Genomic DNA, 56,632 nt, shown 5'->3' with positions numbered 1-56,632 from the left:
GCACTCGACCCGGGTGCCCTGGACCGGCTGACCGGCTGGGCGGTCGCGCTGGCCCGGCACGCCTACGCGGGCATCCTGGGCACGCCGGTCGGCTACGCGGTGCTCGCCGAGGCGGCCGCGCCGCTCGGCCCGGACGTGGCGGAGCAGGTGGTGCGGGAGCCGCTGTCGTGGGTGGCCGCGGACGCCGACGTCCTGCTCGCCGTGTTCGCACTGGCCGTGCGCGGCGGCCTGCCCCGTCCCGCGGCGGCGCTGCTGCTGGTGCTGCGGGCGCCGCTCGTGCGGCTCGAGCTCTACGACCACGGCGCCCGGGCGGCCGCGCGGCTGCGGCCCGTCGCCGGCGCGGACCCGGTGGTGCGGGTGACCGCGGCGCTGGTCACGGCGACGGCGCGGATGCACCGGAGCCGGTACGCCGACGTGATCGCCATCCTCGGCGAGGTGCCGGTGCGGGACGTCGACCCCGCGCTGCGGGCGGAGGTGCTGACCAGTCTGGGCTACGCGTACGAGCGCTGCGGCGACTGGCACCGGGCGGTCACCGCGGTGGGCGAGGCGGTCGTGTGCTTCCGGAAGTCCGGCAACCGGGCGGGGGAGTCGGGCTGCCACGGCACGCTCGCCGCCCTGTACCGCGACCACCTCGGCGATCTCGGCGCGGCGCGGGCGCACGGCCGGAAGGCCCTGCGGCTGGCCGACGCCGCCGGCGAGTGGAAGACCTGCGCCCAGGTGCGGCTCGTGATCGTGCGCACCGCACTGGCCTGCGGTGACACGGCGGCCGCGGTCCGCCTCGCCGGGCAGGCCCGAGCCCTGGCCGAGCGGAACGGCGACCTGGTCGGCCAGACCTGGTGCCTGACCGCCGAAGCCGACGCCCTCCGCGCGCACGGCGACCTGTCCGCGGCCCGGAGATCCGCGGACCGCGCGCTGGGCCTGGCCCGCCGCACCCGCCGTCCGGACGCCGAGTCGGCCGCGCTGCTCGCACTGGCCTCGATCGAGCTGGCCGCCGGCGACCGGGCCGCTGCCCGCCGCATCGCCCGCGCGGCTCTGCTCTTGCAGGACCGGTTCGACAGCCCGGTCGAGCGGGTCGGGGTGGAGCGGGTGCTGGCGGAGATCGAGTGCCAGTTGCCGTCGGGCGCGGGGCGGTGAGGGGTCACGCTGGTATCGCGCTGGCAGCCGCCTTGCCTGCGCGGCCCGGCTGCAGGTCTGGGTCGACAGCCCGGTCGAGCGGGTGGGGGAGGGGCCGCGCTGGCCACGCTGGTGTGGAGCTGGCCTGTTGGCGACCGGTCCGCCGCTCGCCGCATCGCTCGCGCGGCTCTGCTCTTGCAGGGCCGGTTCGGCAGCCCGGTCGAGCGAGTCGGGGGTGGAGCGGGGTGGTGGCGGAGATCGACCGTCAGCTGCCCTCCGGCGCCGGCCGGTGAGGGACCGCGCCGGCCACGCTGGCGAGGTCGATGTAGCCGAGCTGGCGGGAATCCTCGCTGTGACCGGTGTTGTCGCCCACGACCACCACCCGGCCGGCCGGGACGACCCGGTGGCCGGTCTCCAGCCAGGCGGGGACCGGGTCACCGGCGACCGCGACGATCCGCTTGATGCGCCACGCGACGTCGGAAGAAGTGGACCGCGGCCGGAAGACGATCACGTCGCCGGCCCGGTACACCCGCCGCCGGGTCGCGACCACGCGCTCGCCGTCGTGGAACGTGGGGGACATGCTGTGCCCCCAGACGCGGGCGACCACGTACCGGCGGCGCAGCACGACCAGCGCCGTCAGCACCACGACCACCACCACCACCACCACCACGAGGGCGACCATCACGCCTCCACCATCGCGTATCCCTTGGCCTGCAACGAGAACAGCCGGGCGTACTCGCCGCCGGCGGTGAGCAGCTCGTCGTGCGTGCCTTCCTCGACCACCCGGCCGCCGCCGAGCACGACGATCCGGTCCGCGCCGCGCAGGGCGGACAGGCGGTGCGAAATCAGCACGCTCGTCCGGCCGGCCCGGTGGGCGCGCAGGGCCTCGTGCGTGCGGGTCTCGGCGTCGGCGTCCATGCCCGAGCTGGGTTCGTCGAGGATGAGCAGGTCGGCCTCGGCGCGCATGAGGGACCGGGCGAGCGCCACCCGCTGCCACTGGCCGCCGGACAGCGCCGCCCCGGCCTTGTCGTCGACGTCCAGGAACGCCCGGGACAGCAGGGTTTCGTAGCCGCGCGGCAAGGCCGACAGCGCGGGGTCGATCCCGGCCAGGCGGGCCGCCGCGCGGATGCGGTCGAGATCGCCGAGGCGGGCGACGTCGCCGATGCCGATGTTGTCGGCCGCGGTCAGGTCGTAGCTGGTGAAATCCTGGAAGGTGGCGCCGAGGCGCGCCCGCAGCGAGGCGGGGTCGTAGCCGCGGATGTCCACGCCGTCCCAGAGGATCCGGCCGCGATCGGGGTCGTAGAAGCGGCAGAGCAGCTTCACCAGCGTCGACTTGCCCGCACCGTTCACCCCGACCAGCCCGACCGCCGCGCCCTGGGGGAGCACCAGGTCGACCCCGCGCAGCACCCACGGGCCGGTCTCGTCGTACCGGAACCACACGTCCCGCAGTTCGATGCCGGTGGTCAGCGGCGGCACGGGAGCGGTCCCGGGCGCCAGGTCGGGCTCGGTCGTGACGACGTCGAGGTAGTGCTGGAACACCCCGAGCGAGCCGCCGGCCCGGCCGAGCTGGTTCAGCAGCGTGCTCACCGGCGACTGGATCCCGGCCACCGCGGCGGTGAAGAGGGTGACGTCGCCGATGGACAGCGAGCCCCGGGCGGCGCCGGTCGCGGCGACCACGAGCGCGATCCCGGCCACCACCGCCGAGACGACCGCGGCGGCGATCCCGGCGACGGCGATCCGGCGCTGCATCGCGCACTCGCTCGCCGTCGCCGTGCGGACCGCGGCCACCATCCGCGAGCGGAACAGGTCCGCGAGGCCGAACAGCCGGATCTCCTTGGCCGCCCGGATGTCCGAGCACAGCGAGCGGAACAGGAACCGCTGGCGCTGGGTGGCCATCATCGCCTCGGTCTCCCGCGTGCGCAGGCGGGACAGCGTCAGCTGGGAGACCGCCGTCGCCGCCAGTGACGCGGCCAGCAGCCCGGCCATCGGCGGCCACACGAGCACCACCGCGCCGCCGAAGCCGAGCACGGCGATCAGCGTGCGCACGGCGTCGACGGTCAGCCCCAGCACCGCGGGCGCGGCCTCCTGCGCGCCCTGCTCGGCCAGCCGCACCCGGTCGAGGAACGCCGGGTCTTCGAGCCGGCGCAATCCCGGCAGCGCACCGACCGCGCCGACCAGGCGATCCTCGGCCTCGATCGCGGACTTGGCCCGCACGAGCGAGGTGCAGTAGGAGGCGACCGCGGTGATCGCGGCCGTGACGGCGAGCCCGGCCGCCGAGCCGACGGCCAGCAGCACGATCCGCCCGGTGTCCCGGCCGGCGGCCAGCTCGTCGAACAGCAGCTTCCCCAGCCAGGCCGAGGCCGCGGGCACGGCCGAGGCGAGCACCGCCAGCGCGACCGCGCCGGCGGTGGCCACCCGGGACGCGCGCCAGGCGATGGCGAACGCGGGACCCGCCGCACGCACGAGGTTCATCAGACGTGCTGCGGACGCACGGCGTCGAGGTCGTGGCCGGCGGCGGCGATCCGCCGGTCCCGCACGCGGACCAGGGTCGGGGTCACGTCACCGGCGTTGAACGCGGCCGACGCCGGGCTGCGGTCGCCGACGAAGGCCACGCGCACCGCGGGCCCCAGCCCGGCCGCGTACTCGACGGCTTTGGCCCGGTCCCCGCCGTCGATCACGAACGCGATGGTCGGCTCGGTGAGCTTCCCGGCGATCCGGCGGCACGGCCCGCAGGTGGGCGACAGGAACGCGACGAGCGCGTCATCGAGGTCGCGATCGGTGACGGTCACGCCGTCGGTGTCGGTGACTTCGAACGTCCCGATCTCGGTGCCCACGGCGGGCAGGTCGGGGGTCACCGGCCGGCGCTGCTCGTTCAGCAGCCGGATGATCGCCGAGGACAGCAGGAGGTTGAGCACCGTCAGCACGGCCAGCACCGCGACCACGGCCACCAGGAACGACATGGGATACCTCTCTCAGCGGTTGGCGGGGTCCGCCTTGCCGACCAGGCCGGCCAGGCTGTCGGAGTTGATCGCGACGAGGGCGGCGAACGCGCCGACGAGCGCGGCGGCCGCGACACCGTCGAACCCGGGTGCGGGGCCCGGCGGAACGGCGAGCGCGCCGGCGGCCACCCCGGCGAGCAGCCCGTTGCGGACGAGGTGGGCCCGGCCGAGCACCGCCCCGGAGCGGCCGAAGCAGCGGCAGGTGACGCGGCGGCCCAGCCGAAGGGAACGGACGATCGCGGCGCAGAACACGAGCAGAACCACCGCTCCCAGCCCGAGACCGAGCCGGGAGGTGGCGGGGAAGGCGACGAGCACGGCGGTGGCCAGCTCGACAACGGCGGTCCCGGCGGCGACCGGCAGCCAGCCGACCGGCGACCGGCCGAGCGGGGCGAGCGAATCGGCGAACTCCGTCAGCCGCGTCCGGCCGGCGAGCTTGCCGACGGCCGCGACCGCGAACACCAGCCCGACGAGGACACGGGCGGCGAGCACGAACTGAGCGCCGAGCATCGGTGCACCCCCTCTGGCGAGCCTTTCCCGCCGCGACGGGCGCGGCGGGAAAGGCGTGGACACCGGTTACTTGCAGTTGCCGTAGCAGTCGTAGTGGAGCGTCTTGCAGACCTGGCCGTGCTCGGGGATGCAAGCGCCGGCCTTGACCTCGCGCAGGAACAGCCCCAGCAGCCGGTCACCCAGGGCGTTGATCATGCGAGCCATGATCACTCCTCTCATCAGCGGGAATCGACGGGAAGATCGTGACCCAGGCTCGCTATCCGTTCGCTATCGAGGAATCCGCCGTTGCGGTACGCCGGATGGCGGTACCCCACGGAAATCGGAAGCCGGCCGCGAAACCCGGGCCGCGCCGTACCGACCGGATGGTATGTTGGCCCGCGTGATCGAAGCGGCGCGCCGGACCTGGCGAACTCTCGAGCCCTACCACGGCATGATCTACTTCGCCCCGGAAGCCGCGGCCGCCTACGCGGAGCTCGGGCTCACCGGCCGCGCCGGCTATTTCGCGTCGAGGTCGGCGGCACTCGGCGCGGTCCCGGCCCCGGTCGTCATCGCGACCTTCTACAACTTCAACCCGGCTCTCGTCCGGGACTCGATCGCCGCCGCCTGGTCCGTCACCGACCCGGCCGCCGTCTTGGCCGCGCGGTTCGCCGCGGCCGATCAGGCGTTGCGCGGCGTCCTGGGCGACGCGGTGACCGCGCCGGAAACACGCCGGGCCGCCGCGCTCCTGCGCGAAGCCGCGGAGGCGGTCACCGGTGACGTCACCGGCCGGCCCCTCTTCGCCGCCCACGCGGCGCTGCCGTGGCCCACCGAGCCGCACCTGGTGCTGTGGCACGCGCAGACCCTGCTCCGGGAGTACCGCGGCGACGCGCACGTCGCGGCCCTGCTGACGGCCGGGCTGAGCGGCATCGAAGCGCTGATCACCCACGCCGCTTCCGGCGCGGTCCCCGCGGAAACCCTGCGCACCTCCCGGTCGTGGTCCGAAGAGGACTGGAACCGGGCCGTCGCCGGGCTGCGCGAGCGGGACTGGCTCACCGATGACGCCGAACCGGCGTTCACGCCCGCGGGTGCGGCCCGCCGCGCGGAAATCGAGAAGGTGACCGACGAGAACAGCGTGACTCCCTACGCGCACATCGGCGAGGCCGCCTGCACCGAACTGCAAACCCTGGTGCGGCCGTTCAGCCGGGCGCTCGGGGAAAAGTTCATGCCCTGGGCGCTGACGAGACAGTAGGCCACCGGGAACCTGAAAGTTTCACCGGGCGAAAACCGTTGCACCACACCTGAACACGGCATCGGCCGCCGCGCCCTTCCGCCGGTTGACAGTGCGCTCCCGCCGGTTCCAGCATCGCCTCCTGAGCGCCGGCCGCACCGGGAGGAGTTCCGTGATGGTGAGAAGGGTCGTGGTGGCCGTGGCCGCCGCGCTGCTCGTGCTCGGTTCGGCAGCGGTGGCCGCCGGGGCACCGCTGCAGCCGGCCGCCTCGACGGCCGGCTGTGGCAAGGCGCCGACGTTGACCAGCGGCACCCGGACGATCCAGACCAGCGGGAAGAGCCGCAACTACATCTTGCGGATCCCCGACGGCTACGACCGGAACCACCCGTACCGGCTGATCTTCGGCTTCCACTGGCTGGGCGGCACGGCCACCGACGTCGACACGGGCCGGACCGTGCAGACCGGGGCCTGGGCGTACTACGGCCTGCAGCGGCTCGCGAACAACAGCGCCATCTTCGTGGCCCCGCAAGGGTTCAACAACGGCTGGGCCAATTCCGGCGGCGAGGACGTGACCTTCACCGACGACATCATCCGGCAGGTCGAGGGCGACCTCTGCGTCGACACGACCCAGCTGTTCTCCGTGGGCTTCAGCTACGGCGCCGCCATGAGCTACTCGCTCGCGTGTTCGCGGGCGACGGTGTTCCGCGCGGTGGCGGTGCAGTCCGGTGGGGTGCTCAGCGGGTGCAGCGGGGGCACGCAACCCATCGCCTACCTCGGCGTGCACGGGCTGCGGGACACCGTGCTGAACATCGCGGGCGGCCGGTCGATGCGGGACCGGTTCGTGCGCAACAACGGCTGCACCGCCCAGAACCCGCCCGAGCCGGCGCAGGGCAGCCTGACGCACCGGGTCACGAGCTATGCGGGCTGCCGGGCCGGGTACCCGGTGCAGTGGGCCGCCTTCGACGAGGGCCACATCGCCGCCCCGCAGGACGGCGCGACCGGTGACAGCGGTTCCCGGACGTGGGTGCCGGCGTTGGTGTGGCAGTTCTTCTCGCAGTTCGGCACCACCACGCCGCCGCCCGACGACCCGCCGCCGGCCACCGGGGCCTGCCGGGTCGCGGCCACGGTCAGCCCGTGGAACACCGGCCTGACCGAAAGCATCACGATCACGAACACCGGTTCGGCCGCGATCAGTGGCTGGTCGCTCGGGTTCACCCTGCCCGACGGCCAGACCATCACCTCCGGCTGGAGTGCCGCGTACGCGCCGTCGTCGGGGCAGGTGACCGCCACCAACGTCGCCTACAACGCCGAGCTCGCCGCCGGAGCGTCCACCACCATCGGCTTCCAGGCCAACCACACCGGGAACCCGGCTCCGGCCACCGCGTTCACCCTCAACGGCGCGGCCTGCACCACCGGCTGACCCGCGGCGGGGTCACGTCGTCGTGGCGCTCGTGGCGCGCGGGCGTGACCCCAGGTCGGTGTAGGCGAGGTCCTTGCCCTTCCGTTCCCAGACCACGTCGGTGCAGTCCAGGCCTTCGGCGGACAGCTGCCGCTTGAGGACCTTGAACGTCGAGGTCCGCGGGAGTTCCCGGACCGTCCGCACGTACCGGGGCACCTGTTTGGGCCCGAGATCGGGCTGATCGGCCAGGAACCGGCCGAAGCCGGTGGGGTCCAGGGGCGTGCCGCCGGTGACGACGGCGGCCATCACCTGGTCCCCGGTCACCGGGTCGGGCACCGCGTAGACGGCGGCGTCGGTGATCGCCGGGTGCCGCAGCAGGATGCGCTCGATCGGGGCCGTGCCGAGGTTTTCCCCGTCGACGCGCAGCCAGTCGCCGAGCCGGCCGGCGAAGTAGCAGAAGCCGGCGGCGTCGGCGTAGGCGAGGTCGCCGGTGTGGAACCGGCCGTCACGCACCCGTTCGGCGTCGGCGGCGGGATCGCGGTAGTAGCCGGCGAACCAACCGGCCCCCGCGGTGTTGACCAGCTCGCCGACGGCCTCGCCGGCGTTGAGCAGGTGGCCGTCGGCGTCGAACTCGGCCGGGGGACACGGGAGCCCGGTGTCCGGGTGCAGGATGGCCACGTCGCCGGCCGGGCGGCCCAGTGAGCCGGGTGGGGTGTCGTCGGTGCGGGCGAACCCCACCCCGCCCTCGGTGGAGCCGAACGCGTCGACGACCTTGCACCCGAAGCGCTTCTCGAACGCGGTCAGGTCGGCGCTCGCCCCTTCGTTGCCGTAGACCAGGCGCAGCGGGTTGTCCGCGTCGTCCGGACGCGGCGGCGTCGCGACCACATAGGACAGTGGCTTGCCGACGTAATTGGCGTAGGTCGCGCCGAACTTCCGCACGTCGGGCAGGAAGCCGGAGGCCGAGAACCGGCGGCGCAGCGCGATGCTCGCGCCCGCCGCGAGCCCGACCGCCCAGCCGGCCATGATGGCGTTGGAGTGGAACATCGGCATCGTCACGTACACGGTGTCCGATGAGGACAGACCGAAGCGCTCGGCGAGCATCGCGCCGGGGAACGCGATCTTGCCGTGCGTGCAGCGCACGGCCTTCGGGTCGCCGCTGGTGCCGGAGGTGAAGATCAGCATCAGCAGGTCGTCGGCGGAGGCGGGGACCGGGTCGATCGGGTCGGCGGCCGGCGGCCAGGACTCCAGCTCCCGCACGGCGATCCCGCCGAGGTCCAGGCCGGCCAGCAGGGGCCGGTACTTCCGCTCGGCGAGCACGAACCGGCAGTCGGCGAGCCGGACGTCCCGGGCGAGGGCGGCACCGCGCCGGGTGGGGTTGAGCCCGACCAGGACCGCCCCGGCGAACGCGCAGGCACCCAGGAGGACGGAGAACGCGGGCACGTTGTCGGCCAGGATGCCGACGTGCGGCGGTTCGCCCGGGCGCAACGCCGCGCGGAGGCCGCCCGCCCAGCGCGCGGACGCCCGGACGTGCTCGGCCCACGACCACGTTTCGTCCTCGAACCGCAGGCCCGGGCGCTCGTCGCCGGCGCGGGTCAGCAGCAGCTCGGTCACCGTCGGGACGCTCATCCGCGCACCTCCCGGCCTCGGTGGTCAGAATTGAAACACGTTCTACTTCTAGCACGGCGACGGCCGCGGGTCCACCGCCCGGTGATCGGCGGAACACCGGCGTCCTCCCGCGAGTTGAGGGTGGCATGACGCAACTCGTGGACCGCACGATCACCGCCCTCCGTTCCGAGCACGACACGCTCGCCGGCCTCGTCCGCGGCCTCACCGACGACCAGCTCGCCGCCCCCAGCGGCGCGGCGGAGTGGACCGTCGCCCAGGCCCTGTCCCACCTCGGCAGCGGTGCCGAAATCGGCCGCGCGCCCATCGCCCGCGCCACCGGTGAGACCGTGGCGGCCGAAGAGAACCAGGCGATCTGGGCTCGCTGGGACGCCGCCACCCCGCGGGCGCAGGCCGAAGGCTTCCTGGAGCACAACGGCCGCTGGCTCGAGACCGTCGAGGCGCTCACGCCCGAGCAGCGTGCGTCGCTGACCGTCGACCTCGGCTTCCTGCCGGAGCCGGTGCCGCTCGTGACCGCCCTGGGCATGCGGCTGAGCGAGGTGGCCAACCACTCGTGGGACGTGCGGGTCGCGTTCGACTCCGGTGCCGGCGTCGACGCGGACTCGGCCGCGGTGCTGGTCGAGCTGCTGACCGGACCCGTCGGGTTCATGCTGAGCTTCCTCGCGAAGCCGGCCGAGCTCGCGGACCCGGTGTCCGTCGCGGTTCCCGGTGCCGGGCTGGTGATCGACGACGCGGTCACCGTGGTGGACCACCTCGAGGCGCCGTCCGCGACGTTCACCGGGCCGGCGGAGGCCTTCATCCGGCTGGTCACCGGCCGGCTGAAGGCGCCGTACGACAAGGAGGTGACCGTCGAAGGCAGCGTCACGCTCGACGACCTGCGCCGCGTGTTCCCCGGCTTCTGAGTCAGCGGGGGTGCAGTGAATGACTCATTCCTGGCGTCTGACGCCAGGAATGAGTCATTCAAGACGGCCGCCCCCGCTGCTGGTCAGTGCTTCCGGCGGTGCAGGGCGGGGCCGAGGGCCCGCTGGGCGGTGAACAGGACGATCCCGCCGAGCGCGCACCCGGTCGCGAGGCCGGGTGCGCCGGTCAGTTCGAGCAGGGCGGTTCCGGCCAGCGGACCGAGGACCGCGCCGACGCTCCAGGTGGCCGAGGCCAGGCCCAGGTACCCGCCGCGCAGCCCGGCCGGGGCGAGGGCGGCGAACGTGTCGCCGAACCGGACGGCGATCCCGATCTGGCCGAGCGTCCAGAGCAGGACCGAACCCGCGAAGGCCGCGGTGCCGTGGCTCAGGGCGCCGAGTCCGGCGCCGAGCCCGACGAAGAGCATCGAGACAGCCGACACGGTGGGGCCGTGGCGACCGGCGAGCAGCCGGACGGCCAGGGGCTGGAGGGCCACGACGGCGATCCCGTTCAGGGCCAGCACTCCGCCGTAGGCCGCCGGGCCGAGACCGCCGGCCGCCATCAGCAGGGGCAACGTCGTGAACGTCTGCAGGAACAGCGTGAAGTAGGCGGCGTGCAGCGCCAGCATCGCGAGCATCAACCGGTCGCGCAGCACGACGGGCAGCAGGGCCTGCCGGGTCCGCACCGACCCCGCGGGACGGGTTTCCGGCACCTGGAGCCAGACGAGCAGCGCCGCGGCCAGCGATGCCGCCACGTTGATCCAGAACAGCAGCCCGTAGCCGTACCGGGCGAGGAACCCGGCGGTGACCGTGGCGACCGAGAAGCCGAGGTTCGCCGCCCAGTAGAGCACGCCGAACGCGCGGAGTCGTTGTGGCGCGGGCAGATCGGCCACCGCGGCCGACCCGGCCGGGCGGAACAGCTCGAGCGTCAGCCCGGCGGCGACGGCGGCCACCCCGATCCCGGGCAGCGAATCCGCCGAGCCGAGCGCGATGAGCGCCGCGGCCGACCCCAGGAACCCGGCCAGCATGGTGTTGCGCCTGCCGATCCGGTCGCCGAGCCAGCCGCCGAGCACCTGCGAGCCGATGTCGCCGAGGCCGACCGCGGCGACCACCCCGCCGGCCGTCGCCGGGGAAAGGTGCTGTGCCTGGGTCAGGTACAGCACCAGGAACGACCGCACCACGCCACCCGCACGGCCGACGAAGTGCGTGGCCGCGAGGGCCCGGACGAGCCGGGAGGTCGGGGCGGGCGGAGCCGAAGTCGTCGTCATGGGAGCGACGTTAAGGTGGCAAAGACATCGCGAAAAGCGATGAATTCCGATCGAACCAATCGCCAACGGCTATGTTGGGTGGTATGGCCGACTTCGAACTGCGTCACCTGAGGACCATGGCCGCCATCGCCGAGGAAGGCACGTTCGGCCAGGCGGCGGCGCGGCTGGGCTACACGCAGTCCTCGGTGAGCCAGCAGATCGCCGCGCTGGAGAAAGCCGTCGGCGGTGCGGTGTTCGACCGGCCCGGCGGCCCGCGGCCGGTCCGGATCACGCGGCTGGGCGAGGTGGTCCTGACGCACGGCCGTGAGCTGCTGGCGAAGGGCGCGGCGCTGACCGACGCCGTGGACCGGTTCCGGGCCGGCCACGGCCGCATCGACATCGGCACCTTCCAGAGCGTGTCGAACCTGATCCTGCCCGCGGTGATCCGCCGGCTGCTCGACGAGCACCCCGGCTGCGACATCAGGTTGTCCGACGTGGCGCCGGAAGACCCTCGCATCGGCGAGCTCGACCTGCTGTTCCACGACGGCCCGGTCGAGGGCGAAGTCGAGCACGTCAAGCTGTTCGACGAGCCGTACCTCCTGGTGACGGCCGCCGGCGCGGTGCCGGACGGTCCCGTGCGGGTGAAGGCGCTCGACGACGTGCCGATGGTCGCCTGGCCGCCCACGTACCACCAGCGCTGGCTGGAGCGGACGTTCGCCCGCGCCGGCGCGCAGCCGCGGTTCGTCTTCCGCACGACGGGCCACGAAACCATCCTGTCGATGGTGCGGGCGGGCATCGGCTGGGCGGTGCTGCCGTGGCTCGCGCTGCACGGCCAGGACGCCTGGTCCGACGGCCGGCTGAGCATCCGCCCGCTGAAGCCGGCGCCGGTTCGCGAGCTGGCGCTGTACTGGCCGGCCGGGCGCACGGAATCGCCCCTCGCGGTCCGGACGCGGGAGATCGCCGTCGAGGTCGCGCGGGAGCTCGCCCGGCGGATGTGACCGTCAGAGGTGGATCAACGCGCGGCAGCGTCGGTCAGCGGGACGACCGGCCGGTGCGGGCCATGGCTCCCGTGATCAGCAAGGTCAGCCCCTGCTCGAGGGCGGGCGCCAGGTCGAGGTGGAGCGCGGCCAGGGCCGGATCGGCTTCGTAAGCCGCGAGGGCGCTGGGGGCCGGGCGGCAGTGCGTCCACAGGCCGCCGGTGAGGATCATGGCGAGCAGGCACACCGACACCGCTTCGCCGCCGACCTCGGGGACGGACCGGCGGAGCAGCTCGGCCATCGTGTCCAGCCCGCCGAGCGCGGACCGCTTGAACCGCACCACCACGTCGGTGGACACGTTGTGCTCCAGCACGCCCGCCTGCGCGCCGATGAGGTCGCACAACACCGTCCGGCGGGCCAGCGAGTGGGCGACCACCGCCGCGAACGCCTCCGCCCGCTCGGCCGCCGGGCGGTCCGGGTCGACGCCTTGGGCCACTTCGCCGGCCACCTCGGCCAGCCAGTCGCGCAGGGCGCGGTCCAGCAGTTCGAGCAGCACGGCCTCGCGGGACTCGAAGTAGCGCAGGACGTTCGACTTGGCCAGGCCGACCCGGCGGCTGAGCTCGTTGAGGCTGACCTCGGCCACCGGCATCTCGTCGAGCATCTTCAGCGCCGTGTCGAGAATCGTGCGGCGCCGCTCCTCCCGCTGCTCCGCGCTGCGCGCCCGCTGGAACGTCATGAGACCAGCCTAACGCCCGCGCCGGAGGTTTGAAGACCGGCAGTCTCTTGACAATAGACCGACGGTTCCTTAGCGTCGGAGGCATAACAGACCGACGGTCCGAAAGGGCCGCGACCCCGGAGGACTGCCATGAGCGAGAACTGGACCGAGCGCGAGGTCCCGAGCCAGCGCGGCCGCGTGGCCGTGATCACCGGCGCCAACACCGGCCTCGGCTTCGACACGGCGAAGGTGCTGGCCGAGCGCGGCGCGACGGTGGTGCTCGCCGTCCGCGACGTCGAGAAGGGCAAGCAGTCGGCCGCGCGGCTCGGCGCGGACGCCGACGTCACCGTGCAGGAGCTCGACCTGGCGTCGCTGGAGTCGGTCCGCGCCGCCGCGGCCGACCTGCACACCACGCTCCCGAAGATCGACCTGCTGATCAACAACGCCGGCGTCATGTACCCGCCGCGGCAGACCACCCGGGACGGCTTCGAGCTGCAGTTCGGCACGAACCACCTCGGGCACTTCGCGCTGACCGGCCTGCTGCTGGACCTGCTGCTGCCGGTCGAGGGCTCCCGGGTGGTGACGGTGGCCAGCATCGCCCACCGCATCCGCGCGGGCATCCACTTCGACGACCTGCAGTGGGAGGACTCCTACGACCGCGTGGCGGCCTACGGGCAGGCCAAGCTCGCCAACCTGATGTTCGCCTACGAACTGCAGCGCCGCCTCGCCCCGCACGGCACGACGGCTTCCATCGCCGCGCACCCGGGCGTGGCCCGCACGGAGCTGATGCGCAACTCCCCGGCGGCGATGCGCGCGGTCTTCCCGCTGGTGGCGCCCCTGTTCACGCAGAGCTCGGAGCGTGGCGCCCTCCCGATCCTGCGCGCGGCGACCGACCCCACCGCCCTCGGCGGCCAGTACTACGGCCCGGCGGGCCCGGGTGGGTACCGCGGCCGCCCGCAGGTGGTGGCGTCCAGCCCGCAGTCCTACGACGGGGCGATCCAGCGGCGGCTGTGGGCGGTTTCGGAGGAGCTGACCGCGGTGAAGTTCCCGGTCGGCTGAGCGCCCGGACGTGCGAGGGGAGTCTGCCGCGGCTCGTCGTGAGTGGTAAGGCCGGTTCTAACCCTGTTTCTCACTCACGAGGCCGGGGAGGTGGCCGTTGCCGGAGGCGGGGAGGAGGTGGTAGCCCGCGCGGTCCGGCCGGATGTGGGTTCCGCCGGCCGCCGGGTCGGGGAGGCGGTGGCCGGCCGCCGCGATGGCTGCTTCGTCGAGGTGGATGCCCAGGCCGGGGGTGTCGGCGAGGATGAACGCGCCGTCGCCGAGCTCGTGGTCCAGGGTGATGCCGACCGGGGGGTGGAGGTCCTGCAACTCCGCGACCAGGTGGTTGGGCACCGCGGTCGCCGCGTGCACCAGGCCGATCGGGGTGGTGCCGATCGGGCTGATCGGCAGGTCGTGCGCGTGCGCCAGGGCGGCGACCCGCAGGAAGTGGGTGACGCCCCAGCCCGCGGCCGTCTGGACGACGTCGACCGCGCCCGCCGCGATCAGCGGCCGGTGCTGTTCCAGCCCGGTGAGGTTCTCCCCGGTGGCGACCGAGGCGCGGACGCCGCGGCCGACGGTCGCGTGGCCGTCGACGTCCCAGCGCCGCACCGGTTCCTCGATCCAGGTCAGGTCGAGGGTCCGTTCGAGCTCGGCGACGTGCCGGACGGCCTGCTTGCGCGTCCAGTTCTCGTTGACGTCCAGCATCAGCCCCGGGCGGCCGCCACCGGTCTCGGCGAGGACGTCGCGGACCAGGCCGAGGCGACGCCGGTCGCGGTCGATGTCCAGCCCGCCCTTGAGCTTCGCCGCCCGCAGCCCGTGGCCGGCGTAGGTCCGGTACAGCTCGGCGAGCTCCTCGTCGCCGAGGGCGATGTCGAGGCCCGAAGCGTAGGCGGGCACGCGGCGGTCCCGCCCGCCGAGCAGCCGCCAGAGCGGTTCCCCGGCCAGCTGCGCCTTGATGTCCCACAACGCCGTGTCGAAGGCGCCGATGGTGCCGAACACCGCGCCGGCGTGCCCCGCCTTGAACGTCCGCCGCAGCATCCGGTCGTAGAGGGCGCTCACGCCGCGCGGGTCTTCGCCCTCGAGCGCGGCGAAGACCGTCTCCGCCTGCACGTGTGAACCGAGCCCGACGCCGGTGACGCCTTCGTCGGTTTCGACGACGACGAGCGGCATCGGGACGACACCGCCGGCGTGGACGCCGTTGGCGTCGCCGATCGGGCGGCCCCAGTCCTGGACGGTCGTGAGGGCCCGGAAACCAGTGATGCGCATGTCAACCCTTCGTGGACCCGGCGGTGACCCCGTCGGCGATCTGGCGTTGCAGGAACAGGTAGACGAGCAGCACCGGCACCGCGGCGATCAGCACGCCCGCGGCGAACGTCGGGATGTCGGCGGAGTACTGCCCGCGCAGCGCGGTCACCCCGACCATCAGCGTCCGGTGCTCCGCGGACGGCATCAGCAGCAGCGAGATCAGGACGTCGTTCCAGCAGAACAGCGCGTTGAGCACACCGACCGACAGCAGCGCCGGGGCACCCAGCGGCAGCATGATCCGCCAGTAGACGCCGTAGAAGGTGGAGCCGTCGATGCGGGCGGCGTCGACGATCTCCGGCGGCACGGACGCGTAGAAGGTGGTCATCAGGAACACCGTGAACGGCAGGAACTGCGCCACGTAGGCGAGCACCAGCCCCGGATAGGTGTCGATGAGCCCGGTGCCCGCCATGATCCGCGCGAGCGGGACCATGATCACCTGGAACGGCACGAACAACGCGGTCAGGATGCCCAGGAAGACCACCGACGACCCGCGGAAGCGCAGGCGCCCCAGCGCGAACCCGGCCATCGACCCGAGCAGCAGCAGCACCACCACCGAGCAGGCCACCACGACGACCGAGTTGAGGAAGTACCGCGACGTCCCCACGCTCGTCCACGCGCGGGCGATGTTGTCCCAGTGCAGCGACCCGGCGGGGGAGAACCGGTCGAGGGTGTATTCGCGGCGGTCCTTCATGGCGACGTTCGCGGTGAACACCAGGGGGTAGATCGTCGCCAGGGCCAGCGCGGCCATGGGGACGGCGGCGAGCCACTTCGTGAGCCGGGACCCCGTCATCAGTCCTCCCTTCCGGAGCGGCGCAGGATGCCGATCTCGGCCAGGCCGACCACGAGCATGATCAGGAACAGCACGGTCGACGCCGCGGAGGCGAGCGCGGGCTGGTTCAGCTGCCCCTGCTGGATCCAGATGTAGTACTCGGGTAAGTAGGTGGAGCCGGCCGGGCCGCCGCTGGTCATCACGTACAGCAGGCCGAACATCGAGGTCAGCAGCCCGATCATGGTGGTGACGAAGACGAACTGGATGGTCCGCGACAGCCCGGGGACGATCACGTGCCGGATGGTCTGCGGCAGCGACGCACCGTCCACTTTGGCCGCGTCCAGCAAGGAAGCGTCCAAAGTGGAGAATCCGGCGAGGAAGACGACCAGTGCCATGCCGAAGGTCGCCCAGACCTGCACCCCGACGACGGCGAAGATCGCCACCCCCGGGTTCCCGAGCCAGTCCACCGGGCCGAGGCCGACGAGGCCGAGAACGGCGTTGACCGGCCCGTCGAAGGCCAGCAGCAGGTTGAAGATCGCCCCGACGATCACCGGGGACAGCACGGCCGGGAAGAAGTAGACGCCGCGGTAGACCCGGTGGCCCGGCACCTTCAGGTGGATGAAGGTGGCGAGCAGACCGGGGATGGCGACGGCGACCGGGAGCAGCAGCACGAGGAGCCCGACGTTGCGCAGCGCGGTGCGGAACAGCGGATCGCCGAACAGCGTCACGTAGTTGTCGAAGCCGACGGCCGTGCCGTTGCGATCGCCGTCGCCGGTGAACGAGAAGTTGACGCCGAGCAGCAGCGGCCACAGCCGGAGCAGGAGGACGACCAGCACGGCCGGGGCGACGAGGACGAGCGGCGCGAAGCGTTCGAGTCGCGTTCCGCGCGGAGCACGCCGGGCCGGCGCGGGCTCTCCGGCGGGCCGGGCCGGAGCCCGGTCCACCCGAGCGGGGGAGTACCCGGTCACGCTCCTCAGCCCTTGTCCGACGCGGCGAGCTGCTGCAGCACGTCGTCGACGCCGGCCGAGCCGCTGAGCAGCTGCTGCGAGAGCCGCCCCATCAGGTCGAGCGTCTTGGAGGAGAGGGCGACGTGCAGGGCCGGCTTGCCGCCCTTGACCTCCGAGACGATCTTCGCGACGGCCGGTCCGCCCGCCGAGACGTCGATCGAGGTGTCCGCGGCGATCGCGCCGCTGTCGGCGTAGAAGGACTTCAGGGCGTCGGTGGAACTCAGCGACCGCACCAGGTCCGCGGCCAGCTTCGGGTCCTTGGTCCCCTTCGCGACCGCGTAGCCGATGCCGCCGTCGTACGGCAGGCTCGGCGTGGCGGCCGGGTTGACCTGCGGCGCGGTCATCACGCCGACCTTGTCCGCGCCGAGGAACTCCGCGAAGTCCTTCCAGTGCCCGACGTCGGACATCAGGCCGATGACGTTCGCGGCCTTGCCGGACTGGAACAGCGCGAACGCGTCGTTGAACATCGCCGTGGAGTTGGGGCCGTCGGTGTTCAGCCCGGCGTCGCCGGCCTGCTTCCAGAGCTCGAAGATCCGCTTGACGTCCGGTGCGGTCCAGTCGCGCTTGCCGGCGATCCAGTCGGTGTACTCCTGCGGCGTCAGGCTCGCCGAACCCAGCGCCGACAGGAAGAACTGGATCCCGGCGCCTTCCTTGTTGCCCAGCGCGAGGCACTTGGCGCCGGTCTTGGCGGAGATGGTGCCGCAGTCGCGGACGAAGTCGTCCCAGGTGCGCGGCGGGGCGTCGGGGTTCAGCCCGGCCTTCTGGTAGAGCTCCTTGTTGTAGTAGACCGGGTGGCCCTGTAGGGTGACCGGCTCGGCGTAGACCTTGCCGTCCTTGGCGAACGCGTCCCAGCCGGACAGCCGCGACCGGTCGTCGGCGACGTAGGGGTCCAGCGGCACGAGGTCGGCGACCCGGTCGCGGATCTGGCCGCCGCCGTTGAAGAGCATGACGTCCGGGCCTCTCTTGGCCTGGATCGCCGCGCCCAGCAGTGTGTAGTACTGGTCGAAGGGCTGGGCCACGAACTCGACGGTGACGCCGGGGTGCTGTTTGGCGAACTCGGCCTTGGCCTTCGCCACGTACCCCGCGGCCTTGGCGTCACCGGACTTCCAGTCCCAGACGACGAGCTTGCCGCTCGCGTCACCGGTCGGGGTGGCCGGGCCGGCGGCGCTTCCGCAGCCCGCGGTCAACGCCAGCGCCGCGAGGAGGGCGGCCGAGAATAGTGTGCGCTGCTTCATTGCTGCTCACTTCTCCAGACGGTGGCCGGACGGGAGTGGCCCGGCGCAGTGCGCAGAAACGTAACTCGTATGACGTATGACGTCAACGCTGCGGCTGTGTAAACTTCCCCTGCGCTCGACGGACGTCGGCGCGAGCGCGACCGGAGGAACGATGACGGCATCAGACCGGCCACCCGTGGCCCCCGAATGGGTGCGCCGCCCCGCGAACCTGGCGAGCGCGGTCACAGCCGAACTGGTGGAACGCGTCGTGCGCGGGGTCCACCCGCCGGGGACGTCGCTGCCCGCGGAACCGGTGCTGTGCGAGAGCTTTTCGGTCAGCCGGACCGTCGTGCGCGAGGCCGTCAAGCTGCTGCAGGCGAAGGGCCTGGTCCAGGTGAGGCAGGGCGCGGGCACGGTGGTGAACCCGGCGTCGATGTGGAACATGCTCGACGAGCTCGTGCTGGCCGCGGTGATCGCCGAGGACGAGACCTCGGCCGTCCTCGACGACCTGGTGGTGACGCGCCGGCTGCTCGAATCGGACATGGCGCTGGTCGCCGCCCGGACCGCGAGCCGGGCCGTCGTCGACCGGCTGGGCGCGCTGGTGGACCTCATGGACGAGCTGGTCGACGAGCCGGACGCCTACCGCGAGCAGGACCTCGCGTTCCACGACACGATCATGCAGGTCTCGGGCAACCGCCTCGCCCGCGGCGTGGTGCGCGCGCTGGAGAGCCAGGTGGTCAACACCGCCCGTTACGTGGGGCCGAGCGAGCGTGCCCTGTGCGTGGAATCGAACAAGGGGCACCGCCGCGTCTACGAGCGGATCGCGGCCGGCGACTCGGGCGGCGCGGCGAAGGCGATGTTCGACCACATCACCGAAGCGTGGCTCGCGCGCCGTCCCGAGTCCGGTGATCCCGCCCGCCTGGAGCGGTGATCGCCATCCCGTCCGGAAGGAGTTCCATGGTCCAGCGTTACGGCATGCTGATCCGCCTGCGCCCGGAAAAGCGCGAGGAGTACCTGCGGTTGCACGCCGCGGTCTGGCCCGGCGTCGAGCGGATGCTGCGGGAGGCCAACATCCGCAACTTTTCCATCTTCCTGCACGACGACCTGCTCTTCGGGTACTACGAGTACGTCGGCGAAGACCACGACGCCGACCAGGCGCGCATCGCCGCGGATCCCGAGACGCAGCGCTGGTGGGCGTTGACCGACCCCTGCCAGGAATCGCTCTCCGCTCGCGAAGGCGGCTCCTGGTGGACGCCCATGGCGGAGGTTTGGCACCTCGCTGCGGAGTCCGTTGTGGACGGTCAAGCCACCTGATCGCTCAGGCGTTCTGCCAGGGCGAGCAGAGCCAGGTGGGTGTCTTCTGGCAGACGCGGAAGATGGTCACCGGGTTGGCCGAGGTGCCCGGGACCTTGGCGCTGCACCCGGAGCTGCTGCCGTTGGCGTCGTCCACGCCGCCACCGCCGCCGCTGCGGGTCCGCCACTCGGTGCGGAACCCGTAGCCGTCGCTGAAGGTGTCGCACGCGTACACCCGGGTGTGGCCGTTGGTCACGCCGCCGTAACCGCAGCGGATCGCGCCCTGGTAGCTGCAGTTGACGACCTCGGCGTAGGCGTCGTGCGCCGACGCGGCCGGGGCCACGGCGACGGTGCCGAAGGCGGCCAGCAGCGCCGCTCCGGCGAGGGTGGGCAGGCGGTGGTTGCGCACGGTTCCTCCTGGTGTCGACGGCGGTGCGCACCGTCCACTCCGGAGCTGTGCGCCGGTTGAGTGCCGGCCGCGGATATCACCCGATCGGCGGCACGTCCGGAACTCCGCGGGCCGCGAACGTCAGCGCGCTTCGTCCGGATGGAGCCACTGGACCAGGTCGGGTGGCGCCAGCTCGGCCACGCGCCGGTGGTAGTGGTCGAGGGCGGCGGGATCGAGCAGCTCGCGCCACCGCCCGCTGCGGCCGGAGCGGAAGAAGTCCGTGTTGCTGCGCCACAGTTTCGCGTCCACGCCGGGAGCCAGCTCGTCGGCGCGGTTGCGCATGCGGTCGAACGTCGCCGCCGCGGCGAGCTGCTCCAGCCGTTCGGAAGACCGGTCGATCGAAAGCACGCGAGCCAGGCGCCGCAGCTGGCCGGGCAGGTCGGCCTTGAGGTCGGCGTAGTGGAACAGCGCGATCTGCGGCTCTCCGCGCCGATCCCAGAACGTCCGCACGTGGTGGACCAGGTTGGCCAGGCTCACCCCGAACGAGGCCGACTCCGGGGTGGGGTCCGCGTCCGCCCACACCCGGAACCGCTCGACCGGATCCGCCGGGGGCGGCGCGGCGGCCTGCGGGCCGAGGCCGCCCGCGGGGACGGCGTCGGGGTGGATGTTGGCCACCGCGTGCTCGAACGACAGCACGGCGTCCCGCGGGTCACGCCCGACGCAGACGTAGGTCACCCCCGCCTCGGACGGCAGGCCGTCGAGCGGGGTGTGCGTCTTGACGAACCGCCGGTGGGACTGGCGCTCGAGGCCGGCGAGGATCGCCGTGGTGTCGTACGTGGTCGCGTCCAGCCACGGGGATATCTCCGTGAGCGGGCGAGGCAGGTCCGCGGTGTCGAAGACCAGCAACGCGCACAGCATCTGCAGCCACGTCGTGCCGCACTTCGGCGGCGTGCTGATCACGATGTCCCCGCTGCGGAACCGGAAGCGGTCCCACAACGCGCTGTCGGACACCACTGTGCGATACCGCCGCAACCCGCCCATTTCCGGCTCCCCGCCTGGTGAGCCGCCAGAATCCCACGGTCCGGGCGGCCGGGGTACCCGCGGCCGGGGGAATCACCAGGCCGGCGTGAACCGCACCGGCAGCGCCGCCAGCCCGCGGAACAGCGGCGACGGCCGCCAGGCCAGCGTGCCGGCCGGCACCGCCAGCGCCACGTCCGGGAGCCGGTCGAGCAGCACCTCGATCGCCGCCTCGGCGATGACCTTCGCGATCTCCTGGGCCGCGTACGGGCACCGGTGTTCGCCGTGGCTGAACGACAGGTACGCCTGGTTGCCGGTCGAGCTCTGCGGGACCGGCCGGACGAGCGGGTCCTGGTTGGCCGCGGCGAGGCCGAGGATGAGCAGGTCGCCCTTGCGGATCTGCTTGCCGCCCAGCCGCAGGTCGTGCACGGCGAACCGGCCCGGGAAGTTCTGCGTCGGCGTGTCCTCCCAGAGCACTTCGTTCAGCGCCTGCCCGACGCTCCGGCGGCCGCCGGACAGCGTCATCGCGAAGCGGTCGTCGGTGAGCATCAGCCGCAGGGTGTTGCCGATCCAGTAGGCGGTCGGCAGCTGGCCCGCGTTCATCAGGTGGAGCAGGTCCTCGGTGATCTCCTCGTCGGCCAGCGCGGCCGGGTGGGCCAGCAGCCGCGAGGTGACGTCCGGCCCTGGCTCGCGTCGCCGGGCCTCGACCAGCAGCCGTACCTTCTCCCGGACGTGCGCGTAGGCCTCGTTCGCGCCCTCGCCGGCGGCGTGCGTCCGGTAGACGTCCCGGACCAGCTCGGCGGTCTCCGCGTCCGGCACGCCGATCATCCGGGCGACGACGGGCAGCGGGACACCGTCGGCGTACTGGGTGATCAGGTCGGCTTCGCCGCTCCCGGCGAAGGCGTCGATGAGCTGGTCGGCCACCTGCTGTGCCCGCGCGCCGAGGTCGAGCTGGTCGACGGCGCCGAGTGCTTCGTCGAGCGCCTCGGCCCGCCGCCGGTGCTCGGCGCCCTCGGCGAACATCATCGTGGGCTGGTGGCCCAGCAGCGGGAGCAACGGCCAGTCGGGCGGGACGCGGTCCCAGGCGTTCCACCGCCGCGAGTCGCGCCCGAAGGCCTCCGGGTTGCTCACGACGTACTGCACCTCGCGGTAGCCGAGGACCAGCCACGCCGGCACGTCCCCGTCGAGCAGGACCGGGGCCACCGGCCCGTGCGCGCGCCGCATCTCCGCGTAGAGGTCCGCGGAATTCCGCTGGAAGCGCGGCCCGGACAGCGGCGTGGCGAGGTCGGGCCGGAGGGTGCTCATGAAGTGGTCTCCCGGGCGGAGGACAGGGCGAAGAGGTGGTTGACGAGGGCCAGCAGGACGGTCTTGCTGGAGTCGCGCCGCCGGGCGTCGCAGTCGATCAGCGGCACCTCGGCCGGCAGGTCGAGGGCCTGCCGCACCTGGTCGAGGGAGTGCTCCGGCTCGCCGAAGTTGTTGCGCGCGACGATGAACGGCGTCCCGTGGTGTTCGAGGCGGTCGATGGAGTACCAGGAGTCGGCCAGCCGGTGGGTGTCCACCAGCACGACCGCGCCCAGCGTCCCGGCGAACAGGCGGTCCCAGAGGAACCAGAACCGTTCCTGGCCGGGCGCGCCGAACAGGTAGAGCACCATCTGCTCGTTCAGGCTGATCCGCCCGAAGTCGAACGCGACCGTGGTGGTGGTCTTGCCGGGCGAGGCACCCTCGTCGATCCCGACGCCCGCCTGCGTCATGGTTTCCTCGGTGCTCAGCGGGCGGATTTCGCTGACGGAACCGACCATGGTCGTCTTGCCGACGCCGAACCCGCCGACGATCACGATCTTCAGCGCGTCCCTGGCGGTGCTCGGCAGCGGAGTACGGACGTCCTGGTCAGAGCTTCTGCAGTCCAACGAGTACCTGCTTCAGGGTTTCGAGATCGGGCAGATCGGCGTCGGCGGGAGCCGAGGACGGGTGGCGGGCGGTGACCCGGCCGGTGTCGAGCAGGTCGCACAGGAGGATCTTCACGACGCTCACCGGAAGACCCAGCTCCGAGGCGACCTCCACCATCGCCGTCGGGTGACGGCACAGGCGCAGGATCTTGACGTGCTCGGACTGCATGCCCGGGACCGGATCGCCTTCGCTCACGATCAGCGTCACCAGGTCCAGCGCGCTCTCGTTCGCGCGGCTGCGCCCGCCGGTGACGGTGTACAACCGGTCGGGGTCCTCGCGGTGGAGGTCTCGCCGGCTCATGTCACCCGGCCGCGGTGGGCTGCTGCGAACGCGCCGGCGCGGTCAGGTACTCGCCGAGCTGCTCGACGAGCTCGTTCATGTTGTGGCCGATGAGGCCCACGTCCGCGTCGTCGCCGGCGATCACGGCGAGGTGGGCCCCGGCGCCGGCTTCCACGATGAACAGCATGCCGCCGTGGAACTCCGTCATGGACTGGCGGACGCCGCCGGTGCCGTCGCCGAACTCGATGGACGTGCCGTAGGCCAGGCTCTGGATGCCCGAGGCGATGGCGGCCAGCTGGTCGGCCTGGTCGGTGGTGAGCCCGCGGGTGTGGCAGAGCTTGAGGCCGTCCTTGGACAGCACCAGGGCGTGCCGGGTGCCCGGCGTCTTGGCCAGGAGGTTTTCCAGCAGCCAGTCGAGATCGTGCTCTGCGGTGTTCATCGGCTGTCCTCCGAGGAAGCGGACGGGCGGGTTCCCCGGCCGGCCGCGTGGAACGCGCTGAACTTCGCGCCGGCGTCGGCCCGGGCCGGTGCGGGATTCGGCGGCGGCGGTGGCGGTTTGGGCGCGGCCGCCAGCGTCTGCCCGCGACGCCGCTGCGGCAACCCGGACGCCGCACTCTCCACTGTGGACACAGCAGCGACGGCGGGTACGGGTTCGGGCTTTTCCGCGGGTTCCGGGGCGGACGGCGGGACCGGCGGCGTGTCCGGTTCGGACCGGGTGATCAGCAGCCGGGGGATCATGACCACCACGCCGGTGCCGCCCCGCGCGGACGGCCGGAAGTGCACGCTCAAGCCGTGCTTGCGCGCCAGGCACCCCACCACCGCCAGGCCCAGCCGGGTCCCGGACAGCGTCGTCAGGTCGAGCGGTTCGGCGGAAACCGCCCGCACGGCACGCTCCAGCGCGGCGGGGCCCATGACCAGGCCGCTGTCCTCGATCGTGACCACGACCCCCGCCTGCACCTCTTCGACGTACACGTGCACGTCCTCCGAGGGAGGGGAGAAGCTGGTGGCGTTGTCCATCAGTTCGGCCAGCGCGTGCATGACCCCTTCGGCGGCGTACCCGGCGACGGCGACCGTGCTGGTCGAGTGCGTCCGGATCCGCTGGTAGGCGCTGATGCGTCCCATCGCGCCGCGCAGGATGCTCTCCATCACGATCGGCTTGGTCCAGCGGCGGCCGGACCGCGCTCCGGTCAGCACCGCGATGCTGTCCGCCAGGCGGCCCGCCTGCGCGGTGCTGTGGTCCAGTTCGAGCAGGTCGCCCAGGACGTTCTCGTCGTAGCGGCCTTCCATCTCCCGCAGGTGGGCCAGCATGCTGATGGCCAGCGCCTGCACGCGACCCGCGGCGTTCGCGCAGGCCGCCGTGGTGGCCGCGCGCATCCGCTCGCCCCGGCTGATCTCGTGCGCGATCGTCGCCAGCAGCCGCCGGTGGGCGCCCTCGGCCGAACCCGCCACTTCGGCGAGCGCGGTGTCCGCCGACGCTCCGTCGCGCATCCGCTCGACCAGGGCCGGCACCGTGTCGTCGGCCAGCCGGGCGGCTTCCGCGTCCAGTGCTTCGATCCGGCCGCGGTGGCGGCGCGCCGCCTGCGCGCAGTGCGCGGCGAGCGTGACCGCCGCGCACACCGCAGCCGCGGCCGCCCCGCCGTACCAGGCCACGAACGTCCGGTCCGCCCCGGCCGCCTGGGAAGTCATCCACCACCACACCGCACCGGTGACGACGACGGCGACCGGCAGAACGTAGCGGGCGGGTAAGTGCACTGACATCGATCGGGTCCTCGGGGGCGGTCGGAGACAGGACGAACGGCGCGCGGCACCCGGATCTCGGGCTGCGCCGGGGTTTCAGCGGATTTCACGGCATGGGCGAGCGGGAGCGTCGCCAGGGCGAGGACGACCCTAGCGCCGATCTTTCCCGTCCGTAAGAGTCAATCTTCTCCGGCACGAATTTCGCCGGTCGCCGGTGTTCCCGGAAAGTCAATCACCGACGAATCGGCTCGGAAGGGGCGGGGAACGCGCAGCTCACTGTCCGAAATGGACGAACTGGGCCCACTTGCTCGGCTCGTAGGGCGACCGGTCGCGCAATTCCTTGACCGCGGTCCGCAGAGCGGCGGCCGCACCCGCCGGGTCGAGGGTGCCGTCCGGCGCGGCGAGGGACCCGTAGAGGCTCGCCGTGACGGCGGCCGCCGTTTCTTCGCCGATGGCCCACAACGTCGAGACGACCTGGCGGAACCCGGCGACCTGGAGGGCCGCGGCGAGGTGGCCGGCTTCGTCCGGCGTGGCCGCGTCGGGCATCGCGGTGTGGCACGCCGACAACACCGCCAGGTGGGCGTCGGGCAGGTCGAGCCGGCTGAGGTCGGTGGTGGTGAGCGGGCCGTCGACGAGGAAGAGCGCGGCTTCGCCGTCCGGGGCCGTGCCGCCGTGGCACGCGAAGTGGGCACACGAGTGACCGGTCAGCAGGTCCGTCACGGCCGAGGTGGTGGCGGCCGCACCGGCCAGGGTCGTGCCGCCCGGGAAGAGCCCGGCGAGGACCTCGGCTTCGCGGACGGCGGCGGGCAGGTCGGGCAGGCCGGTGACGTAGGCGGGACGCTGCTCGCACACGACGGCGAGCGGCCGGTGCCGCACCGGCCGCGCCGGGCGGCGGGCGTGCGACAGCGCCCGGATCGTCGGGGTGCTGGAGGAGATCACGCGGTCGAGCACCGACCGGCCGGGCGGGTCGTCCGGGTCGTGGTAGCCGGCGGCGTGCAGCGGGCTCGGCGCGAGGGGACCGGTGGGACACCACCACAAGCGCGACCCGGGCGGAACTGCGGCCTCGTCGAGCACCGGCCGGGCCACGGTGTCCCACAGCCACTCCAGGTACCCGAGCAGCAGTTGCTCCCGCGGCCCGGAGGAAAGCCCGCCGGTGCCCTTCTTCGCGGTCGCGGCGAGGTACGCCCGGGTGCGGTCCTGCGCCTCGGCGTGGGTCAGGCCCGCCAGCGGGATCACGTGGCCGCGGTCCGGGGCCAGCACGATGGCGTCACAGCGGATCCGGCTGACGTTGACCAGCACGACCGGGCCGGCCGCCGCGACCTTCGCGAGCTCCGCGAACGGCGTCGGCCGCAGGAAGTTCTCGAAACCGGGCCGGGTCCGGACCTCCGCGACGGCGGCGTCCCACTCGGCCGCCGCGGCCCGCCGGTCCGGCGCGTCCAGGTCCACCGCGCTCAGCCGGGCGGCGAGCTCGGGGTGCGCCGCCCGCAACCCGGTCAGGTCGGTCCGCCGGTCGAGCACCTGGCTCCACCACAGGGAACGGCCGTGCTCCAGCAGTTCGACGGCGCGCTCCGGACGGCCCGCGGCCAGCGCCGCCGCGGCCGCGTCACCGGCGAGCCCCGGCCACTGCGAGACGAGCCGTCCGCGGTCGGTCGCGGAGAGCCCCCGCCACACCAGCACGGGCAGCAGCGCCACGGCCTGCTCGTAGAGGTCGGCGACCGCACCGGCGTCGTCACCGCGGTCGGCGCGCAGGCCCGCGAGCGTCACCAGGACGCGCATCCGGTCGAACGACCGGCCCTCGGGCAGCGCCGAGAGGACCGCGATGGCGTCGTCCGGACGGCCGAGCGCGAGGTAGGCCTCACCGAGGCCCTGGACCGCGATCGTGTGCAGCGGCGCCTGTTCGCCGGTCGCCGCGCGGACCGTGGTGAAGGCGGTGACGGCGTCGAGCAGGTCCTGCCGCTCGGCGCGTGTCTGCCCGCGGTCGCTCAGGGCCAGGCCGAGGTTGAGGCGGGTGTGGACGTCTTCTTCGCGGCGCAGTGCGGCCTCGAGGTGCTCGACGGCCGCGTCGATGTCCGCCGGGTCCCCGGTGGCGAGGAAGCGCTGCCGGAGCCGGTTGCCGAGGCCGGCGCGGGCGTTGGCGATCCGGAGCGGCCCGGCGGTGGCCACGGTCCGCTCGCCGACCGCGATCGCCTCGTCGAGGTCGTGGCGGCGCCCGAGGTGGCTGTAGCGGTAGAACAGGGCGCTGCCCAGGATGGCCGAGCTGGTGGTCGCGTGGGCTTCGTCGAGTTCCACACCCCGGCGGGCGAGCGCGATCGCCTCGTCGAGGTCGGCGCTGTCGCGGTCCCGCAGGAACCGGTTGACCAGCGCGGCGGCGAGGTTGCCGAACTCGTCGAGGAGGTCGGCCGGGCCGTCCACCGGCCGCCCGATCGCGGCGCGCTGCAGGTCGATCGCGGCGTCCAGATCGGCGCGGTCGCCGGTGAGCTCGTACCGGAGCATGAGCGCGGGACCCAGCCGGATCTCGATCAGCCACCGGCGCGGGTGCTTCGCCGGCAACGCGGCCAACAGGGCTTCGCCGTCGGCGCAGATCCGGTCCAAGAAGGTGTGGTCGCGCGACTGTTGGTACTGCCCGAGCAGCCGGGAGAGCCGGTTCCCGTGCCGCACCAGCTCGGCCGGGTCGCCGGCCGCCTCGGCGAGCGGGCGCCGCGGATCTTCGGGGCCGGCGACGTACTCGAGGGTGACGCCGGGCGGCGGTTCGTACTCCTGCACCGGGCCGCGGGCCTCCAGCACATCGGCCAGCCCGCGCTCGGCCGCGGCCCGCAGATCCGCGTCCGGCGCGTGCTCGATGGCCTGCCGGAGGTAGTGCGCCGCCGTGTCGAGGTCGGCGACGTCGCCGGTGGACTCGTGGCGCTCGCGGTAGAGCCGGCCGAGGTTGTGCACGGTGATCGTCCACACCGGGTGGCCCGGCGGGTGCACGTCGAGGACGTGGCGTTCCGCGTCCAGGAAGGCGTCGAGGGTGGCCCGGGTGCCCTCGAGGTCGTGCCGGAGGCGGCGGACGTCGGCCGCCACGGTGAGGAAGGGACGGCGGTTGCCGTCGTCCGGCGGGCACAGCCGCAGGGCGCGGTCGATCTCCTCCTCGGCCTCGCCGAGGAGGGCGGGGTCACCGGTGCCCTCGATGTGGTGGACCAGGGCCGTGCAGCGCAGCGCGCCGATCGCCGCCCGGTCGGGGTGATCGCCGGGAAGCGCCACCAGCGCCCGTTCCAGCAGCTCGATCACCAGGGCGAAGAGGTGGACCGCGCCGGTCGACCCGGCCAGCAGGTGCAGTTCCCTGGTGGCGAGCACCGACTCCTCGGCGCGCGACCGGTCGCCGGTGAGCACGCCCAGCCGGAGCGCGCTTTCGGCGATCGCCGCCAGCGAGAACGGGACCAGGTCGGGCTGCTCCGCCCGCACGAGCGGCAGCAGCTCGCGGTAGTGCGCCAGTGCCTGGTCGAGATCCGGCACCGAGCCGGTGGCCTGGTGCCGCCGCAGCCGTGCGTCACCGAGGAACATCAGGGTGGCGGACCGCTCCGGCGCGGCCGGATCGCCCCGCTCGAAGGCGGCCGTGCCCGCGGCGATCGCCTGCTCGAGGGCGGCGAGGTCACCGGAGCTTTCGAAGGCGTCGAGCCACGCCTTGCCCTCCCACAGTGCGCCGCTGACGAAATCGTCGTCCGCCTGACGTCTCTGCCGCCCGAACACTGCGCCCCCTCGCGACCGGTTGACCACCGATCGTAGTGCGGATGGCTAGACTCCGTGATCGTCCGACGTCGGAAGGGGGCGGGGTGGACTCCGAAGCCGATCACCTGGCGCTGTGGTGCCTGCTGCTGCCCGAGCTGCGGGCGGCGGCGCGCCAGGGCGGGGTGCTCGACCGGCTCGACCGCGACGCCGACCGGGTGAAACAGGGCGGCCCGGCGAAGACCGCGCTGAAGAAGTGGGGTCCGGTCGGGCCCGACGGCGCGCCGCGCAGCTGGGCGGACCGGCCGGCGCTCGGCATCGCGGCGCTGCCGGGCCGGGGCCGCGCACCCGGCGTCGGGGCGGGGGAGTACGGCTGCCCGCTCGACCGGTGCGCTCGGGTGGCGTCCCGGGACGAGAACGGCCATCCGCCCCGCTGCGCGGCCTTCGACGCCTCGATGCGGCCGAAGTGACCGGCTTCCTGACCGAGGTGGGCAAGCGGCTCGGCACCCGCTGGGTCACCGCCATCCTGCTGCCGGGCCTGCTCCTCGTCGCCGTCGTGGTCGCCGCCTCCGTGCTGGGGCACGAGCACGCGTTCGGCTACGCCCGGCTGTCGGCCGCGGCCGACCGGGCGGGCCGCGAGTTCACCACCCGGCCCGCGCGACCGGCCGTCTTCGCCGCCGTGGTGCTCGCCGCCGCGGGCCTGGCGGGCACCGCCGCGGGCGGACTGGGCGGCCTGGTGCAACGCTGGTGCCTGCGCGACCGGTTCGTCACGGGCGGCCTGCTCCAGCGGTCACGGTGGTCGCGGCGGAGCCGGGCGGTGGCCGCCGCGGAGCGCGCCGGCACCACGGTCGTGCCGGCCTACCTGCCGCAGCGGCCGACGTGGCTGGGCGATCGGGCCCGGCTGATCGAGGTCCGGGTCCGGGCGCAGTACTACGTCAGCGCGAGCCTGGTGTGGCCCCGGCTGTGGCTGCTGCTGGAGGAGGACGCGCGACGCCCGATCACCGACGTCCGCACCCGGTACGCCGAGGCCGGCACGCTGGCCGGCTGGGGCCTGCTGTACCTGGTCCCGGGTGTGCTGTGGTGGCCGGCGCTGCTGATCGCCGCGGGGGTGCTGCTCACGGCGTGGAGCCGGCTGCGGGCGACCATGGCGGAGTTCGCCGAACTGGCCGAGGCCGCGATCGACCTGCGGCTGCGCGATCTCGCCGCGAAGCTCGGCCTCACCCTCGGCACCGAGGTCGGCCCGGCCGAGGGCCGGACCCTCGACGACCTCCTCGGCAAAGCCGGCTGAGACGTTTGCAAAGGACTCACGAATGGGACTGTTCTCCAAGCGCCCCAAGGCCTTGCCCGCCGACCTCGACCGCCGGGCCCGTGCCGCGGGCGCGATGTTCGACGCCGGGCAGTTCGCCGCGGCGGAGCTCAGCCTGAGCTCCCTGGTCGCCGACTGCGAGACCACGGCCGGCCCGGAGCACCCGGGCACCCTCGCCGTCCTCGATCTCCTCGGCTCCACGCAGTTCCAGCGGGAGCGGCTCCCCGAGTCGGCGGTCAGCCACCGGGAGGCCCGCCGCCGGGCGGTGGCGGTGCTGGGGCCGGACCACCCGGAAACCCTGAAGTACGGCCACAACCTCGGCTGCACCCTCTCCATGCTGCGGGCGTGGGACGAAGGCCTGCCCGTCCTGCGGGACGTGCTGAGCCGCCGGACGCGGAAGCTGGGGGAGCAGCACCCCGACACGATCGACACCGCCAAGACCCTGGGCGCGGCGCTGTACCTGACCGGGGACAAGCAGGCCGCCGCGACCACGCTGCAGGCGGCGTACCACGCGGCGATGAAGGCGTTCGGCGGCGGCGACCCGCTGACCCAGGAAGTGGCGCACAACCTGGAGATCGTGCTGCGCCACTTGTGATCGGGCGTGCTCGAACCGATTCGACTGGCTCTTCCGTGCCGGTGTAAGTTTCCCGGTCCTGGCCTTGGCTCGGTTACCATCCTGGCGATTCGATCCGCCGAACCGGTTCGATACCCCGAGGGAGAGGACACCCGATGTCCAGCTCACCGCACCAGAGCCCGAGCCGGCCGCTCGCTTTCCTCGTCGTCCTGATCGCCGTCCTGGCCGGCGTTCTGGTGCCCGCGGACCGGGCGCAGGCGGCGGTGAACACGTTCACCCTCGGCGCCCGGCGCACGGACACCGCCGGCCGCGCGCTGCAGCTGCACGGCCTGGGCATTCGTCCGGGCCGGGACCACCTGGTACGGCTTCGGGGAAGACAAGACCGCCCAGACGACGGCGAACACCGCCTTCCAGGACATCCCGTGCTACACCTCCGACGACCTGGCGAACTGGACCCACCAGGGGATCGCGCTGGCGAAGCAGGGCAGCGGCGACCTCGGCCCGAACCGCATCGTCGAACGGCCCAAGGTCATCTACAACGCGACCACCCGGACGTACGTGATGTACCTGCACATCGACAACACGAGCTACTCCGACCAGCGGGTCGGGGTGGCGACCAGTCCCACGCCGTGCGGTCCGTACAGCTACCGGGGGAGCTTCCAGCCGCTGGGCAACCAGAGCCGCGACATCGGCCTGTTCCAGGACACCGACGGGACCGCCTACCTGCTGAGCGAGAACGCCGGCCGCAGCCTGCGCATCTACCGGCTGTCCGCGGACTACCTGTCGGTGGCGGATGCGGTGGCGACGCTGCCGAACTACGAGTCCCCGGCCGTGATCAAGGTCGCCGGGACGTACTACCTGCTGGCCTCTCACCTCACCGGGTGGGCCACCAACGACAACGTGTACGCGACGGCAACATCGCTCGCCGGACCGTGGTCGCCGTTCCGCACTTTCGCCGCGCCGGGCACGAACACCTACAACAGCCAGACCGCGAACATCATCACGGTCCAGGGCAGTTCGGCGACCACCTACGTCTACGCGGGTGACCGGTGGACGGGCAACGCCATGGGCGATTCGCCGCTGATCTGGCTCCCGCTCACGATCCGCGGCACGACGGTCAACCTGGGCCAGTACCCGACCTGGACCCTCGACACCGACGCGGGAACGTGGTCGGCGAACGCGGGCCTGCCCGCCGCCGGCCCGCGCGTGCTGAAGAACGCCGACAGCGGGATGGTCGTGGACGCCTCGGGTGCTTCCACCGCGACCGGCGGCAAGATCATCCAGTGGCCCGCGCACGGTGGCACCAACCAGCAGTGGCGGATGACCAAGATCGCCGACAACGTCTTCACGGCGGTGAACGTCAACAGCGGCCTGTGCCTCGACGTCCCGGGGGGATCGACGGCGACCGGCGTCCAGCTGCAGCAGTGGACCTGCACCGGCGGCGCCGGCCAGCAGTGGACCGCGGACCTGGTGGGCAGCCTGACCGGGAACCAGTACATCCTGCAGAACGTCGGCAGCGGCCTGGCGATCGGGGTGTCGTCGACCGCGAGCGGCGCGCCCGTCGCCCAGCTCGGCGGGACGGGCGCCGCGAACCAGGTGTGGACGATTTCCTGAGCCGCTCGCGAGAGCCGGTTTCCTCTTCCGCCGCCTGGATGTGAACGCTAACATTCGGCGACGCGGCGGCTCGAGGGAGGAAAACAGGCATGCGGGGGTTCCGGATCCTGGCTTCGATGCTGCTGATCGCAGCCGGGCTGCTGGCTCCGGCGGGTCCGGCGAGTGCCCGCCCGGGGTACGCCGGATACCTGTTCGCCTACTTCACCGGCGAGGGCACGCCCGACGGGGAGCAGGTGTACTTCTCGTTGAGCCGGGGCAACGACCCGCTGCGGTGGCGGCAACCGGCCGGTGGTGGTCCGGTGTTGCGGTCCGATGTCGGGACGAAGGGTGTCCGCGATCCGTTCGTCATCCGGTCGCCGCGCGGCGACCGGTTCTTCCTGATCGCGACGGACCTGCGGATGTACGGGCGGGACGACTGGGAGCAGTCGTGGCGGCACGGCAGTCGCTCGATCGTGGTGTGGGAGTCGGCGGACCTGGTGCGGTGGAGCGCGCCGCGGCTGGTGCCGGTCGCGCCGGAAACCGCGGGCAACGTGTGGGCGCCGGAGGCGGTCTACGACCCGGCGCGGAGCGAGTACGTGGTGTTCTGGGCGTCGAACATCTACCCGGCCGACGACCCGGGCCACGTGACGACCTCCCACAACCGGATCATGTTCGCGACCACCCGGGACTTCCGCACGTTCAGCGAGCCGAAGACGTGGTTCGACCCGGGGCATTCGGTGATCGATTCCACGGTGATCCGCGACGGCGGCAAGTACTACCGGTTCTCCCAGGACGACCGCGGCCCCGGCGGCGGTGGCTCGACCCCGTGCGGCCGGTACGTCACCGAGGAGAAGGCCGAGGTGCTCCTGAGCCGCAGCTACCACCTGGTGCGCGAGTGCCTCGGCAAGGACGCGATCGTCGGCGGCGAGGGCCCGCTGGTGTTCCGGTCGAACACCGAAAAGAAGTGGTACCTGTTCATCGACGAGTACGGCGGCGCCGGGTACCGGCCGTTCGAAACCACGGACCTGGACTCCGGCGACTGGCGCCCGGTGGCGGGTGCCCAGCTGCCCGGCAAACCCCGGCACGGCACCGTCCTGCCGGTGACCCGGGCCGAATACGACCGGCTGGCCGCCCGGTGACCGGCCGCAGGCGCGCGGTGCTCGGGTCGCTCGTGGCGGTGCTCGTGGTGGCCGCGACGGTCGTCGTCCTGGTGGCGGCCCGCGCCGACCGCCCGACCCCGGCCGCTGCGGCAGGCAGGTCGGACGCCACGCCGGCGATCGCCACCACCTCCTCGGCGCCGCCTGCACCCAGGACCACGACCTCGGCGCCGTCCAGCACTCCGCCTCCGACGTCCACCACCACCGCCACCACCTCGGCCGCCGCCTCCGGGGACGCGCCGCTCGCCGGACGGATCAAGCCGGGCGTGCCCCACTCCGGCGTCGCCACGTTCTACGACACCGACGGCACCGGTGCCTGCGGGTACGACGCGAGCGCGGATCCGCTGAACGCGGCCATGAACGTCGCCGACTTCGAGGGTTCCCTGGCGTGCGGGGCCTACATCCGGGTGCAGGCGGCCAACGGCGCGAACGTGACCGTGCGGATCACCAACCTGTGCCCGGCGCCGTGCCGGGTGGGCCAGGTGGACCTGAACCCGAAGGCGTTCGACCGGCTCGGGGCGCGCAACCTCGGCGAGCTCCCGGTCACCTGGAAGCTGGTGGACCCGCCGTCGGTGCCGGACATTTCCCTGCACTACAAGGACGGCTCGTCCCAGTACTGGTGCGGGATCCAGGTGATCGGCCACCGCAACCCGGTGGCCCGGCTGGAAGTTCGCGTGGGCGGCAGCTGGAAACGGCTGCAGCGCACGGACTACAACTACTTCCTGTCGGAGAACGGCGCCGGGTGCGGCGGTTCCGTCGCGGTCACCGACATCTACGGCGAACGGCTGGTCATCGATCCGCTGCCGGTCAAGCCCGGCGTCAGCCAGCCGACGTCACGGCAGTTCGCGCGGCACTGAACCCTCACTCCTGTTCGGCGGTCGCCGACAGGAAGGCCGCGAGGTCGTCGGTGAACCGCAGGAGCAGGTCGTAGAAGGTGCGGCGGTCCGCCGGCGTCCAGCCGGACAGCGCGTCGCCGAACCAGCCGAGCAGGGTGGTGACGTACCGGTCGGCGATCTCGGCGCCGTCGGGGGTCAGCTCGACCAGCCGGGCGCGCCGGTCGTCGGGGTCGGCCAGGCCGCGCACGAGCCGCCGCCGTTCGAGCACGTGCAGGTGCCGCGTGACGTGCGGCCCGGCGACCTGCATCCGGTCCGCGATCTCGCCGACGCGCATCGCCTTCCCGGTCATGTGCAGGGCGAGGATGATCGACAGTCCGGGCCGGTCGAGCTCGGCCCCGATCTGCTTCAGCGCCCGTTCGCCGAGGCCGCTGCGGTTCATCAGGGTGCCCAGCTGCAGGATCCGGGGCAGCACGGTCCGCAGATCGGTGGCGTCTGTGTCGCCCATCACACCTCTTAGATAGCTAACTTAGGTATATAGTCGGTCGAGTCGGGGGTTGATCACGCGCATTGTCGCACCTCGAACATAGATACCTAACTTAGCTATAGGAGATGTCATGAAGCGAGTTCTGATCTCGGGGGCCAGCATCGCCGGACCGGCATTGGCGTTCTGGCTGCGGCAGGCCGGCTTCGCGGTCACCGTCGTGGAGAAGGCAGCCGGACTCCGGGTCGGCGGCTATCCCATCGACGTCCGCGGCACGGCGCTGGACGCGGTCGGCCGGATGGGGATCCTGCCGCGCCTGCGGGACCTGCACATCTCGACGCGGCGGCTGACGTTCCTCGACGCCGACGGCGGCGTGATCGCGTCGCTGGCCCCGGAGGCGATCATCGGCGCCACCGAAGGCGGAGACCTCGAGATCCGCCGCGGCGACCTGATCCGGACGCTGTACGACCTGGTGCGCGACGACGTCGAATTCCGGTTCGGCGACACGATCGAAACCCTCGCGGACCACGCGGGCGGGGTCGACGTGACCTTCCGCGGCGGCCGCGAAGAGCGCTACGACCTGGTGATCGGCGCCGACGGCCTGCATTCCCGGACCCGGGAGCTGGTCTTCGGCGACGAGGCACCGTTCCACCACTACCTCGGCTACTGCTTCGCCGGGTTCACCATGCCCAACGACTTCGGGCTCTTCCGCGAGGGGCTCGCGTGGAGCACGCCGGGCAAGGGCGCGGCGCTGTACGCGGTCCTGGACAGCGAAGAAGTGCACGGCTTCCTGGTCTCCGCCCGGCCGGAACCGCCGCTGGAGGCGTTCCGCGACCCCGAGGCGCAGCGCGACCTCATCGCCGGCACTTTCGCGGGCGACGGCTGGGAAGTCCCGCGCATGGTGGCGGCGATGCGGCAGGCCGACGACCTGTTCTTCGACGTGATCAGCCAGATCCGCATGCCGGCCTGGTCGTCCGGCCGCGTCGCGCTCGCCGGCGACGCCGCCCACGCGCCGTCGTTCCTCACCGGCCAGGGCGCCAGCCTCGCCCTGGTGGGCGCGTACCTGCTCGGCCACGCCTTGGCCACCATCCCGGACCACGCGGCGGCCTTCGCCGCCTACGAGAACCGGTTCCGGGGCTTCGTCGAAGCCAACCAGGCGCTGGTGACCGCGGGGCAGGCCACGCTCTTCCCGGCGACGGCGGAAGCGCTCGAACGCCGCAACGCCGCGCTCCGGCAGCTCACCGCGGTGCCGCGGAGTGAGCCCCGGCCCGAGCATTCGGCGCTGACGCTGCCGGACTTCCCCGTGCCGGTGCGGTGAGGCGGCCGGGCCGGATCGCCGCGGCCGCCGCCGCCGGGCTCGTCAGCTGCCGGGATAGGTGAGGACCGGGAAGTTCCGGGGGAGGACGCACAGGCCCGTCACCGCGAACATCTCCAGTGAGCTCCCGATGCAGCTCCCCACCGGGATGGTCTCCGCCTGGGCCGAGACGGGCCCTGCGGTGCCGATGAGGACTCCGGTCGTCAACGCCAACGCACCCAGCGCGGCCGTGATCCGTCGCATGGTGATCCTCCTGTCGTAGAGCCGGTTTGCGATGCCGGGAGGCTGCCCCGAAGCCCGGCGGATGAACGGGATCGCCGCGGATCGCACCGGCTCGGGTGACCCCCACACGGACCCCGTCCGGGCGTGGAGCACCAGTACGCTGAGGCGAATGAGCACGGTATCCACCCCGGAGCAGTCGATGGTCGAAACCCGGCACCAGACCCGGCTGCTGACCCTGCTCCGCGACGACGGCCCGATGTCGCGGGTAGAGCTGGGCGAGCGCCTCGAGCTGCCGCGCGCCCGGGTGGGTGCCGAGGTGGCGCGGCTCGCCGAGGTCGGCCTGGTCGAGGCCGCGGGGCCGTCGGCCAGCCGGGGCGGGCGGCGCTCGACGCTCGTCCGGCTCGCGGGGGAGCTGCGGGTGCTCGCCGTGGACGTCGGTGCCACGTCGGTCGGCGTGGCGGTCACCGACGCTTCGTGCGAAGTGCTCGCGCACGCCGTCGAGGACTGCGATGTGCGGCAGGGGCCGCACCCGGTGCTGCGGCGGGTGGCCGAGCTGGCGGCGAAGGTCCGCGACGAGGCACCCGGCAGGCTGGTCGCGGCCGGCATCGGGCTGCCCGGGCCGGTCAGTTTCGCCGAGGGCATGGCCGTCGCGCCGCCGATCATGCCCGGCTGGGACCGGTTCAACGTGCGCGACCACCTCGGCGGGCTCTGGGGCTGCCCGGTCGCGGTGGACAACGACGTCAACGCGATGGCGCTCGGCGAGCGGCACGCCGGGGTCGCGCGCTCGACCGACGACCTGATGTTCGTCAAGATCGGCACCGGGATCGGCTGCGGGATCGTGCTCGGCGGCAAGGTCTACCGCGGCGTCGCGGGCACGGCGGGCGACATCGGGCACATCCGGCTCGACGACTTCGGCCCGACCTGCGCGTGCGGCGAGGTCGGCTGCCTGGAGGCCTACTTCGGCGGGGCCGCGCTGGCCCGCGACGGGCTGGCGCTGGCTCGCAGCGGCCGGTCGGCGCACCTGGCCGAAGCAGCCGCCGAACGCGGGGTGGTCACCGCCCGTGACGTCGGCCGGGCCGCGGCGGCCGGCGACTCCGGCGCGGTCAACCTCATCCGCGACGGCGGACGGCGGCTCGGCCAGGTCATCGCCTCGCTGGTCTGCTTCATCAACCCGGGCATGGTCGTGATCGGCGGCGGCGTGGCCCAGCTCGGGCACCAGCTGCTCGCCGAGGTGCGCAGCGCGGTGTATCGGCGCTCGCTGCCGCTGGCCACCGGGAACCTGCCGATCGTGCTGTCCGAGCTGGGCGAGACGGCGGGCGTGATCGGGGCCGCCTGGTCGGCCACCGATCGGGCGTTCACGCTCAGCAGCTGATCCGCCCCGGCACGACCGCAGTGAATGAGTCATTCACTGCATCCAGGGGCGGCCGTGTGGTGACTGCGTGTTGCTGAACGCGTCCACTGTGTAACGCTCGAACCGGACAGACTTTTGCATCCACTGAGCGAAAGTATGTCTGGTTTCGCACGTCTATCCGGGTGAAAAGCCGACTAAACGCACGGGTATCACCTTGACGAGTGATGCCAGTCACCCTACTTTCGCTGCCTGAGCGACAAAGTGCGTTCAGTAGCCAGCGCAAGATGGGGGCACCGTGGCCGTCACCGGAACGAGGCAAGCCGGCTCGGCGAGCCCGCGTACGGCGAACCTGGCCGCGGTCCTGCGGGCGCTGCGCACCGGTCCGCTCTCGCGGACGCAGCTGGCGGCCCGCTGCGGGATCGCCAAGTCCGCGGTTCCCGGCCTGCTCACCGAACTCGCCGAGCGGGGTCTCGTCCGCCCCGCCGGGGTCCTCTCCGGTCACGGGCGGCCCAGCCGGCTGGTCGAGCTGCACGGCGAAGACGCCTACGCGCTGGCGCTGGGCATCGAAGCCGACCGGCTGTCGGCCCTGGTCACCGATCTCTCCGGCCGCGTTCTGGCCGAGTGGACCGAGGCCGTCGACGTCGCCGCGCTCGGTCTCCCCAGAGGCATGGACGAACTCGCCCGGCTGGCCCACCGGGTGCTGCCCGGTCCGCCGGTCGGGGTGGCGATCTCGGTACCCGGGCTGGTCGATTCGGCCGCCGCCGTGCTGCGGTTCGCACCGGCGCTGCGCTGGCGGGACGCGGAAATCGCCGGTCTCATGGCGGCCCGGCTCGGTCTCCCGGTCGACGCCATCGCCGTGGACAACGACGCCAACCTCGGTGCCCTCGCGGAATCGGCCGCGGGCACCGGGACCGAGGTCTGCTACCTCGGCGGCGGAACGACCGTCGGCGGCGGGTTCGTCTCCGGCGGCACGATCCTGCGCGGCGCGCGCGGCTTCGCGGGCGAGGTCGGGCACATCGCCGTCGACCCGTCCGGCGAGCGGTGTTCCTGCGGCCGGACGGGCTGCCTGGAGACGAAGGCGAACCTGGCCGCCGTCCTGCGCGCGGCCGCGGCGCCGGGTGACCCGCTGCACGATCCCGCGCCCGGCGTCGAAGCCCGCGTCACCCTGCTCAAGGACCGCATCCGGCGCGGCGACCAGCGCGCGGTGACGGCGGTCCACGAACTCGGCGTCGCGCTCGGCATCGCACTGTCCACTGTGGTCGACGTGCTCGACCCGGACGTCGTCGTGCTCGGCGGCTACTTCGCCGAGCTGGGGGAGTGGCTGGTCGAACCGGTCCGCGTCGAGCTCGCCGCCCGGCCGCTGGGCCAGGCGCGGGTGGTGGCGTCCCGGCTCGGCCTGCGTGCCCCGCTGCGGGGCGCCGCGCACCTGGCGGCCGAGCGGCTGTTCGCGAACCCGACGCTCGCCGAGGAGGCGACGGTATGAGCCTGCTTTCCGTCCGGGGCATCGTGAAGACGTTCCCCGGCGTCCGCGCCCTCGACGGCGTCGACCTCGACGTCGAACCCGGCGAGGTGCACTGCCTGCTCGGCCAGAACGGCGCCGGGAAGTCGACGCTGATCAAGGTCCTCGCCGGCGCGCACCAGCCCGACACCGGGGAAATCACCTGGCAAGGCGAACCGGTGACGCTCGGTTCGCCGGTCGACGCCCTGCGCCTGGGTATCGCCACCATGTACCAGGAACTCGACCTCGTGCCCGGGCTTTCGGTGGCGGACAACATCTTCCTCGGCCACGAACGCGCCCGATTCGGGTTCACGCGGATCTCCCAGGCCCGCGCCGAGGCCGCCCGCCTGATGGCCCGGCTCGGCCACCCGGACATCCGGCCGTCGACCGAGGTCGGCAAGCTGTCGGCCGCCGGCCAGCAGCTCGTCTCGATGGCCCGCGCACTGGCCCACGACGCCCGGCTGCTCGTGATGGACGAACCCACCGCCGCGCTGGCCGGCGAGGAGGTCGACAACCTCTTCCGCATCGTCGGCGAGCTGACCGCCGACGGCGTCGCGGTCGTCTACATCTCGCACCGCCTGGAAGAACTGCGCCGGATCGGGCACCGGGTGACCGTGCTCAAGGACGGCCGGACCGTCGGCACCGGCCTCGACGCGGCTGCGACGCCGACCGCCGACCTGGTCGCCCTGATGGCCGGGCGCAAGGTGGAGACGGTCTTCGGCCCGCGTCACGACGGGCACGCCCGGCCGGAGACCGCGCTCGCCGTCGAGCACCTCACCCGGCACGGCGAGTTCGAGGACGTGAGCTTCACCGTCCACGCCGGCGAGGTCGTCGGCATCGCCGGCCTGGTCGGCTCCGGGCGCAGCGAGCTGCTGGAGACAATCTTCGGCGCCCGCAAGGCCGACCGCGGAACCGTGACCGTGCGGGGGAAACCGCTCGGACCCGGTGTCCGCGCGGCCGTCAAGGCCGGCATCGGTCTCGCGCCCGAGGAACGCAAGAGCCAGGGCCTGCTGCTGGACCTGCCGGTGGTGCACAACGTGACCTTGGCCAGCCTCGGCCGGTACGCGAAGCTCGGCTTCACCGAGCGCGCCAAGGAACTGGACGACGCCGGCGCGAGCCTGCGACGCCTCGACCTGCGGCCCGCCGATCCCCGGCGGATCGTCCGCACGCTGTCCGGCGGCAACCAGCAGAAGGCCGTGCTCGCGCGGTGGCTGGTCCGCGGGTGCCGGGTGCTGCTGCTCGACGAGCCGACGCGCGGCGTCGACGTCGGCGCCCGCGCCGAGCTGTACCGGCTGATCGACGAGCTGGCCGCGACCGGGGTCGCGATCGTGCTCGTGTCCAGCGAAATCCCCGAGGTGCTCGGGCTGTCCGACCGGGTGCTGGTGCTGCGCGAGGGCCGTGTCCTCGCCGACCGGCGCTCCGCCGGGCTCACCGAGGCCGAGGTGCTCGACGTGATTCTCGAGGGGAGCGCGGCATGACCGAGACCCAGGCACCGCCCCAGGAAGCGCTGCCCGCCGAACGGAAGCGGCGGTTCGCCGTCTCCGCCGACCCGCGGCTGCTCGGCCTGGCGGCCGTGCTCGTCGTGCTGTGCCTGGTCGGCCAGTTCACCCGGCCCGAGCTGTTCTTCACCGAAAGCAACATCTCGACGATCCTGCGGCTGGCCGCGGCGATCGGCGTGGTCAGCGTCGGGATGACGTTCGTGATCATCAGCGGCGGTATCGACCTGTCGGTCGGCTCGATGGTCGGCCTGGCCGGCGTCTGGCTGACGACCCTGGCCACGCAGTCGTACGGGCCGTTCGTGATGGTCCTCTGCGGGCTCGCGGTCGGGCTGGGCTGCGGGCTGATCAACGGCGTGCTCGTCGCCTACGGCAAGGTCGTGCCGTTCATCGCGACCCTGGCGATGTACGTCTCCGCCCGCGGGCTCGCCGAGCGGATCAGCGGCCGCCGCACCCAGGTCGTCGCCGACCAGGACTTCCTGGCCTTCTTCCGCGGCAGCTTCCTCGGCATCCCGACGCTGATCTGGCTGTTCGCGCTGGTCTTCGCGATCGGCTGGGTCGTGCTCAACCGCACCACCTTCGGCCGGCGGACGTACGCGGTGGGCGGCAACGCCGAGGCGTCGCGGCTGGCCGGGATCAACGTCAAGCGCCACCTCGCGCTCGTCTACGGCGTGGCCGGGCTGTGCTGCGGGATCGCCGCGCTCATGGTCGTCGCGCGGACGACCGCGGGCGCGTCGACCAACGGCATGTTCTACGAACTCGACGCGATCGCGGCGGTGGTCATCGGCGGCACGCTGCTGACCGGTGGCCGCGGCTCGCTCATCGGCACGCTCGTCGGCGTGCTGATCTTCACGGTGCTGTCGAACATCTTCACGCTGAACAACCTGGACACCGACATCCAGAACATCGCCAAGGGCGTGATCATCGTGCTCGCCGTGCTCTTGCAGTTCCGGGCCAGGAAAGCCAGGACCGGTCCGTAGTCACACCGATGGAGGTCATCATGGCCGAACAACCCTTCCTCGGCCGCCGGGGATTCCTGCTGGGCGGGGCCGCCGTCGGCGCCGGGGCGCTGCTGGCCGGCTGCACGTCGAACACGCCCGCGAACTCGGAGGGAGGCGCGCCGGTCGCCAACGCGGGCAACAACACGCAGCCGGGCAAGCCGATCACCATCGGCTTCTCCGCACCGGCCGCCGACCACGGCTGGATCGCGGCGATCACCAAGAACGCCAAGGCCCAGGCGCAGAAGTTCAGCGAAGTGAAGTTCAACGCCACCGAGGGCACCAACGACGTCAACCAGCAGATCTCGCAGGTGGAGACGCTGATCAACGCGAAGGTCGACGTCCTGGTGATCCTGCCCTTCGACGGCAAGGCGCTCACCGCGGTCGGCCAGCAGGCGATGGACGCGGGCATCCCGGTGATCAACCTCGACCGCGTCTTCGACACGCCGCTGGCGTACAGAACGTGGATCGGCGGCGACAACTACCGGATGGGCGTCAATGCGGGCAACTACATCGCCGCGGAGCTCAAGAAGAAGAACGTCGCGAACCCGATCATCGGCGAGGTCGCCGGGATCGACTCGCTGCCGCTGACCCAGGAACGCAGCAAGGGCTTCTCCGACGCGCTGGGCCGCGCCGGGTTCAAGGTCGGCCCGCGCGTTTCGGCGCAGTTCACGTCGGAGTCGGGCGAGCAGCAGACGGCGAACCTGCTCCAGGGCGCGCCCAAGCTGGACGCGCTGTGGAACCACGACGACGACCAGGGCATCGGCGTCAACGCCGCGATCGACACCGCGGGCCGCAAGGAGTTCATCATGGTCGGCGGCGCCGGCTCGAAGAACATGATGAACCTGATCAAGGCGGACTCGTCGCCGATCAAGGCGACCGTGCTCTACAGCCCGTCGATGGCCTCGACGGCGGTCGCGCTCGCCCGCCTGCTCGGTCAGGGCAAGGGCATCGGCGACCTGGCCGAGCACGACATCCCGGCCGAGATCACCACGTACTCGGCGGTGGTCACCAAGGAGAACGTCGACCAGTACCTCGACGTCGGCTTCGACTCCTGACCGGACTTTTTCGCCAGACCGAAGGAGGGGTATGAGCCCGGGACGGGAAACCATCGGGATCGGCATGGTCGGCCACGCGTTCATGGGTGCGGTGCATTCGCACGCCTGGCGCAGCGTGCACCGGTTCTTCGACCCGCCGCTGGTGCCGCGGCTCGCCGTGCTCGGCGGCCGCGACGAGACCCGGGCCAAGGCGGCTGCGGAGAAGTTCGGCTGGGAGGACGTCGAGACCGACTGGCGGAAGCTCGTCGCCCGGGACGACGTCGGCCTGGTCGACGTCTGCACCCCGGGCGACAGCCACGCGGAGATCGCGATCGCCGCGCTGGACGCCGGGAAGCACGTGCTGTGCGAAAAGCCGCTGGCCAACTCGGTCGCGGAGGCCGAGGCGATGGCCGAAGCGGCGCGGCGGGCCCGTGACCGCGGGGTGCGGGCCATGGTCGCGTTCAACTACCGCCGGGTGCCCGCGCTCGCCCACGCCAGAAAGCTGGTCGAGAGCGGGGCACTCGGCGAGATCCGGCACGTGCGGTCGGTGTACCTGCAGGACTGGCTGTCCGACCCGCAGGCGCCGATGACCTGGCGGCTGCGTCGCGAAAGTGCCGGTTCGGGCGCGCTGGGCGACTTGGGTGCGCACATCGTCGACGCCGCCCAGTTCGTCACCGGTGAGGTGATCACCGGCGTCTCGGCGCTGACGAACACCTTCGTGAAGCAGCGGCCGTCCGAAACCGGCGGCACGGACGAGGTGACGGTCGACGACACCGCGTTGTTCCTCGCGCGGCTGTCCGGGGGAGCGGTGGCGACCTTCGAGGCGACCCGGTTCGCGCTCGGCCGCAAGAACGCCATGCGCCTGGAGATCAACGGCTCCAAGGCGAGTCTGGCGTTCGACTTCGAGTCCATGAACGAACTGCAGTGGTACGAGGGCACCGGCACCGAGGCCGGGTTCCGGCGCATCCTCGTCACCGAGCCGCAGCACCCGTACGTCGGCGCGTGGTGGCCGCCGGGGCACCTGCTCGGCTACGAGCACACGTTCACCCACGAGGTCGCCGACTTCCTGGACGCCATCGGCGCGGGCACGGACCCCGCGCCGAGCTTCGACGACGGCCTGCGCGTCCAGCGCGTGCTCGACGCCGTCGAAAAGAGCGCTGCCGCAGAAGCGAACTGGACACCGGTGGAGGAGAGATGAGCCGTCCCGTCACGTTGTTCACCGGCCAGTGGGCCGACCTGCCGTTCACCGAGGTGTGCAAGCTGGCCTCGGAATGGGGTTACGACGGGCTGGAGATCGCCTGCTCGGGCGACCACTTCGAGGTCGACCGGGCACTGTCCGAAGAGGACTACGTGCCCGGGCGGCTGCGCCTGCTCGCCGAGCACGGCCTCAAGGTGTGGGCGATCTCGAACCACCTCGTCGGGCAGGCCGTCTGCGACGACCCGATCGACCACCGGCACCAGGCGATCCTGCCGGCCCGCATCTGGGGCGACGGCGAACCCGAGGGCGTCCGGCAGCGGGCGGCGGCCGAAATGGCCGACACCGCACGGGCGGCGGCGAAGCTCGGCGTGGACACCGTCATCGGCTTCACCGGGTCCAAGATCTGGAAGTACGTGGCCATGTTCCCGCCGGTCACGCGCGATGACATCGATGACGGTTACGCGGACTTCGCCCGCCGGTGGCACCCGATCCTGGACGTCTTCGACGAGGTCGGCGTCCGGTTCGCGCACGAGGTCCACCCGTCCGAGATCGCCTACGACTACTGGACGACCCAGCGCGCCCTCGAAGCCGTCGACCACCGGCCGGCGTTCGGGCTGAACTGGGACCCGTCGCACTTCGTCTGGCAGGACCTCGACCCGGTCGGGTTCATCCTCGACTTCGCCGACCGGATCTACCACGTCGACTGCAAGGACACCCGCAAGCGCTTCGACGGCCGCAACGGACGGCTGGGCTCGCACCTGGCCTGGGCGGACCCGCGGCGGGGCTGGGACTTCGTGTCCGTCGGCCACGGCGACGTCCCGTGGGAGGACTGCTTCCGGGCGCTGAACTCGATCGGCTACTCCGGCCCGATCTCGGTGGAGTGGGAGGACGCCGGGATGGACCGGCTCCGGGGCGCGGCGGAGGCGGTGAAGTACCTGCGCGAGCACCTGTTCGACAAGCCGTCGGCGGCTTTCGACGCGGCTTTCAACAACCAGAAATGAGGGAGTTCCATGTGCGGTGACCTTGGAGGCAACACAGTGGCGCGGAGCGCCTCCATTGAGGGTGGCGGTGGGGGCATGGATGGACAGCACTCCCGACGGACATTCCTGAACGTGGCGACAGCGGCCCTCACGGTGGGGGCCGCGGCGGTGGCCCTGCCCGGCACCGCGAGCGCATCCCCGGCCCGCCGCCGCGTGCCGCTCGAGAAGATCAGCATCCAGCTCTACTCCCTGCGGTCCCTCCTCCAGAACGACCCGGAAGGCACGCTGTCGGCGCTGGCCGACATCGGCTACCGCAAGGTCGAGCTCGCCGGCACCTACGGCCGCACCGCGACCGAGTTCCGCGCCATCCTCGACCGCTGCCACCTCGAGGCGTCTTCGACGCACGTCGGCATCGACGGCGATCTGAACCAGGCGATCGCCGACGCCAAGGTCCTCGGCAACCGCTCGATCGTCGTGCCGTACGCGAATTTCGGCACCATCGCCGAGTGGGAAGCCTTCGCGGGCCGCATGAACACCGCCGCGACCGCCTTCAAGAAGGCGGGGCTGAAGCTCGGCTACCACAACCACGACCACGAGTTCGCCCCGATCGGCGGCGTCGTGCCCTACGACGTCCTCACCGCGAAGACGGACAAGCGGCTCGTCCACCTCGAGATCGATCTGTTCTGGGCGGTGAACGGCGGCGCGGACCCGGTCGAGCTGTTCCGGCGCAACTACCCGCGCGTCACGCAGTACCACGTGAAGGACCGGACCGCGGACGGGCAGATGGTCGACCCGGGCGCGGGGGCCATCGATTTCCCGCGCATCTTCGCCGCGTCCTGCCACACCATCCGCGAATTCATCGTCGAGCACGACCAGCCCGCCGACCCGCTGAACACGGCGAAGGTCGGCTTCGAATACCTCCGCACCGTCCGGTTCTGAGAGCCCCGGGGGACTCGACATGCGAGTATCACGTCGGTCGATGCTGGCCGGAACCGCCGCGGGCGTGCTCGCGCACGCGGTCGGGGTGGCCGGTACGGCGTCGGCCGCGGGCCTGACCCGCCAGCTCACCCTCTACGCCGAAGCCCTGCCCGGCGGCCTCTACGGCTACGGCCTCGAACCGGGCAAGGCCACGATCCCGGGGCCGCTGCTGGAGATCTACGAGGGCGACACCCTCGAGATCGAACTGGTCAACCGGACCGACCAGCGGCTGTCGATCCACCCGCACGGCGTCGTTTACGACACCGCGTCGGACGGCGCCCCGCTCAACGCGTCGTTCAACAAGCCGGGCGAGACGCGGACCTACACCTGGCGCACCCGGACCCGCTACGACGCCGGCGGCGGGTTCTGGATGCCCGGCAGCGCCGGCTACTGGCACTACCACGACCACGCGATGGGCACCGACCACGGCACCGCGGGCCTCGCGCGCGGGCTCTACGGCGGGCTGATCGTGCGCAAGCGCGGCGACCTGCTGCCGAGCAGGCAGTACACCGTCGTGTTCAACGAGATGATGATCAACCACAAGATGGCACCCGACACGCCGATCCTGGAGGCACGCCTCGGCGAGCGCGTCGAGTGGGTCTGCATCGGGTACGGCAGCCTGCCGCACACGTTCCACCTGCACGGGCACCGCTGGGCCGACACGCGCACCGGGATGCTTCGCGGCGCCGATGACAACGCTGCCATCGTCGACAACAAGAACCTCGACCCCGGCAGCTCGTTCGGTTTCCAGGTGCTCGCCGGGGAAGGCGCCGGGCCGGGCGCGTGGATGTACCACTGCCACGTCCAGACCCACTCCGACGGCGGCATGGTGGGGCTCTTCCTGGTCCGCAACCCCGACGGCAGCCTGCCCGACGGCGCGCAGGACGCGATCGACCGGTTCAAGGAGCACGGCCACACCGGGCACGACATGAACCCGGACGCTCAGACGCACCAAGGAGGGGAGCTATGAAGCAGCTTTTGGGGGGTCCAGGGGGGCTTGCCCACCTGGCGGGGTCTGGGGCTCGGCCCCAGAAGACACGGCGATGGTTCGGCAAGCGCGCTGCGGTCGTGCTCGCCATCGGATCGGTCCTGGCGGCCGGAGCTCCACTGATCGCGATGCCCGTGGCCGCAGCGGCCCCTGCGGCGAACGTGCCGGTGAACGTGCTGGTCTTCCACGGCGCCGCCGCCGATCAGAAGGACCCGGTGCTCCGGGCGGCGGACGCGATCGCGCGGCTGGGCGGGGACAACGGCATCACGGTGACGGCGTCCTCCGACCCGGGCGTCTTCAGCGCCGCCAACCTGGCCCGCTACCGCGGTGTCGTGTTCCTGTCCGCGCAGGGCGTCACGCTCAGCCGGGAGCAGGAAGGCGCGCTGCAGGCGTACATGAAGGCAGGCGGCGGGTTCCTCGGCATCTCCGACGCCGCCCGAGCACAGGCGGAGTCCCAGTGGTTCACCGGCCTGATCGGGGCTCGCCCGGTCGGGGCGCGGCTCACGCCCGAGGCGGTGGCGGCGGTGACCGCGAGCGGGGAGAACCCGCCCAACGAAACCAAGGAGAAACTGGCCGACAACAACGAGAACACGAAGTGGCTGACGTTCGCGACGACCGGCTGGGCGGCCTACAAGCTGGCCACGCCGGTCGCCGTCAGCAGCTACTCGCTGACGTCGGCGAACGACTACCCGGGCCGGAACCCGAAGAACTGGACGCTGCAGGGCTCCGCGGACGGCAGCACCTGGACCGACCTGGACACGCGGGCGAACGAGACGTTCACCGAGCCCTTCCAGACCCGGACGTTCACCTTCGCCAACACCACGGTCTACCCGAACTACCGGCTGAACATCACCGCCAACGCCGGGGAGCCGATTATCCAGCTGGCAGACCTCAAGCTGTTCAAGGACACCTCGGCGACCCCGCCGCCGCCGGAGTCGCCGCCGCAGCAGGCCGTCGTCGACGTCCTCGACGCCCAGCACCCGGCCACCAAGGGGCTGCCGCAGAACTGGACGCGCACCGACCGCTGGCTGAACTGGGAAACCAACCCGGTCGGCACCGTGCACACCGTGGCGCAGGTCGAGGAGAAGGGCTACCAGCCGGGAGTCGGCGCGAACGGCGCGTTCCACCCGATCTCGTGGTGCCGTGACTACGACGGCGGCCGCTCCTTCTACACCGGGATGGGCCGCACCGAGGCCTCCTACGGCGAAGGGCAGTTCCGCGACCACCTGCTCGGCGCCCTGCGCTGGACCACCGGCATGGTCCGCGGCGACTGCCAGGCTGGGATCGCCGCCAACTACAAGATCGAAAAGCTGACCGGCAAGAACGCGGCCGGCCAGCTCGACCAGATCGGCGAGCCGCACGGGCTGACCATCGCCCCCGACGGCAAGGTGTTCTACATCGGCAAGGCGGCCTGCCCGACCGGGCCGGTGGTCAGCTGGGACGACCCGAACGTCGGCCTCGGCTGCGGCACGATCCACCAGTGGGACCCGGTCACCAAGAAGCCCAAGCTGCTCACGACGTTGCGGGTGATGGGCAACCGGGGCAGCGGCGACGAGCTCGTCAAGAACGAAGAGGGCCTGCTCGGGCTGACGCTGGACCCGAAGTTCGCCGAGAACGGCTGGATGTACGCCTACTGGATGCCGCACGAGTCGATCGACCGCGACAAGCGGATCGGCAAGCGGACGGTCTCGCGGTTCACCTACAACGCGGCCGCGCAGACGATCGACCAGGCCACCCGCAAGGACCTGCTGTCCTGGGACGTGCAGATCCACAGCTGCTGCCACGCCGGCGGCGGGATGGCGTTCGACAAGGACGGCAACCTCTACATCGGGTCCGGGGACAACAACTCCTCGGGCGGCTCGAACGGCTACTCGGGCAACAACTGGACGCTCGACTACAAGGGCCTTTCGTTCCAGGACGCGCGCCGCACGGCGGGCAACACGAACGACCTCGGCGGCAAGATCCTGCGCATCCACCCGGAGGCGAACGGGACGTACACGATCCCGCAGGGGAACCTGTTCCCGAACGGGCCGGCGGACAAGACGCGCCCGGAGATCTACGTCATGGGTGTCCGGAACATCTCGCGGCTGCAGATCGACCCGGTGCACAACTGGATGACCGCGGGCTGGGTCGGCCCGGACGCGCCGTCGCCGAGTCCCGAGCTCGGGCCGGCGAAGTACGAGACGGCCACGATCATCACCGAGGCGGGCAACCACGGCTGGCCGTACTGCATGGGCAACCGGCAGCCCTACCGCGACCGCAGCAGCACCAACGCCGCGGAGCTCACCGGCTGGTACGACTGCGACCACCCGGTGAACACCTCGCCGCGCAACACCGGCCTGGTGACGCTGCCGCCGATCAAGGACAACATGATCTGGTACTCGCCGGACGGCGGCGGGCCGGTCTTCCCGAAGCGGCCGGGCTCGTCGATCCCCACGTACAACGCGGCGGACGCCACCTACACCCAGCCCTACCTGCGGGGCGGCGGCCAGGCGATCATGTCCGGGCCGACGTACCACCGCTCGCTGGTCAACACGAACAGCGGTGTCGCGTGGCCGGAGTACTGGGACAACAAGTGGTTCATCGCCGACGAAGCCAACTCGCAGAACCGGGTCGCGGTGGCCGTGGATCCGGCGGGCGTGCCGACGCACCAGCCGCCGGTGTTCGCCGAGACGTTCCGGCAGATCATCCCCGGCGGGTCCGGTGACACGCGGGTGCAGAGCTGGATGGACGCCAAGTTCGGGCCGGACGGCGCGCTGTACGTGCTCGACTACGGCAACGGGTTCTTCTCCCTGGACGCCAACCAGAAGCTGCTGAAGATCAGCTACACCGGTGGCGCGCCGACCCCGGCTCCCGCGGCGTCGTCGACCATGGTGCAGAACAAGGCGCTGACGGCGGCGTTCACCGGGTCGAAGTCCGGTGGCGTGTCCTACCGGTGGGAGTTCGGCGACGGCTCGGTGTCCACCCAGGCCGATCCGCGGCACACCTACCCGCGCACCGGCCTCTTCACCGCCAAGCTCACCGTGACCTACGCCGACGGCGAAGCGGTGACGACCCGGACCGCGGTCAACGTCGGGTGCGCGGTGGCCGATCCGAGCCCGGTGGTGACCTTGGGCGACACGATCACGAAGGTGGTCAACCGCAACGCCGGCGGTGGCTGCACGGTGGACGACTTCCTCGACGACGAAAGCACGTGGAGCACGCACGCAGCGTTCGTCAACCACGTCGAGCAGGCCACCGAGACGCTGTCCGACCTCGGGGTGCTCAACGACGCCGAGGTGGCGGAGCTGAACGCGGCCGCCGAGGCGTCACCGATCGGGAAACCGGGAACCACCGGCTACCAGGCGCTTTTCGACGGCACAGCCGAGTCGCTGAGGGCATGGGAGCAGGCACCTTCGGGGCAGTTCACCCTGCAGCCCGACGGGTCGATCCGCTCGGCCGGTGGGCTGGGCATGCTCTGGTACGCCCAGCGGCAGTTCGGCGACTTCTCGGTGAAGGTGCAGTTCAAGGACATCGCCCCCGACCCGAACCGGGCCAACAGCGGTGTGTTCGTCCGGTTCCCGGATCCGCGGACACCCCTGGACCAGCGGCCGCCGGGCAGCTGCGGGACGGTCGGGTCGGCGCGGACGTCGCAGGCGTGGGTCGCGATCTACTGCGGCCACGAAATCCAGATCTACGACGGCGACACCGGTGAGCCGCAGAAGACCGGGTCGGTCTACAACTTCGACCCGCGGCCGCTCGACCAGGCGGGTGCCCGGCCGAAGGGCACGTGGAACGAGTACGAGATCAAGGTCGTCGGGCAGCACTACACGATGATCCGCAACGGCGTGGTGATCAACGAGTTCGACAACACGCCCGGGCAGCAGTCGTCGCGCGCGGGTGACCCGCCGACCGACCTGCGGCAGTTCGTCAGCGGGTTCATCGGGCTGCAGAACCACAGCGACAACGACCTGATCGAGTTCCGCAACATCCGGGTGCGGCAGCTGTAACCCTGCCGCGGCTGGTCGTGAGTGCGTAACAGTGCTCTAACACTGTTACGCACTCACGACCCCTCACTTCAGGAAGGGTCCCCGCGATGTCCCCACGACTGATCGCCCTGCTGCTGACCGCTTTCCTGGCGGTGCTCGGGCTGGCGACGCCCGCGGCGGCGGCGCCGGTCCAGACGCTGACCTGGACCGGGAACAACAGCACCACCGAATACGCGTCCGCGCCGACCGGCGCCCGGCCCGGCGAGACCACCATCGTCTTCGAGAACAGCGAAGCGACCGGCAACACGACCGGGATGTCGCACACCCTGACGTTCGACACGACGACGCCGGGCTACAACCACGACGTCTCGCTGAACATCCTGGCCAACCCGTTCGACCCGCAGAACGGGCGGCACGAGGCCGTCGTGACGCTGACACCCGGCAAGTACCGCTACTTCTGCACCATCCCCGGGCACACCGCGATGGTGGGGGAGTTCGTCGTCTCCGACGGCACCGGCGACACGACCGCGCCGACCGTCACCGCGGCGGTGGCGGGGGACCGCGATCCGTCCGGCAACTACGTCGGATCGGCCACGGTTTCGCTGACCGCGACCGATGCGGGCTCCGGCGTGGCGTCGGTCGAGTACCAGCTCGACGGCGGCACGTGGACCACGTACACCGCGCCGGTGGTGGTGACCGCGGTGGGCATGCACATGCTGCACCACCGGGCCACCGACGTCGCCGGGAACACGTCCGAAGAAGGCATGGCGCACTTCACGATCGTCGAAGGGCAGGGCGACACCACCCCGCCGACGGTGACCGCCTCGATCGCGGGCGAGAAGGATCCGGCGGGCAACTACCTCGACGTGGCCACGGTTTCGCTGACGGCGACCGACGCGGACTCCGCCGTCCGGTCGGTCGAGTACCAGCTGGACGGCGGCGCCTGGACACCGTACTCGGCGCCGGTCTCGGTGACCGGGGCGGGCGCGCACATGGTCCACTTCCGGGCGACCGACGCGGCGGGAAACACGTCACCGGAGGGCATGGTGGGCTTCACGGTGGTGAAGCGTGACACGACGGCACCGACCGTGTCGGCCTCGGTCGCCGGCACGCGGGACTCCGACGGCAACTACGTCGGCAAGGCGACGGTCACGGTGACCGCTTCCGACGCGGGTTCCGGGGTCGCGGCGGTCGAGTACAAGGTGGACAGTGGGGCGTGGACTGCGTACGCGGGGCCGGTTCCGGTGTCCGCGGCCGGTGCGCACACGGTGGGCTACCGCGCTCGCGACGTCGCCGGCAATGCGTCCGCGGAGGGTTCGGTTTCGTTCACCGTGGTCGCCGGCGGGGACACCACCGCGCCTTCGGTCGCGCTCCAGGTCACCGGGAACCAAGACGGCGGCTGGAACTACGTGGGCTCGGCCACGGTGACGGTGACGGCCACCGACGCGGAGTCGGGTGTGGGCTTCATCGAGTACAAAGTGGACGCTTCGGCGTGGACCCGGTACACGACAGGCGTGGTCGTGTCCGCGCTCGGGGCGCACACCGTGCGGGCCCGGGCCACCGACGCCGCCGGCAACGTCTCGGCGGAGCTGGCGGGGGCGTTCACGGTGGTCGCGGCCGCGCCGCCGCCGGACGCCTGCCCGTCCTCGGACACCCGGGAGACGGTGGTGATCGGCGGGATCGACAGCCAGGTGGAGAACGTCGACACCGGCAACGGCTGCACGATCAACGACGTCATCGACGAGAACGCGGAGTACGCGTCGCACGACCGGTTCGTCAAACACGTGAAGGCGGTGACCCAGGAACTGGTGGCCGACGGGGTGCTGTCGACGGGCGACCGCAACCGCATCGTGACGGCCGCGATCGAGTCCGGCGTCGGTGGCGGCGGTTTGGCACCGGCGGACGCGGGTAAGCGGAAGTCTTCCGGCCGCGCCGACTGAAAGAAGTGACGGATGCCCGCCTTGACCCGCGTTCTCGGAGCGGTGACCGCCGCCTACAGTGCCACGATCATCGCCGCGCCGCGCGTACTGGCGAAACCGTGCGGCCTGACGACCCGGGACGGCGGGGTCACCGCGGGCGTCCGCACCTTGATCGCCGGTATCGGCGCCCGCGACGCGGCCATCGGCCTGGCGATGCTCCTCGCCCCCGCGGGCAAGCCGCTGCAGGTCGCGCTCGCGGCGCGGGTGGCGTCCGACGCGGCGGACGCGGTGGTGTTCGGCACGAACCTGCCGGACCGGGCGGCGCGCACGAAGGTGGCGGCGTTCGCGGCCACCTGGGCGACGCTGTGCGCGGCCTCGGCACTGGCCCCCTGAGCTCGCCGCGCGCCCGAGCCACTGCGGACGCGACCGGCGGGCCGGCCGTGCGGACGCGGAATCGTGCGCCGCGTCCGCACGGCGCCGGCTTCGACCCTGGCCAGGGTGCGGAAGCGGGAGCGGAGTTCGTAGCGTCGGTGGCATCCGGAGGAGGGCTGCGGCCACGATTGCCAGACCGTCTACACAGGACGGTTATGACCCGCGCCCAGGCACCGCCGTCACACCTCCGAGGCCGATGAATGCTCGGCCGCGAACCGGGCCAGCTCGGCGCGGTCGCGGACCGAGGTCTTCATCAGCAGCGCCGCCACGTGCTTCTCCACCGTGCGCGGGGAGATGTGCAGCCGCGCCGCCAGTGCCTTGTTGCTGAGCCGGAACGCCAGCAGCTCGAAGACCTCGTACTCGCGCAGGGTGACGCCGATCGCGCGCAGGCTCTCGGGCACCCGCTCGGTGCCCGTGCGGCGTTGCTGCACCGACGCGCCGGCCCGCCGCAGCAGCGCGCGGCACGCGCTGGCCACCGGGATCACATCCGCGCCGTGGAAGTGGCTTTCGGCTTCGCGCAGCCATTCCGCGGGCTCGCCCCAGCCGTCGTCGACGGCGGGTTCCGCGGTCAGGCGCAGGCCCAGCGGCCGGGCGACGCCGAACGGGGCGGCCGCCTGTGCCGCGCGCCGCATCGCCGTGGCCGCGGCCTCGTGCGCGTGGTCGCGGCCGTGCAGCACCGCCTCGGCCAGCAGCACGAACTGGCGGTTCCAGCGCATCCCGCCGGTGGCCCCGCCGGCGACGCGCCGGTGGTCGTCCCAGGCCGCGTCGCCGGCGATGACGTCGAGCAGCAGCTTGAGGCCGTGGGTGCCGGCGAGGTGGAAGGTGCTCTGCTGGCGCGCCTGGTCGGCGGCGAGCGTGTCCAGTTCGGCGCGTGCGGTGTCGCGGTCCTCCTCCAGCAGCGAGCAGAAGACGTGGGCCAGGCCGCGCGCGAGCGGGGCCTCGGGACCGGCGTCACCGCCGCCGCGCCGGAAGTCGCCGAGCGCGGCCTCCATCGCCCGGCGGTCGCCGCGGTGTCCCGCCAGCACCGCCTGCGCCATCTGGACGTACCGGGTGACGGCGTACAGCTTGATCCGCGACGCCTCCGCGTAGCAGGCGTCGAGCCGCTGCCCGGCCTCGGTGAACCGGCCGCACAGCACGGAATGCAGGCCCAGCACGGCCTCGGCGTTGTAGGCCAGGCTGATCCCGCCGGTGCGCAGGGCCTCGGCCCGCGCGGTCTCCAGCCCGGAGGGGTCCGCCTCGGCCAGCCAGGCGTTGCCGCCGAGACCGACCAGCGCGTAGTTGCGCCAGTTCGTCAGCCGGTGCTCGGCGGCGCGGTCGAGCATGCGCCGGAAGCACTCGTCGGACTCGGCCATGTCCCGCTCGCGCACCACGAACCCGACCGCGTAGAGCGCCTGGCACGCCGTCGACGGCGAGCCGATCCGCTCGGCGCCCTCGACCGCGCGGCGGCCCAGCTCTTCGCTGCGGCGCACCCGGTCGGGGGCCGGGCCGGACATCGAGAGGTACGCGTCCACGGCGTCGACCGCCACGGCCTCCTCGTCCAGTCCTGTCCCGGGCAGCAGCGCCCGCGCGGCGGCGACCTGCTCGAAGCCCTCCGCCCAGCGGCCGGCGACCTGCGCCGCCCAGGCCAGGCGGACGTGGACGCGGATCTGGCGCGCGGGGTCGCGGCCGTCGGCGGGCCGCAGCGAGCGCGCGACCTTCACCGCCCGGTCGAACCGCCCGGCCTCCGCCAGCGCGAACAGCAGCAGCTCGAGCAGGTCCCGGTACCGGCCGGACCGGTCGTCACCGCGATCGGCGTCGTCGCCGAGCAGGTTCACCGCGTGCTCCAGCACGGCGATCGCCGACCCGGGCGCGCCTTCGCCCAGCGCGCGCTGGGCGGCTTCGCGGTAGAGGTCGGCGGCGGCCCAGCGGTCCCCGGCGCCCAGCCGCAGCGACGCGGCCAGGCTGCACAGCTCACCCGGCAGGTCGGGGTGCAGTTCCACCACGGCGTCGGCCGCTTTCGCCGACAGCGCCACGCGTTCGGCCGGGTTGAGCAGGGTCAGCAGGGCTTCGGCGGTGAGCGGGTGGCGGAAGGCGTACCAGTCTTCGCCGCGCTCGTCGGCGATGAGCAGCTGGGCGGCGACGGCGGACTGCAGGTGGCCGAACAGGCTGTGGTCGTCCAGCTCGCTCACCCGCTGCACCACTGACAGGGGGAACCGGCGGCCGAGCACCGCGGCGATGGCGAGCAGCTGCTTGCCGCGTTCGCCGAGGCGGTCGGCGCGGCGGGTGATGATCGTGACGAGCGTCGAGGGCACGGCGCTGCGGCCGTGGCCGGTGAACCGCCAGCCCGCCGCGCCGTTCACCAGCTCGCCCGCCGCCACCATGCTGTGCAGCAGTTCCTCGACGACCAGCGGGTTGCCCGCGCTGTCGGCGAACAAGCGCTCGGCCACGTCGGCCGACACCTGGTCCGGCTCGGCGCCGAGCGAGGACGCCACGACGTCCCGCACTTCGGCGGGCCCGAGGCTGTCGAGCGGCATGAGGAGCCCCTCGCCGCGCCGGGCGACGGCGTGGGCCGCCTCGAGCGCGGGCGAGGGTTCGGCGCGCAGGGTGGCCAGCACGACCACCGGCTGCGTGCGGACGTTGGCGGCCAGGTACTCCACCACGGCGAGGGTTTCCACGTCGGCGTCCTGGAGGTCGTCGACGACGAAGAGGCAGCCGCGGCCCGCCCCGGCCAGCCCGGTGAGCCGCAGCGTCGCCTCGGCGAGGACGACCAGCGAGGAGTCGCCCGCGGTGTCGGTGCCGGCGGCCCAGTCCGGGATCAGCCTGCCCAGCACCGACCGGTACGGCCCGAGCTGTTCGACCAGCTCGCGGCCGCCGGTGCGGGCGAGGGACAGCAGCGCTTCGGTGAGGGCCCGGAACGGGACCGCGGGCCCGGTGGTGCTGCCGCGGCCGCGCAGCACCACCAATCCCGCGTCGAGGGCGTGGCCGACCGCCTCGGCGGCCAGCCGGGTCTTGCCGATGCCGGGTTCCCCCGTGACGAACACGGCCGATCCCGAAGAGCGGCGAGCGTCCCGCAACACCCGCTCGATCTCCTCGATCTCCGGTCCTCGGCCGACGAGAGCGGGGGCACGGGTGCGCATGCGCCAACCTTAGAGACCGGAGTCACGAATTCGGTGGTCTTCCGGTGGAGATTCCACTGTTCGGACGGCAGGATTGGGGTTGTTGTCACGCTTTGTGCCGTGCCGAGTACGTCACGCGTGCGTGTGGTTGCTCACCACGGTGCTGATGTCCACCGTGACGACCGCGGCACTGGCCACGCCGAGGGTGAGTCCGGCCAGAATCCCCGCCCGGACACCGATCTTCGTTCTGGCACCAGGGGTGGCGTCGCCGAGCGGGCTGTCCGCCTCCGAGCCGGCGGGGGTCGCGTCGAATTCGCCGGCGTTGGTGTCGTTGCGCATCTTCACTCCTGTGATGAGGTGTGTTTCGGGGTTATTTCCGGAGCCGTCCCGACGGTTCGAGCAGCAGAACCGACGGAACCTGTTCGGCAAAACCGACCCGCAACAACCCGAAACCGATACCCCCGGTTCCGGTCAGCAGGCCCGGGCTCGCTACTCCGTGCGGAGTACCGCACTGGAGCCCGTGTCCTTCGATGGCGCCCACGAGGCGCGAAGTCGCTCTCCGCAGCGCGGAGACCGACGGTTCGTGGCCCTGTCCGGCCAGCACCACGAGTGCTTCGAGGGTGCCGAGCTCGCCGTGGCAGAGCGATTGGTCGGCCGACGGCGGCCGGGCGGCCACCGCGGCCGAGAACGCGTCCGCCGTCCGTGCGGCGAACCCCGGACCGGCGGCCGCGGCGAGGACCCGGCCGGCCAGGCCCGAGCACCAGCCCAGGTCGCCGGCGACCGGTTCCGCCGTGATCCGGCCGCCGCGGCCGAGCGCCCAGTCGACACCCG

53 protein-coding genes (1 of these 53 cut by a window edge) are annotated in these 56,632 nt (G+C 72.4%); 27 read left to right on the top strand and 26 right to left on the bottom strand.

Going from position 1 to position 56,632, the window contains the following annotated elements; all coding sequences use genetic code 11:
* A protein-coding gene (locus IE317_RS08595; protein ID WP_191308005.1) for an AfsR/SARP family transcriptional regulator crosses the window boundary here: on the top strand, positions 1-1,134 show its end. 1,731 nt of this gene lie to the left of the window's left edge; the window shows 1,134 of its 2,865 coding nt (coding positions 1,732-2,865); its start codon lies beyond the left edge, outside the window; the stop codon is at positions 1,132-1,134.
* A gap of 244 nt (positions 1,135-1,378) precedes the next feature.
* On the opposite strand, the gene IE317_RS08590 is transcribed toward IE317_RS08595, so the two are convergent.
* From IE317_RS08590 to IE317_RS08570, 5 genes are all read right to left on the bottom strand, one after another.
* Positions 1,379-1,795 carry a S26 family signal peptidase gene (locus tag IE317_RS08590; RefSeq protein WP_191308003.1) on the bottom strand — a complete coding sequence of 139 codons (417 nt, stop codon included), beginning with the start codon at positions 1,793-1,795 and terminating at the stop codon, positions 1,379-1,381.
* A complete protein-coding gene (locus tag IE317_RS08585; RefSeq protein ID WP_191308001.1) occupies positions 1,795-3,585 on the bottom strand; it encodes an ABC transporter ATP-binding protein in 1,791 nt (596 codons plus the stop codon). Before IE317_RS08585 ends, IE317_RS08590 begins: the two co-directional genes overlap by 1 nt.
* Positions 3,585-4,073, bottom strand: coding sequence for a TlpA family protein disulfide reductase (locus IE317_RS08580; protein ID WP_191307999.1), 489 nt, complete (start codon positions 4,071-4,073; stop codon positions 3,585-3,587). Before IE317_RS08580 ends, IE317_RS08585 begins: the two co-directional genes overlap by 1 nt.
* Before the next feature lie 12 nt (positions 4,074-4,085).
* Positions 4,086-4,619, bottom strand: a complete 534-nt coding sequence (locus IE317_RS08575; protein ID WP_191307997.1) for a MauE/DoxX family redox-associated membrane protein — start codon at positions 4,617-4,619, stop codon at positions 4,086-4,088.
* Between the two features lie 66 nt (positions 4,620-4,685).
* Entirely contained in the window at positions 4,686-4,823 is a 138-nt protein-coding gene (locus tag IE317_RS08570; RefSeq protein WP_191308504.1) for a hypothetical protein, read from the bottom strand.
* 175 nt (positions 4,824-4,998) lie between these two features.
* Between IE317_RS08570 and IE317_RS08565 the strand changes: the two genes are divergently transcribed.
* Both IE317_RS08565 and IE317_RS08560 read left to right on the top strand, forming a co-directional pair.
* Positions 4,999-5,847: an SCO6745 family protein gene (locus IE317_RS08565; protein WP_191307995.1), complete on the top strand. Its 849-nt coding sequence runs from the start codon at positions 4,999-5,001 to the stop codon at positions 5,845-5,847.
* A 154-nt stretch (positions 5,848-6,001) separates the two neighbouring features.
* Complete coding sequence (locus tag IE317_RS08560) at positions 6,002-7,246, top strand: cellulose binding domain-containing protein (protein WP_191307992.1); 1,245 nt, start codon at positions 6,002-6,004, stop codon at positions 7,244-7,246.
* A gap of 12 nt (positions 7,247-7,258) precedes the next feature.
* Here the strand turns inward: IE317_RS08560 and IE317_RS08555 are convergent, their stop codons facing one another.
* The gene (locus tag IE317_RS08555) at positions 7,259-8,851 is read right to left on the bottom strand and encodes a long-chain-fatty-acid--CoA ligase (protein ID WP_191307990.1); all 1,593 of its coding nucleotides are present in this window, start codon (positions 8,849-8,851) and stop codon (positions 7,259-7,261) included.
* Positions 8,852-8,976: 125 nt separating this feature from the next.
* On the opposite strand from IE317_RS08555, the gene IE317_RS08550 reads away from it, so the two are divergent.
* Positions 8,977-9,750, top strand: a complete 774-nt coding sequence (locus IE317_RS08550; RefSeq protein ID WP_191307988.1) for a maleylpyruvate isomerase family mycothiol-dependent enzyme — start codon at positions 8,977-8,979, stop codon at positions 9,748-9,750.
* A gap of 83 nt (positions 9,751-9,833) precedes the next feature.
* On the opposite strand, the gene IE317_RS08545 is transcribed toward IE317_RS08550, so the two are convergent.
* Positions 9,834-11,012, bottom strand: a complete 1,179-nt coding sequence (locus IE317_RS08545) for an MFS transporter (RefSeq protein ID WP_191307986.1) — start codon at positions 11,010-11,012, stop codon at positions 9,834-9,836.
* 83 nt (positions 11,013-11,095) lie between these two features.
* Here IE317_RS08545 and IE317_RS08540 point away from each other — a divergent pair, with 83 nt between their 5' ends.
* A complete protein-coding gene (locus IE317_RS08540; protein WP_191307984.1) occupies positions 11,096-11,989 on the top strand; it encodes a LysR family transcriptional regulator in 894 nt (297 codons plus the stop codon).
* Between the two features lie 34 nt (positions 11,990-12,023).
* Here the strand turns inward: IE317_RS08540 and IE317_RS08535 are convergent, their stop codons facing one another.
* A complete protein-coding gene (locus IE317_RS08535; protein ID WP_191307982.1) occupies positions 12,024-12,704 on the bottom strand; it encodes a TetR/AcrR family transcriptional regulator in 681 nt (226 codons plus the stop codon).
* A 129-nt stretch (positions 12,705-12,833) separates the two neighbouring features.
* Between IE317_RS08535 and IE317_RS08530 the strand changes: the two genes are divergently transcribed.
* The gene (locus IE317_RS08530; RefSeq protein WP_191307980.1) at positions 12,834-13,742 is read left to right on the top strand and encodes an SDR family NAD(P)-dependent oxidoreductase; all 909 of its coding nucleotides are present in this window, start codon (positions 12,834-12,836) and stop codon (positions 13,740-13,742) included.
* A 57-nt stretch (positions 13,743-13,799) separates the two neighbouring features.
* Here the strand turns inward: IE317_RS08530 and IE317_RS08525 are convergent, their stop codons facing one another.
* Genes IE317_RS08525 through IE317_RS08510 form a run of 4 tightly spaced genes read right to left on the bottom strand, consistent with a single transcriptional unit; the run spans position 13,800 to position 18,034 of the window.
* The gene (locus IE317_RS08525; protein WP_191307978.1) at positions 13,800-14,984 is read right to left on the bottom strand and encodes a mandelate racemase/muconate lactonizing enzyme family protein; all 1,185 of its coding nucleotides are present in this window, start codon (positions 14,982-14,984) and stop codon (positions 13,800-13,802) included.
* A gap of 1 nt (position 14,985) precedes the next feature.
* A complete protein-coding gene (locus IE317_RS08520) occupies positions 14,986-15,813 on the bottom strand; it encodes a carbohydrate ABC transporter permease (protein ID WP_191307976.1) in 828 nt (275 codons plus the stop codon).
* On the bottom strand, positions 15,813-16,760 hold the full coding sequence (locus IE317_RS08515; RefSeq protein WP_229902559.1) for a carbohydrate ABC transporter permease: 948 nt from the start codon (positions 16,758-16,760) through the stop codon (positions 15,813-15,815). The genes IE317_RS08520 and IE317_RS08515 overlap by 1 nt, the downstream gene beginning before the upstream one ends.
* 5 nt (positions 16,761-16,765) lie before the next feature.
* Positions 16,766-18,034 carry an ABC transporter substrate-binding protein gene (locus IE317_RS08510; RefSeq protein ID WP_191307974.1) on the bottom strand — a complete coding sequence of 423 codons (1,269 nt, stop codon included), beginning with the start codon at positions 18,032-18,034 and terminating at the stop codon, positions 16,766-16,768.
* A gap of 151 nt (positions 18,035-18,185) precedes the next feature.
* On the opposite strand from IE317_RS08510, the gene IE317_RS08505 reads away from it, so the two are divergent.
* The gene (locus tag IE317_RS08505) at positions 18,186-18,944 is read left to right on the top strand and encodes a FadR/GntR family transcriptional regulator (protein WP_191307971.1); all 759 of its coding nucleotides are present in this window, start codon (positions 18,186-18,188) and stop codon (positions 18,942-18,944) included.
* Between the two features lie 26 nt (positions 18,945-18,970).
* A complete protein-coding gene (locus tag IE317_RS08500) occupies positions 18,971-19,327 on the top strand; it encodes an L-rhamnose mutarotase (protein ID WP_191307969.1) in 357 nt (118 codons plus the stop codon).
* 4 nt (positions 19,328-19,331) lie between these two features.
* Here IE317_RS08500 and IE317_RS08495 read toward each other — a convergent pair whose 3' ends face one another.
* From IE317_RS08495 to IE317_RS08460, 8 genes are all read right to left on the bottom strand, one after another.
* The gene (locus IE317_RS08495; protein WP_191307967.1) at positions 19,332-19,715 is read right to left on the bottom strand and encodes a hypothetical protein; all 384 of its coding nucleotides are present in this window, start codon (positions 19,713-19,715) and stop codon (positions 19,332-19,334) included.
* A gap of 120 nt (positions 19,716-19,835) precedes the next feature.
* Entirely contained in the window at positions 19,836-20,735 is a 900-nt protein-coding gene (locus IE317_RS08490; RefSeq protein WP_191307965.1) for a sulfotransferase domain-containing protein, read from the bottom strand.
* Positions 20,736-20,807: 72 nt separating this feature from the next.
* Positions 20,808-22,016 (bottom strand): cytochrome P450, encoded by a 1,209-nt coding sequence (locus tag IE317_RS08485; RefSeq protein ID WP_191307963.1) that lies wholly within the window; start codon positions 22,014-22,016, stop codon positions 20,808-20,810.
* The gene (locus IE317_RS08480) at positions 22,013-22,546 is read right to left on the bottom strand and encodes a GTP-binding protein (RefSeq protein WP_229902611.1); all 534 of its coding nucleotides are present in this window, start codon (positions 22,544-22,546) and stop codon (positions 22,013-22,015) included. The genes IE317_RS08485 and IE317_RS08480 overlap by 4 nt, the downstream gene beginning before the upstream one ends.
* 52 nt (positions 22,547-22,598) lie before the next feature.
* A complete protein-coding gene (locus IE317_RS08475; RefSeq protein ID WP_191307959.1) occupies positions 22,599-22,958 on the bottom strand; it encodes a DUF742 domain-containing protein in 360 nt (119 codons plus the stop codon).
* A gap of 1 nt (position 22,959) precedes the next feature.
* On the bottom strand, positions 22,960-23,376 hold the full coding sequence (locus tag IE317_RS08470) for a roadblock/LC7 domain-containing protein (protein WP_191307957.1): 417 nt from the start codon (positions 23,374-23,376) through the stop codon (positions 22,960-22,962).
* Positions 23,373-24,695, bottom strand: a complete 1,323-nt coding sequence (locus IE317_RS08465; RefSeq protein WP_191307955.1) for a sensor histidine kinase — start codon at positions 24,693-24,695, stop codon at positions 23,373-23,375. The genes IE317_RS08470 and IE317_RS08465 overlap by 4 nt, the downstream gene beginning before the upstream one ends.
* A gap of 252 nt (positions 24,696-24,947) precedes the next feature.
* The gene (locus tag IE317_RS08460) at positions 24,948-28,403 is read right to left on the bottom strand and encodes a CHAT domain-containing protein (RefSeq protein WP_191307953.1); all 3,456 of its coding nucleotides are present in this window, start codon (positions 28,401-28,403) and stop codon (positions 24,948-24,950) included.
* Between the two features lie 83 nt (positions 28,404-28,486).
* Between IE317_RS08460 and IE317_RS08455 the strand changes: the two genes are divergently transcribed.
* From IE317_RS08455 to IE317_RS08445, 3 genes are read left to right on the top strand one after another with little or no spacing between them, the layout of a single operon-like run.
* Entirely contained in the window at positions 28,487-28,849 is a 363-nt protein-coding gene (locus IE317_RS08455; protein ID WP_191307951.1) for a hypothetical protein, read from the top strand.
* On the top strand, positions 28,846-29,667 hold the full coding sequence (locus tag IE317_RS08450) for a hypothetical protein (protein ID WP_191307949.1): 822 nt from the start codon (positions 28,846-28,848) through the stop codon (positions 29,665-29,667). The genes IE317_RS08455 and IE317_RS08450 overlap by 4 nt, the downstream gene beginning before the upstream one ends.
* A gap of 22 nt (positions 29,668-29,689) precedes the next feature.
* A complete protein-coding gene (locus tag IE317_RS08445; RefSeq protein ID WP_191307947.1) occupies positions 29,690-30,280 on the top strand; it encodes a tetratricopeptide repeat protein in 591 nt (196 codons plus the stop codon).
* 143 nt (positions 30,281-30,423) lie between these two features.
* On the opposite strand, the gene IE317_RS44395 is transcribed toward IE317_RS08445, so the two are convergent.
* A complete protein-coding gene (locus IE317_RS44395) occupies positions 30,424-30,678 on the bottom strand; it encodes a hypothetical protein (protein WP_229902558.1) in 255 nt (84 codons plus the stop codon).
* Between IE317_RS44395 and IE317_RS08440 the strand changes: the two genes are divergently transcribed.
* The 3 genes from IE317_RS08440 (at position 30,677) to IE317_RS08430 (ending at position 33,866) form a co-directional block, all read left to right on the top strand.
* Positions 30,677-31,873 carry an RICIN domain-containing protein gene (locus tag IE317_RS08440; protein ID WP_308443394.1) on the top strand — a complete coding sequence of 399 codons (1,197 nt, stop codon included), beginning with the start codon at positions 30,677-30,679 and terminating at the stop codon, positions 31,871-31,873. The genes IE317_RS44395 and IE317_RS08440 overlap by 2 nt on opposite strands.
* A gap of 89 nt (positions 31,874-31,962) precedes the next feature.
* Entirely contained in the window at positions 31,963-32,991 is a 1,029-nt protein-coding gene (locus tag IE317_RS08435; RefSeq protein WP_191307945.1) for a glycoside hydrolase family 43 protein, read from the top strand.
* Entirely contained in the window at positions 32,988-33,866 is an 879-nt protein-coding gene (locus tag IE317_RS08430; RefSeq protein ID WP_229902557.1) for an expansin EXLX1 family cellulose-binding protein, read from the top strand. Before IE317_RS08435 ends, IE317_RS08430 begins: the two co-directional genes overlap by 4 nt.
* 4 nt (positions 33,867-33,870) lie before the next feature.
* On the opposite strand, the gene IE317_RS08425 is transcribed toward IE317_RS08430, so the two are convergent.
* Positions 33,871-34,350 (bottom strand): MarR family winged helix-turn-helix transcriptional regulator, encoded by a 480-nt coding sequence (locus IE317_RS08425; protein WP_191307943.1) that lies wholly within the window; start codon positions 34,348-34,350, stop codon positions 33,871-33,873.
* Between the two features lie 109 nt (positions 34,351-34,459).
* Between IE317_RS08425 and IE317_RS08420 the strand changes: the two genes are divergently transcribed.
* On the top strand, positions 34,460-35,644 hold the full coding sequence (locus tag IE317_RS08420) for an FAD-dependent monooxygenase (RefSeq protein WP_191307941.1): 1,185 nt from the start codon (positions 34,460-34,462) through the stop codon (positions 35,642-35,644).
* Between the two features lie 42 nt (positions 35,645-35,686).
* On the opposite strand, the gene IE317_RS08415 is transcribed toward IE317_RS08420, so the two are convergent.
* Positions 35,687-35,884, bottom strand: coding sequence for a hypothetical protein (locus IE317_RS08415; protein WP_191307939.1), 198 nt, complete (start codon positions 35,882-35,884; stop codon positions 35,687-35,689).
* A gap of 148 nt (positions 35,885-36,032) precedes the next feature.
* Here IE317_RS08415 and IE317_RS08410 point away from each other — a divergent pair, with 148 nt between their 5' ends.
* The 12 genes from IE317_RS08410 to IE317_RS08355 all read left to right on the top strand — a co-directional run bounded on the left by IE317_RS08410 (position 36,033) and on the right by IE317_RS08355 (position 52,667).
* Positions 36,033-37,235: an ROK family transcriptional regulator gene (locus IE317_RS08410; protein ID WP_229902556.1), complete on the top strand. Its 1,203-nt coding sequence runs from the start codon at positions 36,033-36,035 to the stop codon at positions 37,233-37,235.
* 274 nt (positions 37,236-37,509) lie between these two features.
* On the top strand, positions 37,510-38,697 hold the full coding sequence (locus IE317_RS08405) for an ROK family transcriptional regulator (protein WP_191307937.1): 1,188 nt from the start codon (positions 37,510-37,512) through the stop codon (positions 38,695-38,697).
* Positions 38,694-40,190 carry a sugar ABC transporter ATP-binding protein gene (locus IE317_RS08400; RefSeq protein ID WP_191307935.1) on the top strand — a complete coding sequence of 499 codons (1,497 nt, stop codon included), beginning with the start codon at positions 38,694-38,696 and terminating at the stop codon, positions 40,188-40,190. Before IE317_RS08405 ends, IE317_RS08400 begins: the two co-directional genes overlap by 4 nt.
* A complete protein-coding gene (locus IE317_RS08395; RefSeq protein ID WP_191307933.1) occupies positions 40,187-41,188 on the top strand; it encodes an ABC transporter permease in 1,002 nt (333 codons plus the stop codon). The genes IE317_RS08400 and IE317_RS08395 overlap by 4 nt, the downstream gene beginning before the upstream one ends.
* A gap of 20 nt (positions 41,189-41,208) precedes the next feature.
* Complete coding sequence (locus IE317_RS08390) at positions 41,209-42,264, top strand: substrate-binding domain-containing protein (RefSeq protein WP_191307932.1); 1,056 nt, start codon at positions 41,209-41,211, stop codon at positions 42,262-42,264.
* A gap of 31 nt (positions 42,265-42,295) precedes the next feature.
* A complete protein-coding gene (locus tag IE317_RS08385) occupies positions 42,296-43,441 on the top strand; it encodes a Gfo/Idh/MocA family protein (protein ID WP_191307930.1) in 1,146 nt (381 codons plus the stop codon).
* On the top strand, positions 43,438-44,442 hold the full coding sequence (locus IE317_RS08380; protein WP_191307928.1) for a sugar phosphate isomerase/epimerase family protein: 1,005 nt from the start codon (positions 43,438-43,440) through the stop codon (positions 44,440-44,442). Before IE317_RS08385 ends, IE317_RS08380 begins: the two co-directional genes overlap by 4 nt.
* Before the next feature lie 75 nt (positions 44,443-44,517).
* Positions 44,518-45,360 carry a TIM barrel protein gene (locus IE317_RS08375; RefSeq protein WP_191307926.1) on the top strand — a complete coding sequence of 281 codons (843 nt, stop codon included), beginning with the start codon at positions 44,518-44,520 and terminating at the stop codon, positions 45,358-45,360.
* A 19-nt stretch (positions 45,361-45,379) separates the two neighbouring features.
* A complete protein-coding gene (locus IE317_RS08370; RefSeq protein ID WP_229902555.1) occupies positions 45,380-46,369 on the top strand; it encodes a multicopper oxidase domain-containing protein in 990 nt (329 codons plus the stop codon).
* Between the two features lie 146 nt (positions 46,370-46,515).
* Positions 46,516-50,376 carry a ThuA domain-containing protein gene (locus IE317_RS08365; RefSeq protein WP_229902554.1) on the top strand — a complete coding sequence of 1,287 codons (3,861 nt, stop codon included), beginning with the start codon at positions 46,516-46,518 and terminating at the stop codon, positions 50,374-50,376.
* Positions 50,377-50,462: 86 nt separating this feature from the next.
* Entirely contained in the window at positions 50,463-52,295 is a 1,833-nt protein-coding gene (locus IE317_RS08360) for a cupredoxin domain-containing protein (RefSeq protein WP_191307923.1), read from the top strand.
* Positions 52,296-52,307: 12 nt separating this feature from the next.
* A complete protein-coding gene (locus IE317_RS08355) occupies positions 52,308-52,667 on the top strand; it encodes a hypothetical protein (RefSeq protein ID WP_191307921.1) in 360 nt (119 codons plus the stop codon).
* A gap of 218 nt (positions 52,668-52,885) precedes the next feature.
* On the opposite strand, the gene IE317_RS08350 is transcribed toward IE317_RS08355, so the two are convergent.
* The 3 genes from IE317_RS08350 to IE317_RS08340 form a co-directional block, all read right to left on the bottom strand.
* A complete protein-coding gene (locus tag IE317_RS08350; RefSeq protein WP_191307919.1) occupies positions 52,886-55,822 on the bottom strand; it encodes a helix-turn-helix transcriptional regulator in 2,937 nt (978 codons plus the stop codon).
* 111 nt (positions 55,823-55,933) lie between these two features.
* Positions 55,934-56,140 (bottom strand): hypothetical protein, encoded by a 207-nt coding sequence (locus tag IE317_RS08345; RefSeq protein WP_191307917.1) that lies wholly within the window; start codon positions 56,138-56,140, stop codon positions 55,934-55,936.
* A gap of 31 nt (positions 56,141-56,171) precedes the next feature.
* Positions 56,172-56,632 (bottom strand): lanthionine synthetase LanC family protein (locus tag IE317_RS08340; protein WP_308443390.1); only part of this gene is annotated, 461 nt, incomplete at its 5' end.

It is taken from the genome of Amycolatopsis bullii (genome assembly GCF_014654205.1).
Lineage (GTDB): Bacteria > Actinomycetota > Actinomycetes > Mycobacteriales > Pseudonocardiaceae > Amycolatopsis > Amycolatopsis plumensis.
Note: the sequence above shows the minus strand (reverse complement) of the source record. Positions and strands in the feature narration are given on the sequence as shown.

Bases quoted from the DNA above. Each gene is read 5' to 3' on its own strand.
- IE317_RS08590 (WP_191308003.1), bottom strand. From the start codon at position 1,795: ATGGTCGCCCTCGTGGTGGTGGTGGTGGTGGTGGTCGTGGTGCTGACG.
- IE317_RS08585 (WP_191308001.1), bottom strand. From the start codon at position 3,585: ATGAACCTCGTGCGTGCGGCGGGTCCCGCGTTCGCCATCGCCTGGCGC.
- IE317_RS08580 (WP_191307999.1), bottom strand. From the start codon at position 4,073: ATGTCGTTCCTGGTGGCCGTGGTCGCGGTGCTGGCCGTGCTGACGGTG.
- IE317_RS08575 (WP_191307997.1), bottom strand. From the start codon at position 4,619: ATGCTCGGCGCTCAGTTCGTGCTCGCCGCCCGTGTCCTCGTCGGGCTG.
- IE317_RS08570 (WP_191308504.1), bottom strand. From the start codon at position 4,823: ATGGCTCGCATGATCAACGCCCTGGGTGACCGGCTGCTGGGGCTGTTC.
- IE317_RS08560 (WP_191307992.1), top strand. From the start codon at position 6,002: ATGGTGAGAAGGGTCGTGGTGGCCGTGGCCGCCGCGCTGCTCGTGCTC.
- IE317_RS08555 (WP_191307990.1), bottom strand. From the start codon at position 8,851: ATGAGCGTCCCGACGGTGACCGAGCTGCTGCTGACCCGCGCCGGCGAC.
- IE317_RS08550 (WP_191307988.1), top strand. From the start codon at position 8,977: ATGACGCAACTCGTGGACCGCACGATCACCGCCCTCCGTTCCGAGCAC.
- IE317_RS08545 (WP_191307986.1), bottom strand. From the start codon at position 11,012: ATGACGACGACTTCGGCTCCGCCCGCCCCGACCTCCCGGCTCGTCCGG.
- IE317_RS08540 (WP_191307984.1), top strand. From the start codon at position 11,096: ATGGCCGACTTCGAACTGCGTCACCTGAGGACCATGGCCGCCATCGCC.
- IE317_RS08535 (WP_191307982.1), bottom strand. From the start codon at position 12,704: ATGACGTTCCAGCGGGCGCGCAGCGCGGAGCAGCGGGAGGAGCGGCGC.
- IE317_RS08530 (WP_191307980.1), top strand. From the start codon at position 12,834: ATGAGCGAGAACTGGACCGAGCGCGAGGTCCCGAGCCAGCGCGGCCGC.
- IE317_RS08525 (WP_191307978.1), bottom strand. From the start codon at position 14,984: ATGCGCATCACTGGTTTCCGGGCCCTCACGACCGTCCAGGACTGGGGC.
- IE317_RS08520 (WP_191307976.1), bottom strand. From the start codon at position 15,813: ATGACGGGGTCCCGGCTCACGAAGTGGCTCGCCGCCGTCCCCATGGCC.
- IE317_RS08510 (WP_191307974.1), bottom strand. From the start codon at position 18,034: ATGAAGCAGCGCACACTATTCTCGGCCGCCCTCCTCGCGGCGCTGGCG.
- IE317_RS08505 (WP_191307971.1), top strand. From the start codon at position 18,186: ATGACGGCATCAGACCGGCCACCCGTGGCCCCCGAATGGGTGCGCCGC.
- IE317_RS08500 (WP_191307969.1), top strand. From the start codon at position 18,971: ATGGTCCAGCGTTACGGCATGCTGATCCGCCTGCGCCCGGAAAAGCGC.
- IE317_RS08490 (WP_191307965.1), bottom strand. From the start codon at position 20,735: ATGGGCGGGTTGCGGCGGTATCGCACAGTGGTGTCCGACAGCGCGTTG.
- IE317_RS08485 (WP_191307963.1), bottom strand. From the start codon at position 22,016: ATGAGCACCCTCCGGCCCGACCTCGCCACGCCGCTGTCCGGGCCGCGC.
- IE317_RS08475 (WP_191307959.1), bottom strand. From the start codon at position 22,958: ATGAGCCGGCGAGACCTCCACCGCGAGGACCCCGACCGGTTGTACACC.
- IE317_RS08470 (WP_191307957.1), bottom strand. From the start codon at position 23,376: ATGAACACCGCAGAGCACGATCTCGACTGGCTGCTGGAAAACCTCCTG.
- IE317_RS08465 (WP_191307955.1), bottom strand. From the start codon at position 24,695: ATGTCAGTGCACTTACCCGCCCGCTACGTTCTGCCGGTCGCCGTCGTC.
- IE317_RS08445 (WP_191307947.1), top strand. From the start codon at position 29,690: ATGGGACTGTTCTCCAAGCGCCCCAAGGCCTTGCCCGCCGACCTCGAC.
- IE317_RS44395 (WP_229902558.1), bottom strand. From the start codon at position 30,678: ATGTCCTGGAAGGCGGTGTTCGCCGTCGTCTGGGCGGTCTTGTCTTCC.
- IE317_RS08435 (WP_191307945.1), top strand. From the start codon at position 31,963: ATGCGGGGGTTCCGGATCCTGGCTTCGATGCTGCTGATCGCAGCCGGG.
- IE317_RS08425 (WP_191307943.1), bottom strand. From the start codon at position 34,350: ATGGGCGACACAGACGCCACCGATCTGCGGACCGTGCTGCCCCGGATC.
- IE317_RS08420 (WP_191307941.1), top strand. From the start codon at position 34,460: ATGAAGCGAGTTCTGATCTCGGGGGCCAGCATCGCCGGACCGGCATTG.
- IE317_RS08415 (WP_191307939.1), bottom strand. From the start codon at position 35,884: ATGCGACGGATCACGGCCGCGCTGGGTGCGTTGGCGTTGACGACCGGA.
- IE317_RS08410 (WP_229902556.1), top strand. From the start codon at position 36,033: ATGAGCACGGTATCCACCCCGGAGCAGTCGATGGTCGAAACCCGGCAC.
- IE317_RS08400 (WP_191307935.1), top strand. From the start codon at position 38,694: ATGAGCCTGCTTTCCGTCCGGGGCATCGTGAAGACGTTCCCCGGCGTC.
- IE317_RS08395 (WP_191307933.1), top strand. From the start codon at position 40,187: ATGACCGAGACCCAGGCACCGCCCCAGGAAGCGCTGCCCGCCGAACGG.
- IE317_RS08390 (WP_191307932.1), top strand. From the start codon at position 41,209: ATGGCCGAACAACCCTTCCTCGGCCGCCGGGGATTCCTGCTGGGCGGG.
- IE317_RS08385 (WP_191307930.1), top strand. From the start codon at position 42,296: ATGAGCCCGGGACGGGAAACCATCGGGATCGGCATGGTCGGCCACGCG.
- IE317_RS08380 (WP_191307928.1), top strand. From the start codon at position 43,438: ATGAGCCGTCCCGTCACGTTGTTCACCGGCCAGTGGGCCGACCTGCCG.
- IE317_RS08375 (WP_191307926.1), top strand. From the start codon at position 44,518: ATGGATGGACAGCACTCCCGACGGACATTCCTGAACGTGGCGACAGCG.
- IE317_RS08370 (WP_229902555.1), top strand. From the start codon at position 45,380: ATGCGAGTATCACGTCGGTCGATGCTGGCCGGAACCGCCGCGGGCGTG.
- IE317_RS08365 (WP_229902554.1), top strand. From the start codon at position 46,516: ATGCCCGTGGCCGCAGCGGCCCCTGCGGCGAACGTGCCGGTGAACGTG.
- IE317_RS08360 (WP_191307923.1), top strand. From the start codon at position 50,463: ATGTCCCCACGACTGATCGCCCTGCTGCTGACCGCTTTCCTGGCGGTG.
- IE317_RS08355 (WP_191307921.1), top strand. From the start codon at position 52,308: ATGCCCGCCTTGACCCGCGTTCTCGGAGCGGTGACCGCCGCCTACAGT.
- IE317_RS08350 (WP_191307919.1), bottom strand. From the start codon at position 55,822: ATGCGCACCCGTGCCCCCGCTCTCGTCGGCCGAGGACCGGAGATCGAG.
- IE317_RS08345 (WP_191307917.1), bottom strand. From the start codon at position 56,140: ATGCGCAACGACACCAACGCCGGCGAATTCGACGCGACCCCCGCCGGC.